The sequence below is a fragment of the Pseudomonas sp. HLMP genome, assembly GCF_046365545.1.
GTDB lineage: Bacteria > Pseudomonadota > Gammaproteobacteria > Pseudomonadales > Pseudomonadaceae > Aquipseudomonas > Aquipseudomonas guariconensis_B.
Window position 1 is genome coordinate 3,003,617 of sequence record NZ_JBDLLR010000001.1, and the last position, 56,770, is coordinate 3,060,386.

Annotated in this window: 53 protein-coding genes and 2 pseudogenes (1 of these 55 only partly in view); 25 read left to right on the forward strand and 30 right to left on the reverse strand. The window is 66.3% G+C overall.

Annotation, left to right across the window (positions count from 1 at the left end; translation table 11 throughout):
• From ABFA30_RS14045 to ABFA30_RS14100, 12 genes are all read left to right on the forward strand, one after another.
• Positions 1–110: hypothetical protein (locus tag ABFA30_RS14045; protein ID WP_253081636.1), on the forward strand; the 110-nt coding region annotated here is incomplete at its 5' end.
• 88 nt (positions 111–198) lie between these two features.
• Positions 199–1,731 carry a histidine ammonia-lyase gene (hutH, locus tag ABFA30_RS14050; protein ID WP_225790883.1) on the forward strand — a complete coding sequence of 511 codons (1,533 nt, stop codon included), beginning with the start codon at positions 199–201 and terminating at the stop codon, positions 1,729–1,731.
• Between the two features lie 150 nt (positions 1,732–1,881).
• Positions 1,882–3,282, forward strand: a complete 1,401-nt coding sequence (locus tag ABFA30_RS14055; protein WP_225790884.1) for an amino acid permease — start codon at positions 1,882–1,884, stop codon at positions 3,280–3,282.
• Positions 3,283–3,297: 15 nt separating this feature from the next.
• Positions 3,298–4,503: an imidazolonepropionase gene (gene hutI, locus ABFA30_RS14060; protein WP_225790885.1), complete on the forward strand. Its 1,206-nt coding sequence runs from the start codon at positions 3,298–3,300 to the stop codon at positions 4,501–4,503.
• A 10-nt stretch (positions 4,504–4,513) separates the two neighbouring features.
• Entirely contained in the window at positions 4,514–5,317 is an 804-nt protein-coding gene (gene hutG, locus ABFA30_RS14065; protein ID WP_225790886.1) for an N-formylglutamate deformylase, read from the forward strand.
• A 145-nt stretch (positions 5,318–5,462) separates the two neighbouring features.
• Complete coding sequence (pip, locus tag ABFA30_RS14070; RefSeq protein ID WP_225790887.1) at positions 5,463–6,434, forward strand: prolyl aminopeptidase; 972 nt, start codon at positions 5,463–5,465, stop codon at positions 6,432–6,434.
• A complete protein-coding gene (gene dtd, locus ABFA30_RS14075) occupies positions 6,431–6,868 on the forward strand; it encodes a D-aminoacyl-tRNA deacylase (RefSeq protein ID WP_225790888.1) in 438 nt (145 codons plus the stop codon). The genes pip and dtd overlap by 4 nt, the downstream gene beginning before the upstream one ends.
• 261 nt (positions 6,869–7,129) lie before the next feature.
• Positions 7,130–8,851, forward strand: a complete 1,722-nt coding sequence (locus ABFA30_RS14080) for a glucan biosynthesis protein (protein WP_317246589.1) — start codon at positions 7,130–7,132, stop codon at positions 8,849–8,851.
• Positions 8,844–11,417, forward strand: a complete 2,574-nt coding sequence (gene mdoH, locus ABFA30_RS14085; RefSeq protein ID WP_225790890.1) for a glucans biosynthesis glucosyltransferase MdoH — start codon at positions 8,844–8,846, stop codon at positions 11,415–11,417. The genes ABFA30_RS14080 and mdoH overlap by 8 nt, the downstream gene beginning before the upstream one ends.
• Positions 11,418–11,765: 348 nt before the next feature.
• The gene (locus ABFA30_RS14090) at positions 11,766–12,563 is read left to right on the forward strand and encodes a transporter substrate-binding domain-containing protein (RefSeq protein WP_225790896.1); all 798 of its coding nucleotides are present in this window, start codon (positions 11,766–11,768) and stop codon (positions 12,561–12,563) included.
• A gap of 95 nt (positions 12,564–12,658) precedes the next feature.
• On the forward strand, positions 12,659–13,636 hold the full coding sequence (locus ABFA30_RS14095) for an amino acid ABC transporter permease (protein WP_410045584.1): 978 nt from the start codon (positions 12,659–12,661) through the stop codon (positions 13,634–13,636).
• Entirely contained in the window at positions 13,629–14,363 is a 735-nt protein-coding gene (locus ABFA30_RS14100; protein ID WP_225790897.1) for an amino acid ABC transporter ATP-binding protein, read from the forward strand. Before ABFA30_RS14095 ends, ABFA30_RS14100 begins: the two co-directional genes overlap by 8 nt.
• 93 nt (positions 14,364–14,456) lie before the next feature.
• On the opposite strand, the gene ABFA30_RS14105 is transcribed toward ABFA30_RS14100, so the two are convergent.
• The 11 genes and pseudogenes from ABFA30_RS14105 to ubiE all read right to left on the reverse strand — a co-directional run bounded on the left by ABFA30_RS14105 (position 14,457) and on the right by ubiE (position 22,544).
• On the reverse strand, positions 14,457–15,329 hold the full coding sequence (locus ABFA30_RS14105; RefSeq protein WP_410046044.1) for a methyl-accepting chemotaxis protein: 873 nt from the start codon (positions 15,327–15,329) through the stop codon (positions 14,457–14,459).
• 30 nt (positions 15,330–15,359) lie between these two features.
• Positions 15,360–16,418 (reverse strand): annotated as a pseudogene (locus ABFA30_RS14110) (methyl-accepting chemotaxis protein); the annotation flags it as partial.
• A 54-nt stretch (positions 16,419–16,472) separates the two neighbouring features.
• Positions 16,473–17,180, reverse strand: coding sequence for a 16S rRNA (uracil(1498)-N(3))-methyltransferase (locus ABFA30_RS14115; protein ID WP_225790893.1), 708 nt, complete (start codon positions 17,178–17,180; stop codon positions 16,473–16,475).
• Entirely contained in the window at positions 17,177–17,968 is a 792-nt protein-coding gene (gene tatC / locus ABFA30_RS14120) for a twin-arginine translocase subunit TatC (protein WP_253081633.1), read from the reverse strand. The genes ABFA30_RS14115 and tatC overlap by 4 nt, the downstream gene beginning before the upstream one ends.
• The gene (tatB, locus tag ABFA30_RS14125; protein ID WP_253090946.1) at positions 17,965–18,333 is read right to left on the reverse strand and encodes a Sec-independent protein translocase protein TatB; all 369 of its coding nucleotides are present in this window, start codon (positions 18,331–18,333) and stop codon (positions 17,965–17,967) included. Before tatB ends, tatC begins: the two co-directional genes overlap by 4 nt.
• A gap of 3 nt (positions 18,334–18,336) precedes the next feature.
• Positions 18,337–18,615, reverse strand: coding sequence for a twin-arginine translocase TatA/TatE family subunit (locus ABFA30_RS14130; RefSeq protein ID WP_225788828.1), 279 nt, complete (start codon positions 18,613–18,615; stop codon positions 18,337–18,339).
• Between the two features lie 125 nt (positions 18,616–18,740).
• Positions 18,741–19,076 (reverse strand): phosphoribosyl-ATP diphosphatase, encoded by a 336-nt coding sequence (locus tag ABFA30_RS14135; RefSeq protein WP_225788829.1) that lies wholly within the window; start codon positions 19,074–19,076, stop codon positions 18,741–18,743.
• A gap of 1 nt (position 19,077) precedes the next feature.
• Positions 19,078–19,470, reverse strand: a complete 393-nt coding sequence (gene hisI, locus ABFA30_RS14140) for a phosphoribosyl-AMP cyclohydrolase (RefSeq protein ID WP_225788830.1) — start codon at positions 19,468–19,470, stop codon at positions 19,078–19,080.
• 73 nt (positions 19,471–19,543) lie between these two features.
• Positions 19,544–21,154, reverse strand: coding sequence for a ubiquinone biosynthesis regulatory protein kinase UbiB (ubiB, locus tag ABFA30_RS14145; protein WP_225788831.1), 1,611 nt, complete (start codon positions 21,152–21,154; stop codon positions 19,544–19,546).
• Positions 21,151–21,774, reverse strand: coding sequence for an SCP2 domain-containing protein (locus tag ABFA30_RS14150; protein ID WP_225788832.1), 624 nt, complete (start codon positions 21,772–21,774; stop codon positions 21,151–21,153). Before ABFA30_RS14150 ends, ubiB begins: the two co-directional genes overlap by 4 nt.
• Complete coding sequence (gene ubiE / locus ABFA30_RS14155; protein ID WP_225788833.1) at positions 21,774–22,544, reverse strand: bifunctional demethylmenaquinone methyltransferase/2-methoxy-6-polyprenyl-1,4-benzoquinol methylase UbiE; 771 nt, start codon at positions 22,542–22,544, stop codon at positions 21,774–21,776. The genes ABFA30_RS14150 and ubiE overlap by 1 nt, the downstream gene beginning before the upstream one ends.
• Positions 22,545–22,668: 124 nt before the next feature.
• Here ubiE and ABFA30_RS14160 point away from each other — a divergent pair, with 124 nt between their 5' ends.
• The 3 genes from ABFA30_RS14160 to ABFA30_RS14170 all read left to right on the forward strand — a co-directional run bounded on the left by ABFA30_RS14160 (position 22,669) and on the right by ABFA30_RS14170 (position 24,322).
• Complete coding sequence (locus ABFA30_RS14160) at positions 22,669–22,944, forward strand: polyhydroxyalkanoic acid system family protein (RefSeq protein WP_225788834.1); 276 nt, start codon at positions 22,669–22,671, stop codon at positions 22,942–22,944.
• 186 nt (positions 22,945–23,130) lie between these two features.
• Positions 23,131–23,553, forward strand: a complete 423-nt coding sequence (locus ABFA30_RS14165) for a phasin family protein (RefSeq protein WP_225788835.1) — start codon at positions 23,131–23,133, stop codon at positions 23,551–23,553.
• A 10-nt stretch (positions 23,554–23,563) separates the two neighbouring features.
• Positions 23,564–24,322 (forward strand): phasin family protein, encoded by a 759-nt coding sequence (locus ABFA30_RS14170; protein ID WP_225788836.1) that lies wholly within the window; start codon positions 23,564–23,566, stop codon positions 24,320–24,322.
• 216 nt (positions 24,323–24,538) lie between these two features.
• Here the strand turns inward: ABFA30_RS14170 and ABFA30_RS14175 are convergent, their stop codons facing one another.
• From ABFA30_RS14175 to gshB, 14 genes are all read right to left on the reverse strand, one after another.
• On the reverse strand, positions 24,539–25,153 hold the full coding sequence (locus tag ABFA30_RS14175; protein WP_225788837.1) for a TetR/AcrR family transcriptional regulator: 615 nt from the start codon (positions 25,151–25,153) through the stop codon (positions 24,539–24,541).
• 4 nt (positions 25,154–25,157) lie between these two features.
• Positions 25,158–26,840, reverse strand: coding sequence for a class II poly(R)-hydroxyalkanoic acid synthase (gene phaC, locus ABFA30_RS14180; RefSeq protein ID WP_225788838.1), 1,683 nt, complete (start codon positions 26,838–26,840; stop codon positions 25,158–25,160).
• 60 nt (positions 26,841–26,900) lie between these two features.
• On the reverse strand, positions 26,901–27,752 hold the full coding sequence (gene phaZ, locus ABFA30_RS14185; RefSeq protein ID WP_225788839.1) for a poly(3-hydroxyalkanoate) depolymerase: 852 nt from the start codon (positions 27,750–27,752) through the stop codon (positions 26,901–26,903).
• 63 nt (positions 27,753–27,815) lie between these two features.
• Entirely contained in the window at positions 27,816–29,495 is a 1,680-nt protein-coding gene (gene phaC / locus ABFA30_RS14190; protein WP_225788840.1) for a class II poly(R)-hydroxyalkanoic acid synthase, read from the reverse strand.
• A gap of 352 nt (positions 29,496–29,847) precedes the next feature.
• The gene (locus tag ABFA30_RS14195) at positions 29,848–30,225 is read right to left on the reverse strand and encodes a gamma-butyrobetaine hydroxylase-like domain-containing protein (RefSeq protein ID WP_225788841.1); all 378 of its coding nucleotides are present in this window, start codon (positions 30,223–30,225) and stop codon (positions 29,848–29,850) included.
• Between the two features lie 133 nt (positions 30,226–30,358).
• A complete protein-coding gene (gene hslU / locus ABFA30_RS14200) occupies positions 30,359–31,702 on the reverse strand; it encodes an ATP-dependent protease ATPase subunit HslU (protein ID WP_253080920.1) in 1,344 nt (447 codons plus the stop codon).
• Positions 31,703–31,775: 73 nt separating this feature from the next.
• Positions 31,776–32,306 (reverse strand): ATP-dependent protease subunit HslV, encoded by a 531-nt coding sequence (hslV, locus tag ABFA30_RS14205; RefSeq protein ID WP_043207181.1) that lies wholly within the window; start codon positions 32,304–32,306, stop codon positions 31,776–31,778.
• 150 nt (positions 32,307–32,456) lie between these two features.
• Entirely contained in the window at positions 32,457–33,734 is a 1,278-nt protein-coding gene (locus ABFA30_RS14210) for a dihydroorotase (protein WP_225788843.1), read from the reverse strand.
• Complete coding sequence (locus tag ABFA30_RS14215) at positions 33,731–34,735, reverse strand: aspartate carbamoyltransferase catalytic subunit (protein WP_225788844.1); 1,005 nt, start codon at positions 34,733–34,735, stop codon at positions 33,731–33,733. The genes ABFA30_RS14210 and ABFA30_RS14215 overlap by 4 nt, the downstream gene beginning before the upstream one ends.
• A 12-nt stretch (positions 34,736–34,747) precedes the next feature.
• Positions 34,748–35,266, reverse strand: a complete 519-nt coding sequence (pyrR, locus tag ABFA30_RS14220; protein WP_225788845.1) for a bifunctional pyr operon transcriptional regulator/uracil phosphoribosyltransferase PyrR — start codon at positions 35,264–35,266, stop codon at positions 34,748–34,750.
• A gap of 48 nt (positions 35,267–35,314) precedes the next feature.
• Entirely contained in the window at positions 35,315–35,746 is a 432-nt protein-coding gene (ruvX, locus tag ABFA30_RS14225) for a Holliday junction resolvase RuvX (RefSeq protein ID WP_225788846.1), read from the reverse strand.
• On the reverse strand, positions 35,746–36,315 hold the full coding sequence (locus ABFA30_RS14230; protein ID WP_225788847.1) for a YqgE/AlgH family protein: 570 nt from the start codon (positions 36,313–36,315) through the stop codon (positions 35,746–35,748). Before ABFA30_RS14230 ends, ruvX begins: the two co-directional genes overlap by 1 nt.
• 61 nt (positions 36,316–36,376) lie before the next feature.
• Positions 36,377–37,276 (reverse strand): energy transducer TonB, encoded by a 900-nt coding sequence (locus ABFA30_RS14235; RefSeq protein WP_225788848.1) that lies wholly within the window; start codon positions 37,274–37,276, stop codon positions 36,377–36,379.
• Between the two features lie 146 nt (positions 37,277–37,422).
• On the reverse strand, positions 37,423–38,376 hold the full coding sequence (gshB, locus tag ABFA30_RS14240) for a glutathione synthase (RefSeq protein WP_225788849.1): 954 nt from the start codon (positions 38,374–38,376) through the stop codon (positions 37,423–37,425).
• A gap of 267 nt (positions 38,377–38,643) precedes the next feature.
• Between gshB and ABFA30_RS14245 the strand changes: the two genes are divergently transcribed.
• From ABFA30_RS14245 to trhA, 7 genes are all read left to right on the forward strand, one after another.
• On the forward strand, positions 38,644–39,045 hold the full coding sequence (locus ABFA30_RS14245; protein WP_225788850.1) for a PleD family two-component system response regulator: 402 nt from the start codon (positions 38,644–38,646) through the stop codon (positions 39,043–39,045).
• Between the two features lie 47 nt (positions 39,046–39,092).
• Entirely contained in the window at positions 39,093–39,458 is a 366-nt protein-coding gene (pilH, locus tag ABFA30_RS14250) for a twitching motility response regulator PilH (RefSeq protein ID WP_225788851.1), read from the forward strand.
• Positions 39,455–40,009, forward strand: coding sequence for a chemotaxis protein CheW (locus tag ABFA30_RS14255; protein WP_225788852.1), 555 nt, complete (start codon positions 39,455–39,457; stop codon positions 40,007–40,009). The genes pilH and ABFA30_RS14255 overlap by 4 nt, the downstream gene beginning before the upstream one ends.
• Before the next feature lie 10 nt (positions 40,010–40,019).
• Complete coding sequence (locus tag ABFA30_RS14260) at positions 40,020–42,080, forward strand: methyl-accepting chemotaxis protein (RefSeq protein WP_225788853.1); 2,061 nt, start codon at positions 40,020–40,022, stop codon at positions 42,078–42,080.
• A 10-nt stretch (positions 42,081–42,090) separates the two neighbouring features.
• On the forward strand, positions 42,091–46,965 hold the full coding sequence (locus ABFA30_RS14265; RefSeq protein WP_253168195.1) for an Hpt domain-containing protein: 4,875 nt from the start codon (positions 42,091–42,093) through the stop codon (positions 46,963–46,965).
• Entirely contained in the window at positions 46,958–47,446 is a 489-nt protein-coding gene (locus tag ABFA30_RS14270; RefSeq protein WP_225788855.1) for a chemotaxis protein CheW, read from the forward strand. Before ABFA30_RS14265 ends, ABFA30_RS14270 begins: the two co-directional genes overlap by 8 nt.
• Before the next feature lie 73 nt (positions 47,447–47,519).
• Positions 47,520–48,137, forward strand: a complete 618-nt coding sequence (trhA, locus tag ABFA30_RS14275) for a PAQR family membrane homeostasis protein TrhA (RefSeq protein WP_225788856.1) — start codon at positions 47,520–47,522, stop codon at positions 48,135–48,137.
• On the opposite strand, the gene ABFA30_RS14280 is transcribed toward trhA, so the two are convergent.
• Both ABFA30_RS14280 and ABFA30_RS14285 read right to left on the reverse strand, forming a co-directional pair.
• The gene (locus tag ABFA30_RS14280; protein ID WP_410045585.1) at positions 48,134–48,853 is read right to left on the reverse strand and encodes a 16S rRNA (uracil(1498)-N(3))-methyltransferase; all 720 of its coding nucleotides are present in this window, start codon (positions 48,851–48,853) and stop codon (positions 48,134–48,136) included. The genes trhA and ABFA30_RS14280 overlap by 4 nt on opposite strands.
• Before the next feature lie 143 nt (positions 48,854–48,996).
• Complete coding sequence (locus ABFA30_RS14285) at positions 48,997–50,403, reverse strand: adenosylmethionine--8-amino-7-oxononanoate transaminase (protein WP_225788858.1); 1,407 nt, start codon at positions 50,401–50,403, stop codon at positions 48,997–48,999.
• A gap of 223 nt (positions 50,404–50,626) precedes the next feature.
• Here ABFA30_RS14285 and ABFA30_RS14290 point away from each other — a divergent pair.
• From ABFA30_RS14290 to ABFA30_RS14300, 3 genes and pseudogenes are all read left to right on the forward strand, one after another.
• Positions 50,627–52,144 (forward strand): annotated as a pseudogene (locus tag ABFA30_RS14290) (flavin monoamine oxidase family protein); the annotation flags it as partial.
• Positions 52,145–52,469: 325 nt separating this feature from the next.
• Complete coding sequence (locus ABFA30_RS14295; RefSeq protein WP_225788859.1) at positions 52,470–53,021, forward strand: cytochrome b; 552 nt, start codon at positions 52,470–52,472, stop codon at positions 53,019–53,021.
• Positions 53,022–53,055: 34 nt separating this feature from the next.
• On the forward strand, positions 53,056–53,631 hold the full coding sequence (locus tag ABFA30_RS14300; protein ID WP_225788860.1) for a YceI family protein: 576 nt from the start codon (positions 53,056–53,058) through the stop codon (positions 53,629–53,631).
• A 48-nt stretch (positions 53,632–53,679) separates the two neighbouring features.
• On the opposite strand, the gene ABFA30_RS14305 is transcribed toward ABFA30_RS14300, so the two are convergent.
• The 3 genes from ABFA30_RS14305 to metF all read right to left on the reverse strand — a co-directional run.
• Positions 53,680–55,563: a DEAD/DEAH box helicase gene (locus ABFA30_RS14305; RefSeq protein WP_253102778.1), complete on the reverse strand. Its 1,884-nt coding sequence runs from the start codon at positions 55,561–55,563 to the stop codon at positions 53,680–53,682.
• 219 nt (positions 55,564–55,782) lie between these two features.
• Positions 55,783–56,571, reverse strand: a complete 789-nt coding sequence (locus ABFA30_RS14310) for a substrate-binding periplasmic protein (protein WP_225788862.1) — start codon at positions 56,569–56,571, stop codon at positions 55,783–55,785.
• A 96-nt stretch (positions 56,572–56,667) separates the two neighbouring features.
• Positions 56,668–56,770, reverse strand: partial view of a methylenetetrahydrofolate reductase [NAD(P)H] gene (gene metF, locus ABFA30_RS14315; protein WP_225788863.1) — the 3' portion only. Its footprint extends 743 nt past the window's final position; only the last 103 of its 846 coding nucleotides appear in the window; the start codon falls outside the window, past its right edge; its stop codon occupies positions 56,668–56,670.

Here is a 56,770-nt window from a genome sequence, read left to right on the forward strand (position 1 = left end):
TGACCAACGACCCGGGCACCGGCGTGATGCGCCACGCCGACGCCGGCTATCAGATCGCTATCGACTGCGCCAAGGAGCAGGGCCTGGACCTGCCGATGATCACGGGCTGATCGACGTTCTTTGGGTTGTCGCCGAATTACGTTGATACTGAAATAACAAGAAGGGGCCTGCGGGCCCCCTGCGAATTGGAGTAGCGAAGTGACCGAACTGACCCTCAAGCCCGGCACCCTGACCCTGGCGCAACTGCGCGCCATCCATGCAGCGCCGGTGCGCCTGCAACTGGACGCCAGCGCCGGCCAGGCCATCGACGCCAGCGTCGCCTGCGTCGAGCGCATCATCGCCGAGGACCGTACCGCCTACGGCATCAACACCGGTTTCGGCCTGCTGGCCTCGACCCGCATCGCCAGCCACGACCTGGAGAACCTGCAGCGTTCCCTGGTGCTGTCCCACGCCGCCGGCATCGGTGCCCCGCTGGACGACGACCTGGTGCGGCTGATCATGGTCCTGAAGATCAACAGCCTCAGCCGTGGTTTCTCCGGCATCCGTCGCAAGGTCATCGATGCGCTGATCGCCCTGGTCAACGCCGAGGTCTATCCGCACATCCCGCTCAAGGGCTCGGTTGGCGCCTCCGGCGACCTGGCGCCGCTGGCGCACATGTCGCTGGTCCTGCTCGGCGAAGGCAAGGCCCGCTACAAGGGCCAGTGGCTGCCGGCCAGCGAGGCCCTGGCGGTCGCCGGCCTGGAGCCGCTGACCCTGGCCGCCAAGGAGGGCCTGGCCCTGCTCAATGGCACCCAGGCGTCCACCGCCTACGCCCTGCGCGGCCTGTTCCAGGCCGAAGACCTGTTCGCCGCGGCCATTGCCTGCGGTGGCCTGACCGTGGAAGCGGCGCTCGGCTCGCGCTCGCCGTTCGATGCGCGCGTCCATGAAGTGCGCGGCCAGCGCGGCCAGATCGACACCGCCGCGTGTTTCCGCGACCTGTTGGGCGACAGCAGCGAAGTGTCCCGGTCCCACGAGAACTGCGGCAAGGTGCAGGACCCGTACTCCCTGCGCTGCCAGCCCCAGGTCATGGGCGCCTGCCTGACCCAGCTGCGCCAGGCTGCCGAAGTGCTGGCGATCGAGTCCAATGCGGTGTCGGACAACCCGCTGGTATTCGCCGCCGAAGGCGACGTGATCTCCGGTGGCAACTTCCACGCCGAACCGGTGGCCATGGCTGCCGACAACATCGCCCTGGCCATCGCCGAGATCGGTGCCCTGAGCGAGCGCCGCATTTCGCTGATGATGGACAAGCACATGTCCCAGTTGCCGCCGTTCCTGGTGGAAAACGGCGGGGTCAACTCCGGCTTCATGATCGCTCAGGTCACCGCTGCCGCCCTGGCCAGCGAGAACAAGGCCCTGTCGCACCCGCACAGCGTCGACAGCCTGCCGACCTCGGCCAACCAGGAAGACCACGTGTCCATGGCCCCGGCCGCCGGCAAGCGCCTGTGGGAGATGGCCGAGAACACCCGTGGCGTGCTCGCCATCGAATGGCTGGGTGCCTGCCAGGGCCTGGACCTGCGCGAAGGCCTGAAGACCTCGACCAAGCTGGAGCAGGCGCGCCAGGCCCTGCGCCGCGAAGTGCCGCACTATGACCGCGACCGTTTCTTCGCCCCGGACATCGAAGCGGCCGCCGCGCTGCTGGCCAAGGGCTGCCTGACCGGGTTGCTGCCCGCGGGCGTATTGCCGAGCCTCTAGCTCTGCGGTGCCTCATCGCCGGCAAGCCGGCTCCCACAGGGCTGGCGCCGCTCCCAAGGTCGGCGCGATACCTGTGGGCGCCGGCTTGCCGGCGATGGGGCGCGAAGCGGCCCCTTCGCTTCAGGACCAGAACAAGAATAAGGACGCGATATGCAACAAGAAGGTCTCAAGCGCGGGCTCAATGCCCGCCACATCCGCTTCATGGCCCTGGGGTCGGCCATCGGCACCGGGCTGTTCTACGGCTCCGCCTCGGCCATCCAGATGGCCGGCCCCGCCGTGCTGCTGGCCTACCTGATCGGTGGCGCGGCCGTGTTCATGGTCATGCGCGCCCTCGGTGAGATGGCCGTGCACAACCCGGTCTCCGGCTCCTTCGGTCAGTACGCCAGCACCTACCTGGGGCCCATGGCCGGGTTCGTCCTGGGCTGGACCTACGCTTTCGAGATGATCATCGTCTGCATCGCCGACGTCACCGCCTTCGGCATCTACATGGGCTTCTGGTTTCCCGAGGTGCCCCGCTGGATCTGGGTGCTGGGCATCGTCTTCCTGATCGGCGGGCTGAACCTGTGCAACGTCAAGGTGTTCGGCGAGATGGAGTTCTGGCTGTCGCTGCTCAAGGTCGGCGCCATCGTCGCGATGATCCTCGCCGGGTTGGGCATCATGGCCTTCGGCCTCGGCCAAGTGGGTGCCGACAACGCTATCGGCCTGAGTAACCTGGTGGCCCATGGCGGCTTCATGCCCAATGGCATCGCCGGCCTGGTCGCTTCCTTCGCCGTGGTCATGTTCGCCTTCGGCGGCATCGAGATCATCGGCATCACCGCCGGTGAGGCCAAGGACCCGCAGCGGGTCATCCCCAAGGCCATCAATGCCGTGCCGCTGCGTATCCTGCTGTTCTACATCCTCACCCTGTTCGTGCTGATGTGCCTGTACCCCTGGCCGCAGATCGGCAGCCAGGGCAGCCCGTTCGTGCAGATCTTCAGCCACCTGGGGATCGGCTCGGCGGCGGCCTTGCTGAACGTCGTGGTGATCTCGGCGGCGGTGTCGGCCATCAACAGCGACATCTTCGGCGCTGGCCGCATGATGTACGGCCTGGCCCAGCAAGGCCATGCGCCACGCGGTTTCGCCCAGGTCTCCCGGCATGGCGTGCCGTGGCTGACCGTGTTGGTCATGGGCGCGGCGCTGCTGCTGGGCGTGGTGCTCAACTACCTGATCCCGGAGAACGTGTTCCTGCTGATCGCCTCGATCGCCACCTTCGCGACCGTATGGGTATGGCTCATGATCCTGGTGACCCAAGTGGCCATGCGCCGCAGCATGAGCCGCGAGCAGGTGGCGCAGTTGAAGTTCCCGGTACCGTTCTGGCCGTACGGGCCGGCCATGGCCATCGTTTTCATGTTGTTCATCTTTGGCGTGCTCGGCTACTTCCCGGACACCCAGGCGGCGCTGATCGTCGGCGTGCTCTGGGTGGTGTTCCTGGTCGCCTCCTACCTGCTCTGGTGCAAGCCGCGGGCCGGGCAGGGCGAACCGGTGCGCGAGCCGGCCGAGCTGCACCGCTAGACACGGAGACCTTTTATGAGAACCCTCTGGCAGCATTGTCATGTGGCGACCCTGGCCCAGGGCCGCTACTCGATCATCGAGGACGCGGCGATCATCACCAGCGCTGGCCTGGTCGAGTGGATCGGCCCGCGCGACGATCGCCCTGTGGTCGAGGCCGACCGCACGGTGGACCTGGGCGGTGCCTGGGTCACCCCGGGGCTGATCGACTGCCACACCCACGCGGTGTTCGGCGGCAACCGCAGCGGTGAGTTCGAGCAGCGCCTGCAGGGTGTCAGCTACGCCGAGATCGCCGCCCAGGGCGGCGGCATCGCCAGCACCGTGCGGGCCACCCGCGCGGCCAGCGAGGACGAGCTGCTGGCCAGTGCCCGCCAGCGGGTCCAGGCGTTGATGCGCGATGGCGTCACGACGATCGAGGTCAAGTCCGGCTACGGCCTGGACCTGGCCAACGAGCGCAAGATGCTGAAGGTCGCCCGGCGCCTGGGCGAGGAGCTGCCGTTGACGGTGCGCAGCACCTGTCTGGCTGCCCATGCCCTGCCGCCGGAGTATGCCGGGCGGGCCGACGACTACATCGCGCATATCTGCGACGAGATGCTCCCGGCCCTGGCCGGGGAAGGACTGGTGGACGCGGTGGACGCCTTCTGCGAGCACCTGGCGTTCTCGCCGGCGCAGGTCGAGCGAGTGTTCATCAAGGCGCGGGAGCTGGGCCTGCCGGTCAAGCTGCACGCCGAGCAGTTGTCGTCGCTGCATGGCTCGAGCCTCGCGGCGCGCTACCAGGCGCTGTCGGCCGACCACCTGGAGTTCATGACCGAGGAGGATGCCATCGCCATGGCTGCGGCCGGCACCGTCGCCGTGCTGCTGCCCGGCGCCTTCTATTTCCTGCGCGAGACCCAGTTGCCGCCGATGGATGCCCTGCGTCGCCACGGCGTGAAGATCGCCCTGGCCAGCGACCTCAACCCCGGCACCTCGCCGGCCTTGTCGCTACGGCTGATGCTGAACATGGGCTGCACCTTGTTCCGCATGACCCCGGAGCAAGCCCTGGCCGGCGTCACCCTGCATGCCGCCATGGCACTGGGCCTGGGCGACAGCCATGGTTCGCTGGAGGTGGGCAAGGTGGCGGACTTCGTCGCCTGGCAGATCGAGCGCCCCGCCGACCTGGCCTACTGGCTCGGCGGTGACCTGCCCAAGCGCGTGGTGCGCCTGGGCCATGAGATATCCAATTGAGCGAGGCGACATGGACAAGGTACTGAGTTTTCACCAGGGCCAACTGCCGCTGCTGGTCAGCATGCCGCATGCCGGGCTCGACCTGACCCCTGCGGTGCGCGACGGCCTGGTCGAGCAGGCGCGCAGCCTGCCCGACACCGACTGGCACATCCCGCAGTTGTACGATTTCGCCCAGGAACTGGGGGCCAGCGTGGTGGCGGCGCACTATTCGCGTTTCGTCATCGACCTCAACCGCCCGGACGACGACAAGCCGCTGTACGCCGGTGCCACCACGGGCCTGTACCCGGCGACGCTGTTCGATGGCGAGCCGCTGTTCAAGGCAGGTCTCGAGCCGTCCGCCGACGAGCGCAAGGCCTACCTGGAACAGGTCTGGCGCCCCTACCACGACACCCTCCGCCGTGAGTTGGCACGCCTGCGCGAGATCCACGGCTATGCGCTGCTGTGGGACGCCCACTCGATTCGTTCGCACGTTCCCCACCTGTTCGACGGCAAGCTGCCGGACTTCAACCTCGGCACCTTCAACGGCGCCAGTTGCGACCCGGCCCTGGCCGAGCGCCTGCAAGCGGTCTGCGCCGAAGCGCCGGGCTACAGCCATGTGCTCAACGGGCGTTTCAAGGGCGGACACATCACCCGTCACTACGGCGACCCGGCCAACGACATCCACGCCGTGCAGTTGGAACTGGCGCAGAGCACCTACATGGAAGAGGTCGAGCCGTTCACCTACCGCCATGACCTGGCCCAGCCGACCCAGGTGGTGCTACGGCGGTTGCTGGAGACGGTGCTGGCCTGGGGCAGGGAGCGCTACGGGCGCTGATCTGTCGGTCCTTTTCGCGGGCTTGCCCGCGAAGGGGGCGGTGAGACCGGCGCAAAACCCTGCTGATTCACCACGACACATGCTCAAAGCGCAATTCAGGTTTATGATGCCCAACGGCAGACTAAATCCTCACACGGAGTGCGCAATGCAGACCTTGTACCCGCAGATCAAACCCTACGCCCGGCACGATCTGGCCGTGGAAGCGCCGCATGTGCTGTATGTCGACGAAAGCGGTTCGCCGGAGGGTCTGCCGGTGGTGTTCATCCACGGTGGCCCGGGCGCCGGCTGCGATGCCCAGAGCCGCTGCTACTTCGATCCCAACCTGTACCGCATCATCACCTTCGACCAGCGCGGCTGCGGACGCTCCAGCCCCCACGCCAGCCTGGAGAACAACACCACCTGGCACCTGGTCGAGGACCTGGAGCGTATCCGCAAGCACCTGGGGATCGACAAATGGGTGCTATTCGGCGGCTCCTGGGGCTCCACCCTCGCCCTGGCCTACGCCCAGACCCACCCCGAGCGGGTCCATGGCCTGATCCTGCGCGGCATCTTCCTGTGCCGTCCCCAGGAGATCCAGTGGTTCTACCAGGAAGGCGCCAGCCGCCTGTTCCCCGACTACTGGCAGGACTACATCGCACCGATCCCGGCGCACGAGCGCGACGACCTGGTCAAGGCCTTCCACAAGCGCCTCACCGGCAACGACCAGATCGCCCAGATGCACGCGGCCAAGGCCTGGTCGACCTGGGAAGGGCGCACTGCGACCTTGCGCCCCAACCCGCTGGTGGTCGATCGTTTCTCCGAGCCGCAGCGGGCGCTGTCGATCGCCCGTATCGAGTGCCACTACTTCATGAACAACGCGTTCCTGGAGCCAGACCAGCTGATCCGCGACATGCCGAAGATCGCCCACCTGCCGGCGGTGATCGTGCATGGCCGCTACGACGTGATCTGTCCGCTGGACAACGCCTGGGAGCTGCACCAGGCCTGGCCGAACAGCGAGCTGAAGGTGATCCGCGATGCCGGTCATGCCGCGTCCGAGCCGGGCATCACCGACGCCCTGGTACGTGCCGCCGACCAGATGGCCCGGCGCCTGCTCGACCTGCCCCTGGAAGAAGCATGAAAGGGCTGCTGCAACGTGTCCGCGGTGCGCGGGTCGAAGTGGCGGGGGAGGTGGTCGGTGCCATCGACCAGGGCCTGCTGGTGCTGGTGGCGGTCGAGCCCGAGGACACCCGCGAGCACGCCGACAAACTGCTGCACAAACTGCTCAACTACCGAGTATTCAGCGATGCCCAGGGCAAGATGAACCTGTCGCTCAAGGATATCGGCGGCGGCCTGCTGCTGGTGTCCCAGTTCACCCTGGCCGCCGACACCCGCAACGGCATGCGCCCGAGCTTTTCCACCGCCGCGCCACCGGCCCTCGGCGCCGAGCTGTTCGACTACCTGCTGGCGCAGGCCAAGGCGGCCCATGGCGATGTCGCCAGCGGTCGTTTCGGCGCTGACATGCAGGTGCATCTGGTCAATGATGGCCCTGTAACATTAATGTTGCAAATGTGAGCTTAAAGAACCCTGTGGCTACATGAATCCAGGGGGTTCATACGATAAATAGTGTGTTCAGCCTGATGCGTTGTAACGCGGCCTGCTGGATAATCGCGCGCTGCGAGAGCCCCGTTCGTGGGCTCGTTTCACCTTGACTCGAGCATTGTCTGGATCCGTTTGGGGAATCATTGCGCCCGTACGGGGTCCGAACAGTGCTCGCCAACCCGGCATTTGTCGCTGGCCGTTGGTTTCATGATCTGTTTTCGGCGAGGGTTGCTCGTGATTGTAAGTCCCTGTAATGCACCAAGAATTCCCGGCAATCGGCTGCGCAAGGCCCTGGCGGCTGGCGTGGCGCTGGTCGGCCTGATGAGCGCTGGCCAACTCTGGGCATTCAATCTTGACGATGTTGCAGCCAAGGCAAAGGATCTGGCCGGCCAGAAGTACGAAGCACCGAAGAGCAACCTGCCGGAGGTCTTCCGCGACATGAAGTTCGCGGACTACCAGAAGATCCGCTTCATCCAGGAAAAGGCCGAGTGGGCCAAGGACAAGACGCCGTTCAAGCTGTCCTTCTATCACCAGGGCATGCATTTCGACACGCCGGTGAAGATCAACGAAGTCACCGCCACCACGGTCCAGGAGATCAAGTACGACCCGAGCCGCTTCGAGTTCGGCGACGTCCCGCATGACCCGGAAACCACCAAGCACCTGGGCTATGCCGGTTTCCGCGTGCTCTACCCGATCAACAAGGCGGACAAGCAGGACGAGATCATGACCCTGCTCGGCGCCAGCTATTTCCGCGTGGTGGGCAAGGGCCACGTCTATGGCCTGTCGGCCCGTGGCCTGGCCATCGACACCGCATTGCCGTCGGGCGAGGAGTTCCCGCGCTTCACCGAGTTCTGGGTCGAGAAGCCCAAGCCCAACGACAAGCACCTGGTGATCTACGCGCTGCTCGATTCGCCGCGTTCCACCGGCGCGTACAAGCTGATCCTGCGCCCGGGCAGCGACACCATCGTCGACGTCAAGTCGCGCGTGTTCCTGCGTGAGCCTGTCAGCCGCCTGGGCGTCGCCCCGCTGACCAGCATGTTCCTGTTCGGCCCCAACCAGCCGTCGAAAGTCATGAACTACCGCCCGGCCCTGCACGACTCCGAAGGCCTGTCGATCCATGCCGGCAACGGCGAATGGTTGTGGCGCCCGCTGAACAACCCCAAGCACCTGGCCGTGAGCAGCTTCACCGTGGAGAACCCGCGTGGCTTCGGCCTGATGCAGCGCCAGCGTGACTTCAGCCACTACGAAGACCTCGACGACAACTACCAGAAGCGCCCGAGCGCCTGGATCGAGCCGCGTGGCGACTGGGGCAAGGGCACCGTCGACCTGGTCGAGATCCCCACCGCCGACGAGACCAACGACAACATCGTCGCCTTCTGGAGCCCGGAGAAGCTGCCTGAGCCGGGCAAGCCGTTCGAGTACGACTACCGCCTGCACTGGACCATCGACGAGGCCCGCTTCCAGGCACCGGACCTGGGGTCGGTCAAGCAGACCATGCGCTCTACCGGCGACGTCAAGCAGTCCAACCTGATCCGCCAGCCCGATGGCAGCGTGGCCTTCCTGGTCGACTTCCAGGGCCCGGCGCTGGCGGCCCTGGCGGAGGACACCGCGCTGCGCAGCCAGGTCAGCGTCGGCGACAACGCCGAGGTGGTGGAGAACAACCTGCGCTACAACCCCGAGACCAAGGGCTGGCGCCTGACCCTGCGGCTGAAGGTCAAGGACCCGGGCAAGTCCACCGAAATGCGTGCCGCGCTGGTGCGCGACGTGCCGGTCGAGGCGCCCAAGCCAGCCAAGGCCAGCAAGCCGGACAAGGCCGTCGCCAAGCCCGTCAAGGCCGAGAAGGCCCGCGAGGCTGAACAACCTGCCGCCGATGCGGCGCCCACCAACGGGGCCCCGGCCACCACCGAGAAGGTGCTGACCGAGACCTGGAGCTATCAGTTGCCTGCCGATGAGTAACTCAAGCGCAAGGCCAGAATCGCTTGGCGAATACCTGGCCCATCTCCCCCTGAGCGACGAGCAGCGCGCGGAACTCGCCAGCTGCGCCTCGTTCAGCGAGTTGCACCAACGCCTGGCGGCCCACCCGGCCGCCAGCCCCGACGAGGCCGTGCAGGCCTCGATCGGCCCACGCCTGACCGTGGGTAGCGCCGCCGAGCTGGAGGACGCCGAGATGCTCGGCGTCGATGGCAACGGCCGGCTGTGCCTGAAGATCGCACCGCCGATCAAGCGTACCCGGGTGCTTCCCGAGCCCTGGCGCACCAATATCCTGGTGCGCCTGTGGCGTCGCCTGACCGGCCGCAGCAACGCCCCGCAGCCGCCCAAGCGCGAACTGCCGCCTGCGCGCTGGCGCCGGGTCGGCTCGCTGCGCCGCTACATCCTGTTGCTGCTGATGATCGGCCAGACCCTGGTCGCCGGCTGGTACATGAAGGGTATCCTGCCGTACCAGGGCTGGTCGTTCGTCGACCTCGACGAGATCCTCGCCCAGTCGCTGTGGGACACCGTGGTGCAGGTCTGGCCCTATGCCTTGCAGACCTCCATCCTGATCCTCTTCGGCATCCTGTTCTGCTGGGTGTCGGCGGGCTTCTGGACCGCGCTGATGGGCTTTCTCGAGCTGCTCACCGGCCGCGACAAATACCGTATCTCCGGCAGCGGTGCCGGCAGCGAGCCGATCGCGGCGGATGCGCGTACGGCCATCGTCATGCCCATCTGCAACGAAGACGTGCCACGGGTCTTCGCCGGCCTGCGCGCGACCTTCGAGTCGGTGGCCGCCACCGGTGACCTGGATCGCTTCGACTTCTTCGTGCTCAGCGACACCAACGACACCGACATCGCTGTCGCCGAGCAGCAGGCCTGGCTGGAGGTGTGCCGCGAGGCCAAGGGCTTCGGCCGTATCTTCTATCGCCGCCGCCGTCGCCGGGTCAAGCGCAAGAGCGGCAACCTGGACGACTTCTGCCGGCGCTGGGGCGGCGAGTACAAGTACATGGTCGTGCTCGACGCCGACAGCGTGATGAGCGGCGAGTGCCTGACCAGCCTGGTGCGCCTGATGGAGGCCAACCCGGATGCGGGCATCATCCAGACCGCGCCCAAGGCCTCGGGCATGGACACCCTCTATGCGCGCATCCAGCAGTTCGCCACCCGCGTCTACGGCCCGCTGTTCACCGCTGGCCTGCACTTCTGGCAGTTGGGCGAGTCGCACTACTGGGGCCACAACGCGATCATCCGCATGAAGCCGTTCATCGAGCACTGTGCCCTGGCACCCCTGCCGGGCAAGGGTGCCTTCGCCGGGGCGATCCTGTCCCACGACTTCGTCGAGGCCGCGCTGATGCGCCGTGCCGGCTGGGGCGTATGGATCGCCTACGACCTGCCGGGCAGCTACGAGGAGCTGCCGCCGAACCTGCTCGACGAGCTCAAGCGCGACCGCCGCTGGTGCCATGGCAACCTGATGAACTTCCGCCTGTTCCTGGTCAAGGGCATGCACCCGGTGCACCGCGCGGTGTTCCTCACCGGGGTGATGTCGTACCTGTCGGCACCGCTGTGGTTCTTCTTCCTGGTGCTGTCGACCGCACTGCTGGCGACCAACACGCTGATGGAGCCGCAATACTTCATCGAGCCGTTCCAGCTCTACCCGCTGTGGCCGCAGTGGCACCCGGAGAAGGCCATCGCCCTGTTCTCCACCACTATCGTGCTGCTGTTCCTGCCCAAGCTGCTCAGCGTCATCCTGATCTGGGCCAAGGGCGCCACCGAGTTCGGCGGGCGCATCAAGGTCACCTTGTCGATGCTGGCCGAGATGCTGTTCTCCATGTTGCTGGCGCCGGTACGGATGATCTTCCACACCCGTTTCGTCCTGGCGGCGTTCCTCGGTTGGGCGGCGACCTGGAACTCGCCGCAGCGTGACGACGACTCCACCCCTTGGAGCGAGGCGGTACGCCGCCACGGCCCGCAGACGTTGCTGGGCATCGCCTGGGCGGCGCTGGTGGCCTGGCTCAACCCGAGCTTCCTGTGGTGGCTGGCGCCGATCGTCGGCTCCCTGGTGCTGTCGATCCCGGTCTCGGTGATTTCCAGCCGCGTGCGCTTGGGCCTTAGCGCCAAGGACGAGAAGCTGTTCCTCATCCCCGAGGAGTACGCCACGCCGCAGGAGCTGCTGGCCACCGACCAGTACACCCACGAGAACCGCTGGCACGCCCTGCACGACGGTTTCGTCCGGGCCGTGGTCGACCCACGGCAGAACGCCCTGGCCTGCGCCATGGGCACCGCCCGCCACGGCCAGGCCGCACCGATCGAGGCGCTGCGTGCCGAGCGCATCGCCAAGGCGCTGGAGGCCGGCCCCGACGGGCTGGACGGCAACACCCGCCTGGCATTGCTGAGCGACCCGGTGGCCCTCTCGCGCCTGCACGAGCGGGTTTGGGCCGAGCACAACGCGGCGTGGATCGATGTCTGGCGCAGCTCCATCGCCAACGATCCGCACTCGCCATTGCTGCCATTGCATCCTGAGAACGAGGTAAGGCCTTCGCTGGTGGGGGCCTGATAGTCGCCGGGGCCGCTTTGCGGCCCAATCGCCGGCAAGCCGGCTCCCACAGTCCTCGTTGCTCTTTCGGCCGCTGTTCTGCGCGACAGCGCCGTCCAACGGGCTGGGTGATCCTCCACAGGTTCACCACTGCCCTTGGGCCTGGTGGAGTACCGGTGGAGGCCGGCTTGCCGGCGATTAGGGCTCCCCAATATGCGTGCCTGTATGGATTTTGGCCAACAAAGTCCCCCTCGGCTCTAGGTCCCAGGGCCACCATGCGTTAGCATCCGTCTCCGATATTCCGCTGCGGCCGGTACGGCCGTACCAACAATAAAATTCGCAATTTCTTTGCTAGGGGACCTGGTGATGATGAAGAAATACCTGTCGCGACTGCTGGTGGGTGTCACCGCGCTGGTCGCGGTCTCGGCCGCCCAAGCGGGCGCCATCGACGATGCGGTCAAGCGTGGCAGCCTGCGGGTCGGCATGGACCCGACCTACATGCCGTTCCAGATGACCAACAAGCGCGGCGAGATCATCGGTTTCGAGGTCGATATCCTCAAGGCCATGGCCAAGTCCATGGGCGTCAAGCTGGAGACCGTTTCCACCGCCTATGACGGCATCATCCCGGCCCTGCTGACCAACAAGTTCGACATGATCGGCAGCGGCATGACCCTGACCCAGGAGCGCAACCTGCGCCTGAACTTCAGCGAGCCCTTCATCGTCGTCGGCCAGACCCTGCTGATCCGTAAGGAACTGGCGGGCGAGATCAAGTCGTACAAGGACCTGAACAACGAGAAGTACCGCATCACCTCCAAGCTCGGCACCACCGGCGAGATGGTGGCCAAGAAGCTGATCAGCAAGGCCAAGTACCACGGCTACGACAACGAGCAGGAAGCGGTGATGGACGTGGTCAACGGCAAGGCCGATGCCTTCGTCTACGACGCGCCGTACAACGTGGTCGCGGTGGAGAAGGCCGGTGCCGGCAAGCTGCTGTTCCTGGACGAGCCCTTCACCTACGAGCCGCTGGCGTTCGGCCTGAAGAAGGGCGACTACGACAGCCTCAACTTCATCAACAACTTCCTGCACCAGATCAAGCATGACGGGACCTACGATCGTATCCACGACAAGTGGTTCAAGAACAAGGACTGGCTGAAGGAAATGGAATAAGCAGCTTCAAGCCGCAAGCTGCAGGCGGCAAGAAGAAGCGGATCGGTGCACGGCCCGCTTTTTCTTGCCGCTTGTAGCTTGCGGCTTGCCGCTTAATGGGAAGTATCCACGTGATCAAACACAAGAAAGCCCAGTGGCCCTGGCATGCACTGACCGCCCTGGTCCTGGTGGGCTTGGCGTTCAGCCTGTACCTGGCCACTTCGATGATCTCCTACGAGTGGCGGTGGAACCGCGTACCGCAGTACTTCGTCTACAAGGCCGAGGAAGCGCAGCGTGCCGCTGGCTACGGTACCGTGCAGGACATCGTCGTTTCCGGTGACAGCGCACGTGTCACGCTGAAGGACGAAAACGGCGACGAGCAGGTGCTCGATGTGGCCACGGACAGCTTGCAACTGAGCCGCGGCGACGATGTCTCCGAGGGTGACCAGGTTGGCGTGACCCGCCACTGGGCCGCCGGCCCGCTGGCCTGGGGGCTGTGGACCACGCTGTGGATCTCGGTGGTCTCCGGCGCCCTGGGCCTGGTGATCGGCCTGTTCGCAGGCCTGTGCCGGCTGTCGAACAACCCGACCCTGCGTGACCTGTCCACGGTGTATGTCGAACTGGTGCGCGGCACGCCGCTGCTGGTGCAGATCTTCATCTTCTACTTCTTCATCGGCACCGTGCTCAACCTGTCCCGCGAGTTCGCCGGGGTGGCGGCGCTGGCGCTGTTCACCGGCGCCTACGTGGCCGAGATCGTCCGCGCCGGCGTGCAGTCGATCGCCAAGGGCCAGAACGAGGCGGCCCGCTCGCTGGGCCTGAACGCCGGCCAGTCGATGCGCCACGTGATCCTGCCCCAGGCCTTCAAGCGCGTGCTGCCGCCGTTGGCCGGGCAGTTCATCAGCCTGGTCAAGGACACCTCGCTGGTGTCGGTGATCGCCATCACCGAGCTGACCAAGAGCGGTCGCGAGGCCATCACCACGTCGTTCTCGACCTTCGAGATCTGGTTCTGCGTGGCAGGTCTGTACCTGCTGATCAACCTGCCGCTGTCGCACCTCGCCAGCCGGCTCGAGCGGAGGCTTGCGCAAAGTGATTGAAGTCCGTGACCTGGTAAAAGTCTTCGACACCCGTGGCCAGGTGGTGCGCGCGGTGGACAACGTCACCACCTGCGTGGCCAAGGGCGAGGTGGTGGTGGTGCTCGGCCCTTCGGGTTCGGGTAAGTCGACCTTCCTGCGCTGCCTCAATGGCCTGGAGCACTTCGACGAGGGCCATGTGTCCATCGACGGCCTGCCGCTGGACGACCCGAAGACCGACATCAACGCCTATCGCCGCGAAGTCGGCATGGTGTTCCAGCATTTCAACCTGTTCCCGCACATGACCGTGCTGGAGAACCTGTGCCTGGCGCAGAAGGTGGTGCGCAAGCGCAGCAAGGCCGAGCGCGAGGCCAAGGCCAAGGCTCTGCTGGAAAAGGTGGGTATCGGCCAGAAGGCCAACGAGTATCCATCGCGCCTCTCTGGCGGCCAGCAGCAGCGAGTGGCTATCGCCCGTGCCCTGGCGATGGACCCGAAGGTCATGCTGTTCGACGAGCCCACCTCGGCGCTCGACCCGGAAATGGTCGGCGAGGTGCTGGATGTCATGAAGACCCTGGCCCAGGAAGGCATGACCATGGTCTGCGTGACCCACGAGATGGGTTTTGCCCGTGAGGTGGCCGACCGCGTGCTGTTCTTCGACCATGGCAAGCTGCTGGAGGACTCCCCACCCCAGCAATTCTTCGCCGCCCCGAAGGACCTACGCGCCCAGGCCTTCCTGCGCCAGGTCCTCTGACTACCCCGGGCTGCAAGCTACAAGCTGCAAGAACAAGCCGAACGAGGATGGAACTGCCATCACCGCTCTGCTCTTTCTTGCAGCTTGTAGCTATCAGAGCCGGAAACGCCCCACCAGCCCCTGCAGGTGAGTGCCCAGGCGGGCCAATTCGACGCTGGAGCTGGCGGTCTCTTCGCTGGCGGCCGAGGTCTGGTCGGAGATATCCCGTACGTTCATCACGCTGCGGTTGATCTCCTCGGCCACGGCGCTTTGCTGCTCCGCTGCCGTGGCGATCTGCTGGTTCATCGCCTGGATCGACGACACGGTGCGGGTGATGGTCTCCAGCGAGCCACCCGCGCGGCGGGTCAGGTCGACGCTGCTGTCGGTCAGTGCCCGGCTGTTGTCCATGACGCTGGCGACATGCTGGGTGCCGTTCTGCAGGCCGGCGATCAACTCCTCGATTTCCTCGGTCGACTGCTGGGTGCGCTGGGCCAGGCTGCGCACTTCGTCGGCGACCACGGCGAAGCCGCGGCCAGCCTCGCCGGCCCGGGCCGCCTCGATGGCGGCGTTGAGGGCCAGCAGGTTGGTCTGCTGGGCCACCGCCTTGATCACGTCGAGCACGCTGCCGATCTTGTCGCTCTCGGCCTTGAGCTGGTTCATGGCCTCGCTGGAGTTGACCACCTCGCCGGCCAGGCGCTCGATCTGGGCGATGGCCTCGGCGACCACCCGGTCGCCTTCCCGCGCCTGCTGGTCGGCCATCACCGCCGCTTCCGAGGCCTGCTCGGCGTTGCGCGCCACCTCGTGGACGGTGGCGGCCATCTGGTTCATGGCGGTGGCCACCTGGTCGGTCTCGACCTTCTGGTTGTTGACCCCGGCGCTGGTCTGCTCGGTGACTGCGGAAAGCTCCTCGGCAGCGCTGGCGATCTGCGTGACGCCGTCGCTGATGCCACCGATCAGCTCGCGCAGGCCTTGGGTCATGCGCTGCATGCTGGCCTGCAGCTGGCCCAGCTCGTCGCGGCGCGCCACCAGCAGGTCCTGGCTCAGGTCGCCGTTGGCCACGCGCTCGGCGGCTGCCAGGGTCTGGCGCAGCGGTACGATGATCTGCCGGGTGATGGCCCAGGCCGCCAACACCCCCAGCAGTACCGCCAGGGCCGTGGCGCCGGCCAGGGTGCGCTTGGCCTGGCGGGTGCCCTGATCGCGCACTTCGGTTTGCGAAACGGTCATGGCCTGGCTGGTGTCCAGCAACACCGTGCCCTCCTCGGCCATGCGCTGCAGGGCCTGCTCGCTGGCGGCCTGGGCATTGCCGACCTGGACCACCGCATCGCGGTAGGCGGCCAGGGCGCTGGCGGCTTCCTGCAGGCTGCTGGCATGCTCGCCAGCCACCTTGTCGGGCAGCGCCTTGAGCACAGGCATGGCCTGGTCGATGGCCTCGAGCGCGGTCTGCTGGAATTGTGCCCGGCCACTGTAGGTGTAGCCGCGTACCTGGAAGCGCGCCTGTTGGAGCTGCGCGGCGACCTTCACGGCTTCATGGTATTGGCTGATATCGCCGGTCTGCAGCAGGCGCTGCTGGACCTTGTCGATCAGCTCGGCCGCCCGGTCGGCGCTGTCGCCCAGCACGTCGCGGCTGGCATTGCGGCGCTGGTCGGCCTGCCTGAACTCGGAGAAGGCCTGGCGATACTGGCGCACGGCCTCCCGCTGCTGCTGCAGGCGCTGCTGATCGGCGGGGTGCTCGATCTGCCCCAGCATGGCTTGCACCTGCTGCTCGAGGCGATCGAGGATCTTCTCCAGCTCTGTCGCGGACGCCGGGTCGCGGTTGCGATCGTACTGCTGCCGGGCAATGCGCAGCTCCTGGGTGCTCTCGTGGATCAGCGAGATGTTGCCCAGCTTGTCGCCACGGTCGATGACGCTGTCCAGGCCAAGCCAACCCGTCAGGGTAATGGCCAGGGTCAGCATCAGCACCAGCCCGAAGCCGAGGCCCAATTTGCGATTGACACTCATATTTCCCAGGAACTGGGCAAACCCACCATGCATGTTCGACTCCCCGGCAACTCGGCAGCAACTGTTGTTGTATTGCATAGACCATCGGCCTGTAGCGAGGAAACTTAATGGGCGATTGGTCTGATGAGAGTGTCAGAAAATTCGCGAAAGCAGGGCGGTCACGGCGGTTTCCACACGCAGGATGCGATCACCGAGTTGCACCGGCGACAGGCCGGCCTTGCCCAGCAGATCGACTTCATAGGGGATCCAGCCGCCCTCGGGGCCGATGGCCAAGGTCACTGGCCCTTCCACGGCACGTGGGCAGGCCGGGTAGGGGCCAGGGTGGCCGACCAGGCCAAGGGTGCCGGCGGCGATGGATGGCAGGCGGTCCTCGACGAACGGCTTGAAGCGCTTCTCGACGATGACCTCGGGCAGCACCGTGTCGCGGGCCTGTTCCAGGCCGAGGATGAGGTTTTCGCGGATCGCCGCGGGGGCGAGGAAGGGCGTCTGCCAGAAGCTCTTTTCCACCTTGTAGCTGTTGACCAGGATCAGCCGTGGCACGCCCAGGGTGGCGACGGTCTGGAACAGGCGGCGCAGCATTTTCGGGCGCGGCACGGCCAGGACCAGGGTCAGGGGCAGCTTGGCGGGCGGTGGCTGGTCGCAGACGACCTGCAGCTCGGCCTCGTGGCCCTCCAGGCGCAGCACCGTGGCCTTGCCCATCGGCCCGTCGATGCGCCCGACACGCAGGGTATCGCCCACCGCGACCCGGTGGATTTCCTGCATGTGAGTGAAGCGGCGGTCGGCCAGGATCACACGGTCGGCCGCGACGAAGTCGGCTTCCTCGAGTAGCAGCAGGTTCACGGCTGGGTCGCTGGTGGTTGGTCGTTGGGGTCGTCCGATGCCGTTTCAGGCGCCCGGCTGCGCTTGCGGATCAGGCTGCCGAACAGTATCCCGATCTCGAACAGCATCCACATGGGCACGGCCAGCAGGGTCTGGGAGAAGATGTCCGGTGGGGTCAGGACCATGCCGACGACGAAACAGCCGATGATCACGTAGGGGCGGATTTTCTTCAGGTACTGCACCTCGACCACGCCGATCCATACCAGCAGCACCACCGCCACCGGGATCTCGAAGGCGACGCCGAAGGCGAAGAACAGCGTCATGACGAAGTCCAGGTAGCTGGAGATGTCCGTCATCATCGCCACGCCTTCAGGCGTGGCACTGGCGAAGAAACCGAAGATCAGTGGGAATACCAGGAAATAGGCGAAGGCCATGCCGGCGTAGAACAGGAGGATGCTCGACACCAGCAGCGGAATGGCGATGCGTTTCTCGTGGCGATACAGCCCCGGCGCGATGAAGCCCCAGATCTGCTGGAGGATGAACGGGATGGCCAGGAACAGCGAGACGATCATGGTCAGCTTGAACGGCGTCAGGAACGGCGAGGCCACGTCGGTGGCGATCATCGTCGCATTGGCCGGCAGGTGCGCGCGCAGCGGCGCCGAGACCAGGGTGTAGATCTGCTGGGCGAAGGCGAACAGCCCAGCGAAGATCAGGAACACGGCGGCAACGCAGCGCAGCAGGCGGGTGCGCAGTTCGGTCAGGTGCGAGACCAGCGGCATCGGCTGGTCGGTTTCCGGTCTATCGCTCATGGGGCTCGTGGCGGTTGGGGCGGCTCAGGGGGCGCGGTCGGGGCCGCGGGCGTGCGGGTGTCGGGGGCGGCCTGGGTGTCGCCGCTTGCCGGAGGGCTGGCCGGTTGCGCGGGCGGCGTTTGCGGGTCGAGGATGCGCCGGGCTTCCTGTTCCATCGACAGGATGTGCTCGTTGTGCAACTGGCGGCGGATCTCGTCGGCACCGATCTCACGCTCGACTTCCATCTTGATGCTGTTGAAGCTGCGCTTGAGCCGGCCGATCCACAGGCCTGCAGTGCGTGCGGCGCCAGGCAGGCGCTCGGGGCCGAGCACCAGCAGGGCGACTAGGCCGACGAGCAGCAACTCGCCGAAGCTGATGCCGAACATGAGTCAGTCTTTCCGCTGCGGTTCTTGGGCCGGCTGGGCCTGGCCTTCGATGGTGTGCGGCGGGTTCAGCGGCGCGCTGTTTTGCTGCTGCGCCTGTTGGGTGGGCTGCACGGGGGGCGGAGCCTGCTCGGCCGGCTTGTGCTCTTCTTCGTTCATGGCCTTGCGAAAGCCCTTGATCGACTCACCCAGGTCGCTGCCGAGGTTCTTCAGTTTCTTGGTGCCGAACACCAGGACCACGACGATCAGCAGGACAACCCAGTGTTTCCAGTCAAAGATACCCATTTCGTACTCCTGAAAAATGTCGGTGGACCTTCGGGGCTGCTCCCACGAGGCCCTCTGTACGACGCAGCCCCCTGTAGGAGTGGCCTTGCGTCGTGAAGGGGGCGTTCAACACCCCCAGGATACCGTCAGGCAGAAGGCTGGCGCGCGGCCTTTTCATCATGCCCGGAAAGCCCGAAGCGACGTTCCAGTTCGTCGAGCACTGCCTGTGGATGCTGCCCCAGCGCACTGAGCATGACCAGGCTATGGAACCACAGGTCGGCGGTTTCATAGATGACATCGCTGCAATCCTTGCTGACGGCGGCGTCCTTGGCGGCGATGATGGTCTCGACGGACTCTTCGCCGAGCTTCTCCAGGATCTTGTTCAGCCCCTTGTGGTACAGGCTGGCCACATAGGAGCTGTCGGGCGCCGCTTGCTTGCGCTCTTCCAATACCTCGGCGAGGCGGTTGAGGGTGTCGCTCATGTCAGTGTCCTGCGCTGTAGATGGCATCCGGGTCCTTGAGGACCGGGTCGACGATTTTCCACTGGCCGTCTTCGAAGACGCGGTAGAAGCAGCTCTCACGACCGGTATGGCAGGCGATATGGCCCAGTTGCTCGACCATCAGGATGATCACGTCGGCATCGCAGTCCAGGCGCATTTCGTGCAGTTTCTGCACATGGCCCGATTCCTCGCCCTTGCGCCACAGTTTGCCACGCGAACGCGACCAGTAGATGGCGCGTTGCTCGGCGGCGGTGAGGGCCAGGGACTCGCGGTTCATCCAGGCCATCATCAGCACGCGCCCGGTCTTGTGATCCTGGGCGATCGCCGGTACCAGGCCATCGCTGTTCCACTTGATCTCGTCCAGCCAGTCTTTCATCGTCGACTCCAAAACCAGGCCCGCTCCCGTACCGGGCCCTTTGCGCTAGTGTGCCAGCCGGCAGCGCGGCTGGCTATCGGCGTACGATCAGGTACAGGCCCGCGGCCAGCATCAGCCAGGCCGGCCAGGCGCTCGGTGCGCTGAGGCTGACGGCTCCGGCGGCGAGCGTGGCGCCGCCAGCGAGCAGGCCGGCACCGAGCAGGCGCAGCGCCCAGCGGTCGCCCTGGCGGCGCCGCTCCGGCAGTTGCGGGTCGTGCAGGTGCGGTTGCGACAGGCGCTCGAGCAAGTCGCGGGTCATGTCGGCCAGGTGCGGCAGTTGCTCCACCTGGCTCTGCAGGTTGCCGAACACCGCTTTGGGGCTCATGCGCTCGCGCATCCAGCGCTCCAGGTACGGCTTGGCGGTGCTCCACAGATCCAGGTCGGGATACAGCTGGCGGCCCAGGCCTTCGATGTTGAGCAGGGTCTTCTGCAGCAGCACCAGCTGCGGCTGGACCTCCATGTTGAAGCGCCGCGCGGTCTGGAACAGGCGCATCAGCACCTGGCCGAAGGAGATGTCCTTGAGCGGCTTCTCGAAGATCGGCTCGCACACCGTACGGATCGCCGCCTCGAACTCGTTGACCTTGGTCTGCGCCGGCACCCAGCCTGAATCGATGTGCAACTGGGCGACGCGACGGTAGTCGCGCTTGAAGAAGGCGATCAGGTTGCGCGCCAGGTAATCCTGGTCCTCGGACGTGAGGCTGCCGACGATACCGCAGTCGATGGCGATGTACTGCGGGCTCCAGGGCTTGACCGTGCTGACGAAGATGTTGCCCGGGTGCATGTCGGCATGGAAGAAGCTGTCGCGGAACACCTGGGTGAAGAAAATCTCCACGCCGCGCTCGGCGAGCATCTTCATGTCGGTGCGCTGGTCGGCCAGGGTCGCCAGGTCGGTGACCGGTACGCCGTAGATACGCTCCATCACCAGCACCTTGGGTCGGCACCAGTCCCAGTACACCTGGGGCACGTACATCAGCTCGGAGCCTTCGAAGTTGCGCCGCAGTTGGCTGGCGTTGGCCGCCTCACGCAGCAGGTCGAGCTCGTCGTAGATGGTCTTCTCGTAGTCGCTGACCACCTCCACCGGGTGCAGTCGGCGGGCATCGGCAGACACCCGCTCGGCGCCCTTGGCGATCAGGAACAGCCAGGCCAGGTCCTGGGCGATCACCGGCTTGAGGCCCGGGCGCACCACCTTGACCACCACTTCCTCGCCGCTCTTGAGGCGCGCGGCATGCACCTGGGCCACCGAGGCCGAGGCCAGGGGCTCGACGTCGAAGCGGCTGAACACCTCGCCGACCTTGGCGCCGAGCTGCTCCTCGATCAGGGCGACGGCGTGCTGGGGGTCGAATGGTGGTACGCGGTCCTGCAGCAGCATCAGCTCATCGGCGATGTCGGTGGGTAGCAGGTCGCGGCGGGTGGACAGCAACTGGCCGAACTTGATGAAGATCGGCCCCAGGTCCTGCAGGGCCAGGCGCAGGCGCGCGCCGCGGCTGAGCTCGGAGGGCTTGCGTGGCAGCCAGCGCCAGGGCAGCAGCAGACGCAGGCTCATCAGCCACCAGGGCAGGGGCAGGTCGAACAGCAGGTCATCGAGGCGGTAGCGGATCACGACGCGCTGGATGCGCAACAGACGGCGGACGGCGAGCAGCTTCATGCGTTATCGCTGGTATCAAGGGATCGGGCGAGACGGCGCAGGCGCGCCTCGAGGCGTTCAGTGTCGACCTTCAGCGCATCGAGCTCGCTGAAGGCCGCTTCGGCTTCGCGCTGGCCGACCAGGGTACGGGATTCCTCCGCCAGGTACTCGGAGAGGTTCTGGGAGAAGCGTGCCAGGCCCTGGCGGGTCCAGCGGGCGCGCAGGCGCAGGTGGCCGGCGAGCAGCGAGGTGGCCACCGGGCCCAGCCAGCGCGACAGCTCGTATTCCCAGTCCAGCTCCAGGTCCTGCAGCACGCCGACCAGGTCCAGCAGCACGGCGCTATCGCCATGCAACTCGACCTGCGGGCTGTGCAGCACGGCGTTCTTGTCCCTGGCCAAGGCCAGCTGGGCCAGGCGGCCGGCGGGGGCGCGCAGGCTGCAGTCGACCTCGCCTTCCCAGTGGGCGGCGAGCATCAGGCCTTCGGCGTCGGGCAGGATGAACAGCTGCAGGGCCGGTTGCTGGCAGTCGATGGCGATCACCTTGCCCTCGAGCGCAGCCAGGCGCGGCAGCGCCGTGCTGTCCATGCGCAGGACACGGTTGAGCCCGTGCTCGACGCTGGCGAGCAGGCCGGCCAGGAGCATCAGGGCTTGATCCCCCGGTGCACGGCGACGATGCCGCTGGTCATGTTGTGGTAGGTGACGCGGTCGAAGCCGGCCTCGACCATCATGGCCTTGAGGGTTTCCTGGTCGGGGTGCATGCGGATCGACTCGGCCAGGTAGCGGTAGCTGTCGGCGTCGTTGGTGATCAGCTTGCCGGCCAGCGGCATGAAGGCGAACGAGTAGGCGTCGTAGGCGCGCGACATCAGCTTGTTGGTCGGCTTGGAGAATTCCAGCACCAGCAGGCGCCCGCCCGGCTTGAGTACGCGCAGCATCGAGCGCAGGGCATCTTCCTTGTGGGTGACGTTGCGCAGGCCGAAGGCGATGGTCACGCAGTCGAAGTGGTTGTCGGGGAACGGCAGCTTCTCGGCGTCGGCCTGGACGAACTCGATGTTGCCGGCCACGCCACGGTCGAGCAGGCGGTCGCGGCCGACCTTGAGCATCGATTCGTTGATATCGGCCAGCACCACCTGGCCGGTCGGGCCGACCAGGCGCGAGAACTTGGCGGCCAGGTCACCGGTACCGCCGGCGATGTCCAGCACCCGGTTGCCGCTGCGCACGCCGGACAGTTCGATGGTGAAGCGCTTCCACAACCGGTGCATGCCACCGGAGAGGACGTCGTTCATCAGGTCGTACTTGGCGGCCACGGAGTGGAAGACCTCGGCGACTTTCTTCGCCTTCTGGCTCTCGGGCACGTCCTGGTAGCCGAAGTGGGTGGTGGGTTCGGCGGGTTCGCCTTTGCGCTGGTCGTTCATATCGCTTCACCGAAAAAAATTACGGCCATTCTAGGGGCAACGGGCGGATTTGTCTTGGCGGGGTGTGTCGTGGGGCGGGCGCGGGCATAATGCGTTCATTGTCTTCATATCCAGGACCGCCCGCATGACCCAGATCAGCGTTGAACGCAAACACTCCCTCGGCCGCGAAGCCGCCCGGGCCAAGGCCGAGGCGCTGGTGGAAAGGCTCAGCCGCGAATACGACCTCAAGGCCACCTGGAACGGCGACCGCGTCGACGTGTCGCGCAGTGGTGCCAATGGCAGCGTGCATATCGGCGAAGACAGCATCCGTGTCGAACTCAAGTTGGGCATGATGCTGTCGATGCTCGGCGGAACCATCAAGGGCGAGATCGAGCGCGCGCTGGACAAGGCCCTGGCCTGACCCGGGCGGGCTACCAGCGACCAGCCGCAAGCTGCAAGATAAAAGCAAGGCGTGCACCATCCGTTTCTTCTTGCCGCTTTGTAGCTGCTCTTAGGGTGAGGATTCTAATTTTTCCCCCTACCTTGTGCTCAAGCCCTCGATCCCGGGGCCGTTTCTCCCTCCCTTTACGAGCATGAGGTGCAGCGCATGGCCAAAGTGAACCTGAAGAAAAAGGACGATGCCCCGGGCAATACCCTGGGCGAGGTGCGCGGCTACGCGCGCAGGATCTGGCTGGCGGGCCTGGGCGCCTATGCCCGCGTCGGCCAGGAAGGTTCGGAGTACTTCAAGGAGCTGGTCAAGGCCGGCGAAGGCGTCGAGAAACGCGGCAAGAAGCACATCGACCAACAGCTCGATGCGGCCAACAACCAGATCGACGAAGCGGGCGCGCAAGTGAGCCGCGTCAGAGGCCGGGTCGAGGTTCAACTGGACAAGATCGAAAAGGCTTTCGATACGCGGGTCGCCCGCGCCTTGAATCGCCTCGGCATTCCGTCTAAACATGACGTTGACGCGTTGTCCATCAAGCTCGAACAGCTGACCGAGTTGCTCGAGCGTGTCGCGCACAAACAATAAGGAGAGCAGGATGGCTGGCAAGAAGAGCACCGAGAAAGAAGGCAGTTCCTGGGTCGGCGGGATCGAGAAGTATTCCCGCAAGATCTGGCTGGCTGGCCTGGGTATCTACTCCAAGATCGACCAGGACGGTCCCAAGCTGTTCGAGTCGTTGGTCAAGGATGGCGAGAAGGCCGAGAAGCAGGCCAAGAAGAATGTCGACTCGGCCAAGGACAGCGCCAAGTCCGCGACTTCGTCGCGGGTCTCCGACGTGAAGGAGCGCGCACTGGGCAAGTGGAGCGAGCTGGAGGAGGCGTTCGACAAGCGCCTGAACAGCGCCATCTCGCGCCTGGGGGTGCCTAGCCGCAACGAGATCAAGGCCCTGCACCAGCAGGTCGACACCCTGACCAAGCAGATCGAGAAGCTGACCGGCGCTTCGGTGACCCCGGTTTCGGCCAAGAAGGCCGCTGCCGGCAAGAGCGCCGCCAAGCCTCTGGCCAAGGCAGCTAAACCTGCGACGAAGACGGCTGCGGCGAAACCGGCCAGCAAGGCGGCCAAGCCGGCGGCAAAACCTGCCGCGAAGACAGCGGCGGCCAAGCCTGCTGCCAAGGCTGCAGCCGCGAAACCGGCAGCGGCGAAGAAGCCTACGGTGAAAAAGGCACCGGCCAAGCCGGCGGCGACCAAGACTGCGGCACCGGCTGCCAGCGCGACCCCGGCCGCGACGCCGGCACCGAGCGCGGCCCCGGTCAGCAATACCCCGTCGGCACCGGTGAGCCCAGCCAACCAAGGCTGATGACCGCGTCGCCGTCTTCGCGAGCACCGGTGTATGGCAAGGGCGCGCTTCGCGCCCCATTGTCGGCAAGCCGGCTCCCACATGATCCTGCAAACCGCATCATTCGCGGTTGAGTCGGACCCTGTGGGGGGCAGCTTGCCGACAATGGGGCGCGAAGCGACCCCAAATGACTGACCAGCACCAGGGTGCCAGCCCAGCCACCGCAGGCCCAACGGCCTACCCCTCCAGATACTTCTCCGCCAATTGCTCCGCCGCCTTCTGCGCCGGCCCTTGCAGGTGCGGTGCCACCAGCATCATCACCTGGTACACCACGATCCCCACATCCCCCTCGCGCCCCAGCACCCGCTGGTAATCCAGGGAAAACATCAAGGTCAGGGTGATCTGCTCAACCAGTTGCCCCAGCGCCTGGGTCCCGCTGGTCACCAGCCCCTGGGCCTTGAGGCTGGCCAGCAGGGCGGCGAGAGTGCGCTTGAGGGCGTTGATCAGGCTGCGCATGCCACGGGCCAGCTTCGGCAGGCGGCCGGTCAGGTTCGACAAGTCCTGGAACAGGAAGCGGTACTGGGCCATGCGCTCGACGATCAGGTGCAGGAACAGCCAGTAGTCCTCGGCATCCAGGCGCACGTCCAGGGGCGGGTCGAGCAGGGGCACCAGCGCTTCCTCGAAACGCTCGAACAGCCCCAGCACCAGCGGCTCCTTGCCGTGGAAGTGGTAGTACAGGTTGCCTGGGCTGATGCCCAGTTCGTTGGCGATCTCCAGGGTCGAGACGTTGGGCTCGCCCTGCCGGTTGAACAACTGCAGGGCGCACTCGAGGATACGGTCGCGGGTTTTCATCGGTTCAGCGCGCCAGCACGTAGCTGCCTGGCGCGGGGCCCAGCACCGGGTAGGTGGCGTTGCCCAGCTCCACGCGCGGCGCCTTGAGGGGGCCGGAGCGTTGGCAGATCCACTCCAGCCACAACGGCCACCAGCTGCCGTCGCTGCGCGTGGCATCGTGGAACCAGGCCCGCGGGTCGCTGGACAGCCTGGAGTTATGCAGGTAGTAGGCCTTGGGGTTGCCGGGTGGGTTGATGATGCTCTGGATATGCCCGCTGTTGGCCAGTACGAAGCGCCGCTCGCCGCCGAGCAGGAGGGCCGAGCGGTACACCGCGTCCCACGGCGTGATGTGATCGTTGCTGCCGGCCACGGTGAAGCTGTCGATGGTGACCTGGCCGAGGTCGATCGGCGTGCCGCACACCTCCAGACCACCCGGCTGGGTCAGCGGGTTGAGCTTGAAAAAATCCAGCAACTCGCCATGCAGGGCGGCAGGCAGGCGGGTGTTGTCGGCGTTCCAGTAGAGGATGTCGAAGGCCGGCGGCGTCTTGCCGAGCAGGTAGTTGTTGACCCAGTAGTTCCAGATCAGGTCGTTGGGCCGCATCCAGGCGAAGATTCGCGCCACCTCGCCGCCGTCCAGCACACCGCGCTGGTACGAGCGACGCTTGGCCGCCTCGATGGTCTGTTCGTCGGCGAACAGGCTGGCGGGGCTGTCGAACTGACTGTCGAGCAAACTGACCAGGTAGCTGGCGCTGCGCACCCGGCGCAACTGGCGCTTGGCCTGCAGGTGGCCTAGCAGGGCGGCCATGGTCAGGCCACCGGCGCAGGCGCCCATGAGGTTGGGGTCGCGGTTGCCACTGATGCTGCGGCAGGCATTGAGCGCCTCTTCCAGCGCCTGCACGTAACTGGAGAACCCCCATTCGCGGTGGCGCGGGTCGGGGTTGCGCCAGCTGACCATGAACACCTGCAGGCCGTTCTTGAGCATGTACTGGACGAAGCTATTGTGTGGCCCGAGGTCGAAGATATAGAACTTGTTGATCTGTGGCGGTACCACCAGCAGCGGCCGGGCGTGCTGTTTCTCGCTCATCGGCTTGTACTGGATCAGCTCCAGCAGCTCGTTGCGAAACACCACCGCGCCCGGCGTGCAGGCCAGGTTGACGCCGACCTCGAAGGCGCGCTCGTCCACCTGGCGCGGCAGGCCGTCGTTGTGGCGCAGGTCGTCGAGCAGGTGGGCCAGGCCACGGACCAGGCTCTGGCCACCGGTGTTGAAGAGCTCCTTGACCGCCAGCGGGTTGAGCAGCGAGTTGCTCGGCGCCAGGGCGTCGTTGATCTGGTTGAACAAGAAGTGCGCCCGGGCACGGTCGTCATCGTCCAGCGAGCTTTCCTCGATCCACAGGCGGGTCTGCTTCTGCCAGGCCAGGTAGGCCTGCAGGCCGCGACGGTAGAAGGGGTTCTGGCTCCAGGTCGGGTCGCTGAAGCGGTTGTCGCGTGGGTGGGGCTGGTACGGAGTGTCGCCCAGCATCACTCGACCCAACTGGCCGCCCAGGGCCAGCAAATGATGGGCGGTGTGCAGCGGATTGCGCAGGCCAAGGCGGCCGACGTGGCGCAGGGTGGAGATCAGGTCGCGACCGCGCAGGCCGGCGATGGCGTTCTGTACATTGATCATCGTGGCGGGGACGGGGGGCACCCCTTTTGCCTTTTTGTCTTTCATGCCAACACTCCGTCGTCAGGCCATCATCCACAGGTTGTATCGAGCGCGCCCGGTGCGGCCTCAGCCACCGGAAGCGGGGCGGGGGTGCATGACCGCGCGCTGACGCTCTTGCTGGAGGAACTTCATGATGATCGGGGCGACGGCCTCGGCCCGGGTGATCAGGAACAGGTGGCCGTCGTCGATTATGTGTAGCTGGGCGTTGGGAATCCGCCAGGCCAACAGGCGCATGTTGATCAGGGGGATCAGCGGATCGTCGTCGCCGGCCAGCACCAGGGTGGGCTGGCGGATCTTGTGCAACCAGTGGATGCTGGTCCAGCCCAGGCCGGCGAACAACTGCCAGTAGTAGCCCATCTTGCCGCCGGAGCGCACCTTGGCGGCATGGTGCAGGGCCAGGTCGGGGTCGCGGCGAAAGCCACCGCCGTAGATCAACGGGGCGATGCGGATCACATGGGAGGGCTGTACGTAGCGCCGGGGGCTGGCCATCATCCACAGCACCTTGGGCTTGCCGGGCACCATGAAGGCGCCCGCGGCGGTGGCGGCCAGCACCAGCTTCTTGCAGCGCTCCGGGTAGTCATGGGCGAACTGCTGGGCCAGCGCGCCGCCCCAGGACACGCCGATGACATTGACCTGGCCGTAGTCCAGGTAATCGAGCATGCGCGCCGTCAGCTTGGCCAGGCCCGGGAAGCGATACGGGTGGCGGGGCGTGGACGAGCCGCCGACGCCCGGCACGTCGAAGGCGATGACCTCGATGTCCGGATCCAGCGCCTCGATGAACGGGAACACCAGCTCCAGGTTGGCACCGATGCCGTTGAAGATCAGCAAGGGCGTCAGGTGCGGCTTGCCTGGGCGGACGGCGGTGCGGATGGACTGGTTGTCCAGCTCGACGGTCCTGAAGATGTACGGTTGCGGCATGCACGGAACTCATGGGTGGGTGAAGCGCCATGGCCTGCGTGCGAGCGGCCATGGCGACGTGGTTCAACGCTCGTGGACGTAGGTCCCCGGCGCCGCCTCGCCTGCGGGATAGGCGCGATTGCCCAGGCGCGTGGGCGCTTTTTTCAGATCACCGGCACGCTCGCCCAGCCAGGCCTGCCAGTGCAGCCACCAGGAGTCGGCGTGCTTGACGGCATTCTCCTGCCAGGCCACTGGGTCGTCCGGGCGGTCCTCGCCGGTCATGAAGCGTGCCTTGGGGTTGCCCGGCGGGTTGAGAATGCTCTGGATATGGCCGCTGTTGGACAGCACGAACTCGATCTTGCCACCGAACAGGTGCGCCGAGCGGTAGCACGATTGCCAAGGGGTGATGTGGTCGGCGGTGCCGGCGACGCTGTAGATGTCGCACTGGACCTGCTTGAGGTCGATCGCCGTGCCGCAAACTTCCAGGGCGCCAGGGCGGGTCAGCGGGTTGTTCTTGAACATCTCGATCAGGTCGCCGTGGAAGGCCGCCGGCAGGCGCGTGGTGTCGTTGTTCCAGAACAGGATGTCGAAGATCGGGGGTTCGTTGCCGAGCAGGTAGTTGTTGACCCAGTAGTTCCAGATCAGGTCGTTGGGGCGCATCCAGGCGAATACCTTGGCCATGTCGCTGCCTTCCAGCACGCCGGCCTGGTAGGAATGGCGCTTGGCCGCCTCGAGGGTCTGCTCGTCGACGAACAGCGCGACCTGGGTATCCACCGTGGTGTCCAGCACGCTGACCAGCAGGGTGAGGGCGTTGACCTTGTGCTCGCCCAGTGCGGCGTAATGGCCGACCAGGGCGGTGCAGGTGATGCCGCCGGAGCAGGCGCCGAGCATGTTCAGGTCCTTGCTGCCGGTGATCGCCAGTACCGCGTCCACGGCCTCCTTGAGCGCGTCGATGTAGGTCGACAGGCCCCACTCGCGCTGGGCCTTGGTCGGGTTGCGCCAGCTGATGATGAAGGTCTGCTGGTTGGAGCGCAGGCAGAAGCGTGCCAGGCTCTTCTCCGGGCTCAGGTCGAAGACATAGAACTTGTTGATCTGCGGCGGCACCACCAGCAGTGGGCGGGCGTGCACCTGCTCGGTGATGGGGCGGTACTGGATCAGTTCCAGCACGTCGTTGCGGTAGACCACCGCGCCTTCGCTGGTGCCCAGGTTCTTGCCCACCTCGAAGGCGTCCATGTTCACCTGGCTGGGCATGCCGCCGTTGTTGACCATGTCCTTGGCCAGGTTGGACAGGCCGTCCAGCAGGCTCTTGCCGCCGGTTTCGAAGAAGCGCTTGACCGCGGCCGGGTTGGCCAGGGTGTTGGTCGGTGCCATGGCCTCGGTCATCAGGTTGATGACGAACTGGCCGCGGCTGATGTCCTGGGGCGAGAGGTCGCTGTTGCCGATCCAGTCGTGCAGCTCCTTGCGCCAGGCCAGGTAGGTCTGCAGGTAGCGGCGATAGAGCGGGTTCTGGCTCCAGGCCGGGTCGTTGAAGCGACGATCGTCGCCCTCGGGGCGCAGGGCGGACTTGCCCAGCAGGACGTTCTTCAATTCCAGGCCGAAATGCGCCACGTGCTTGGCGCTGTGCAGCGGTTGGCGAACGGCTTGGCGCAACACGGTGCGTGCCGATGTCAGCAGGTCCTTGCGGCGGATGCCGATGACCGGGTTCAGGCCCAGGGTGTTTTCCGAGGCTTGCCGCTGCAACTCATCGTTGTTCTTGTTACTCATCTACGACGCTCCGTTGTCCTGAGACGAGTACCGGTTGGCTGTGGCGGGTACACAGACGATTGCCCGGTACTGCTGCTCGGGTGACCAGTGATAAGAAACAGCGGTGCTGCGGGCCGGATGCATTCGGCGATGAGCTGCGGGTTTCTCTGCGTGTGAAGACAGCCTGCTTTCGCTCGCGACCTCTACATACCGGCCAAGCCCTGCCCGTGCTCGAGACGGTGCAGGAAACTTGCCAGCTCCATTGGTTACCCGACTTTCATGTAATGCGCAAGACAGCCCTTCACTGAGCCGTCAATCAGGCATTCAAGCAGATGCGTTTAGAAAATGCGCTCTAAAGCCTGGGGGCCTTGAGCTAGAGCATTAGTTTCACCACCGACTCGGACGGGTCGCGCGACTTGCCGGCCTTGTGCAGTTCATCGAGGTACTCGGCCCACAGCTGTTCCTGGCGCAGGCACAGCTGTTCGAGGTATTCCCAGGTGAACAATCCGCTGTCATGGCCGTCGTCGAAGGTCAGTTTCAGTGCATATTGGCCAGCCGGCTCCAGGCCCGTCAGGCCGACGTTGAGCTTGCCGTATTGCAGGATCGGATTGCCGTGGCCCTGGACTTCGGCGGAGGGGGAGTGCACGCGCAGGAATTCGGCGGGCAGGTGGTAGACCTCATCGGGGCCGTAGGTGAGGGTGAGGGTCCTGGAGGCTTTGTGCAGGTTGATGGCGGTGGGCAGGCGGGCCATGGGCTTCTTCTCTTGGGGCTACAAGCTTCAAGCTTCAAGCTACAAGAGGCGATATTCAAGCCACCGCGAAAAAATCATGCGGTCGCGTAGCTGCAAGCGAAGGAGATCAGCTTGCAGCTTGCCGCTCGAGGCTTCAGAGGATGTAGCGCGACAGGTCTTCGTTCTGCGCCAGCTCACCGAGGTGGCTGTTCACGTAGGCCGCATCGATACGGATCGGCGCTTCGTCGTGGGCGCTGGCCAGGTCGCCGGCGCTGAACGACACCTCTTCGAGCAGGCGCTCGAGCAGGGTGTGCAGGCGGCGGGCACCGATGTTCTCGGTCTTCTCGTTGACCTGGTAGGCGATCTCGGCCAGGCGCTTGATGCCGTCGGCGGCGAACTCGATGTTCAGGCCTTCGGTCTTGAGCAGTTCGCGGTACTGCTCGGTCAGCGAGGCGTGCGGCTCCTGCAGGATGCGCTCGAAATCTTCCGGGGTCAGCGCCTTGAGCTCGACGCGGATCGGCAGGCGGCCTTGCAGCTCGGGCACCAGGTCGCTCGGCTTGCTCAGGTGGAAGGCGCCGGAGGCGATGAACAGGATGTGGTCGGTCTTGACCATGCCCAGCTTGGTGTTGACGGTGCAGCCCTCGATCAGCGGCAGCAGGTCGCGCTGCACGCCCTCGCGGGAGACATCGGCGCCGCCGACGTTGCCGCGCTTGGCCACCTTGTCGATCTCGTCGATGAACACGATGCCGTGCTGCTCGACCGCTTCCAGGGCCTTGGCCTTGAGCTCTTCCTCGTTGACCAGGCGGCTGGCTTCCTCGTCGCGGACCATCTTCAGCGCTTCCTTGACCTTGAGCTTGCGTGCCTTGCGGCGGCCCTTGCCCATGTTGGCGAACAGGCTCTGCAGCTGGTTGGTCATTTCTTCCATGCCGGGCGGGGCGGCGATCTCGACACCCACGGATTCGGCCACTTCGATCTCGATTTCCTTGTCGTCCAGCTGGCCTTCGCGCAGGCGCTTGCGGAACAACTGGCGGGTGTTGGAGTCGGCGCTCGACTGCGATGCCTCCTCGGTGAAGCTGCTGACCCGGGCCTGGGGCAGCAGGGCGTCGAGGATGCGGTCCTCGGCGGCGTCCTCGGCGCGGTGGCGCACGCGGATGATCTCCTGCTCGCGGAGCATCTTCAGCGCGGCGTCGGCCAGGTCACGGACGATCGACTCGACATCGCGGCCAACATAGCCAACCTCGGTGAACTTGGTCGCCTCGACCTTGATGAACGGCGCGTTGGCCAGTTTGGCCAGGCGGCGGGCGATCTCGGTCTTGCCGACGCCGGTGGGGCCGATCATCAGGATGTTCTTCGGCGTGACTTCGCTGCGCAGTTCGGCAGGCAGCTGCATGCGCCGCCAGCGGTTGCGCAGGGCGATGGCCACGGCGCGCTTGGCGTCGTCCTGGCCGATGATGTGGCGGTTGAGTTCGTGGACGATTTCGCGGGGGGTCATGGACATGATGAATATGGTCCTCGGGCGGCGTGATCAGCGTGGAAAAGTCCCGCTGCGAGCGGGACGCCAGAACAGCTGATCACTCGGCCAGGTCCTGCTCCTCGATGGTCAGGTTGTGGTTGGTGAACACGCAGATGTCGCCGGCGATGTTCAGGGCGGTCTCGGCGATTTCGCGGGCCGAGAGGTCGGTCTTGTTCAGCAGGGCGCGGGCTGCGGCCTGGGCGTAGGCGCCGCCGGAGCCCATGGCGATCAGGCCGTCTTCGGGTTCGACCACGTCGCCGTTGCCGGTGATGATCAGCGAAGCGTCCTTGTTGGCGACCGCGAGCATGGCTTCCAGGCGGCTCAGGGAACGGTCGGTGCGCCATTCCTTGGCCAGTTCGACGGCGGCGCGTATCAGGTGGCCCTGGTGTTTCTCCAATTGGCCTTCGAACCGCTCGAAGAGGGTGAAGGCGTCGGCGGTGGCACCGGCGAAGCCGGCGATGACCTGGCCGTGGTACAGGCGACGGACCTTCTTGGCGTTGCCTTTCATCACGGTGTTGCCGAGGGAAACCTGGCCGTCGCCGCCCATGACGACTTTGCCGTGGCGGCGAACTGAAACGATGGTAGTCAAGGGAGAGTCTCCACGCAGCGGGGCGAAAATGCCTGTTGCAGACTCATATGGGGGGAGGGGGGAGCAGTTTCAAGCGCCAAGCTACAAGCGGTGAGAAAAAGCGGATCGGTGGAGGCCCTGCTTTCTCTCTTGCCGCTTGTAGCTCGCAGCTTACGGTTGGCTCTCGTGGCAGAGGTGCCCATCGACCAAGGTATAACGCACCGCACCCGGCAGGCAGTGGCCGATGAACGGGCAGTTCTCGCCGCGCGAGTACCATTGCTCGCCGGCCACGGTCGAGGCCTTCGGATCGAACAGCACCAGGTCTGCCGCGGCGCCTACCTTCAGTTCACCGGCGGGCAGGCGCAGGGCTGCCGCCGGGCCGCAGGTCAAGCGGGCCAGCAGGGTCGGCAGGTCGAGCAGGCCGTCCTCGACCAGGGTCATGGCCAGCGGCAGCAGCAGCTCGACGCTGCTGATGCCCGGCTCGGTGGCGCCGAACGGCGCCAGCTTGGCGTCGCGCTCATGGGGTTGGTGGTGGCTGGAGATCGCCTGGATCACCCCGGCCTTCACCGCCTCGCGCAGGCCGTCGCGGTCAGCGGCGGTGCGCAGCGGCGGTTGCACGTGGTACAGGCTGGAGAAGTCACGCAGGGCCTCGTCGGTAAGAATCAGCTGGTACAGGGCCACGTCGGCGGTGACCGGCAGGCCCAACTGCTGGGCCTGGGCGATCAGGCGCGCGCCGCGGGCGCTGGTGATCTGCGTGAAGTGCGCGCGCACGCCGGTCTGCTCGACCAGCAGCAGGTTGCGTGCCAGGGCCACGGTTTCGGCAGTTTCCGGGATGCCCGAAAGGCCGAGGAAGCTGGCCATGGCGCCTTCGTGGGCCAGGCCGCCCTGGGCCAGGTCGCGGTCCTGGGAGTGGAACACCACGGTAAGGTCGAAGGTGGCGGCGTACTCCAGGGCACGTACCAGGGTGCGGTTGTTGGCGATGCCCTGCAGGCCGTTGCCGAAGGCCACGCAGCCCGTGTCGCGCAGCGCCACCAGTTCGGCCAGTTGCTCGCCCTCCAGGCCCTTGGTCAGGGCGCCGATCGGGTAGACCTTGCTGTTGCCGGCCTCGCGCGCACGGTCGAGGATCAGCTCGGCGACTGCCGAGGTGTCCAGCACCGGGCGGGTCAGCGGCGGGCAGCACAGGCTGGTGACGCCACCGGCGACGGCGGCGCGGGTCTCGCTGGCGATGTTGCCCTTGCGGCTGTAGCCCGGCTCGCGCAGGGCGACGTCGAGGTCGACTAGGCCAGGAGCGGCGACCAGGCCATCGGCCTGGATCGTGCGGCTGGCGCTGAAGCCGGCCGGTGCGGCGCCGATGGCCTGGAGGCGGCCGCCGTCCAGGTGCAGGTCGGTGATCTGGTCCAGGCCGCTGTTGGGGTCGATGACCCGGGCGCCAAGAATGCTGATGCTCACAGGGCGTTCTCCTGGTCGAGTTGACGTTGCGCGGCCTGGCCGCTCATGGCCATGGACAGCACGGCCATGCGCACGGCGATGCCGTAGGTGACCTGGTTGAGGATCACCGACTGGGCGCCGTCGGCCACCGCCGACTCGATCTCCACGCCGCGGTTGATCGGCCCCGGGTGCATGACGATGGCGTCGGGCTTGGCGGCGGCCAGGCGCGCGGTGGTCAGGCCGAACAGGCGGTAGAACTCGCCTTCGCTGGGCAGCAGGCCACCGGCCATGCGTTCACGCTGCAGGCGCAGCATGATCACCACGTCGACGTCCTTCAGGCCTTGGGCCAGGTCGCTGTAGACCTTCACGCCGTATTGCTCGACGCCCACCGGTAGCAGGGTCTTCGGGCCGATCACGCGGATGTCGGGGCAGCCAAGGGCCTTGAGTGCCAGCATGTTCGAGCGGGCCACCCGCGAATGCAGGATATCGCCGACGATGGCCACCGAGAGGTTCTCGAAGCTGCCCTTGTGGCGACGGATGGTCAGCATGTCGAGCATGCCCTGGGTCGGGTGCGCGTGGCGGCCATCGCCGCCGTTGATCACCGCCACGTCCGGGCACACGTGCTCGGCGATGAAGTGCGCAGCGCCGGAGTCGGAGTGGCGCACGACGAACATGTCGGCGGCCATGGCCTCCAGGTTGCGCAGGGTGTCGAACAGGGTCTCGCCCTTGCTGGTCGAGGAGGTCGACACGTTCAGGCTGATCACGTCGGCCGACAGGCGCTGGGCGGCCAGTTCGAAAGTGGTGCGGGTGCGGGTCGAGTTCTCGAAGAACACGTTGCACACGGTCTTGCCGCGCAGCAACGGGACTTTCTTCACGGCCCGGGCGCCGACTTCCAGGAAGGAGTCGGCGGTGTCGAGGATCTCGGTCAGCAGTTCGCGGGGCAAACCGTCGAGCGAGAGAAAGTGGCGCAGCTGGCCCTGGTCATTGAGCTGCAGCGGGCGCTTGGCGTCGAATGGCGTCATCGCGAGGGACTCTTAAAGGGCGGAAGCGGTGGCGAGGTCCTGGCGCTCGAGGGCGAGCGGTGCGGGTCCGGTCAATTTTACCCGTTCATTGGGCGCCAGTGACAAGGTAGCGCCGAGCACGTTGGGGCGGATCGGCAGTTCGCCGGCATCCAGGTCGAGCAAGCAGACCAAGGTCACGCTGGCCGGACGGCCGTAGTCGAACAGTTCGTTGAGGGCGGCGCGGATGGTGCGACCGCTCATCAGCACGTCGTCCACCAGCACCAGGTGCTGGCCCTCGACCTCGAAGGGCAGCTCCGACGGGCGTACCTGCGGGTGCAGGCCGTTCTGGCTGAAGTCGTCGCGGTAGAAGGACACGTCCAGGGTGCCCAGCGCGCTGCTGTCGCCCAGTGCCTGCTGCAGGGCCTGGGCCACCCACACGCCGCCGGTGCGGATGCCGATGAAGCGCGGCTCGGCGATGTTGCGACGGGCCAGGTGGGCGCGAAGGTCGACGGCCATCTGCCGGATCAGGTCGGCGGGATTGGGTAGGCTCATTGCGTGCTCCTCGGGGCGCCGGGTTGGCCCGGCTGCAAAGCGGATGGGTTAGTGCCCGGTGTTGGCCTCCAGCCAGCCTTGCAGGAGCAGGGCGGCGGCGATGGCGTCGACCGGGTTGTCGCGGTAGCTGCCGCGCTGACCACCGCGGGCCAGGCGTTCGCCCTTGGCCTCGAAGGTGGTCAGGCGCTCGTCGTGGGTGTGCACCGGCAGGTTGTAGCGGCCGTGCAGGCGGCGGGCGAATTTCTCGGCACGGGCGCTCATCTCGCTGGGCGTGCCATCCATGTTCAGCGGCAGGCCGACGACGATGGCGTCGGGTTTCCATTCGTCGATCAGTTTTTCCACCTGGGCCCAGTCCGGCACGCCGTTCTGCGCCTTCAGGGTGCACAACTCGCGGGCCTGGCCGGTGATCACCTGGCCGACGGCCACGCCGATCTGTTTGCTGCCGTAGTCGAAGCCCAGCAGCAGGCGCAGTTCGGCCATCAGGCGTGGCCCGCCTGGCTGGTCAGCAGGCTGAGGTTGATCCCCAGGCTGGCGGCGGCAGCCTCCAGGCGCAGGTCGCTGGCCAGGCCGAAGATGATTTCCGGGTCGAACGGGCAGTTGAGCCAGGCGTTGTCGGCAAGCTCGGCCTCCAGCTGGCCGGCTTCCCAGCCGGCGTAGCCCAGGGTGATCAGGCTGCGCTTGGGGCCGATGCCGTCGGCGATGGCGAACAGCACGTCCTGGGAGGTGGACAGCGACAGCCCCTGCAGCTCGACGGTGGCCTGGTAGCTGCATTCGCTGGTGTGCAGCACGAAGCCGCGGTCGGTCTGCACCGGGCCACCCTGGTAGATCGGGATCTGCAGGGTGCTGACGGGCGGCTCTTCGTCCGGGCGCAACTGCTCCAGGATGTCGGCCAGGTTCAGCTCCTGCGGGCGATTGACCACCAGGCCCATGGCGCCGTTGGCGTTGTGCTCGACGATGTAGGTCAGGGTCTGGGCAAAGTTCGGATCGGCCATGTGTGGCATGGCGATCAGGAACTGATGCTTGAGGTAGCTCGGGTTGAGGGTTTTCATGGGTGATAGTGTGGCGTCAGGTGGGCTTGGCTTCAAGCTCCACCACGTTTCGAGCTTCAAGCTAGTTGCTGGACAACCGGTCACCGCGGGCGAAGCGCCAGGTGCGGATGATTTCCAGCCGGTCGAACTCCGCCAGGTCGCCGGTGAACGGTGCGAACGGCGCTGCCAGACGGACGATACGCTGGGCCGCCTGGTCGAGCACCGGCTGGCCGGAGGACTCCAGGACCAGCACCTCGTACAGCGAACCGTCGCGGTTGATCGACACCATCATCCGCAGGTTGCCGTAGATCTGCTGGCGGCGGGCCTGCTCGGGGTAGTTGAGATTGCCGACCCGCTCGACCTTCTTGCGCCACTCCTCCTTGTACCAGGCACCCTTGTCGCGCATCGTCGAGGCCGCGTTGAGGCGGTGGATGCGCGGGCGCTTGGCGTACAGCTGCTGCTCCTGGGACAGCTCCGCCTCGAGGCTGGCGATCTGGCTGGACAACTGCGAACTGTCGAACTCCGGCACCGCCGCCTGGGGCTTGGGCCGCGGCTTGCTTTCCTTGGGCTTGGGCTCCACCTTGTGCGGCTTGGGTGCCTGGGTGGCCACCGCGGATTTTTTCGGCGCAGGTGGCGTCTCGGGTCTGGCCGCCGGCGGCGGGGTGATCTTGTTGATCTTGCTGTCCTGGAACGGCGCGACCTCGGTGGTCTTGGGCACCGCCTTCTTCTCCAGGGTGCCACTGCCCTGCTGGTCGTCCTGGGCCTGGAAGTCAGCCTTCTGCGGCGGCTTCTCGCTCTTGAAGGTGGCCAGGGTGATGTCCATGGTGTGGCGGATTTCGGCCGGCTTGACCACGGTGAAGCCCACGCCGAGGATCAGTGCCAGGTGCACCAGCGCAGCCAGGAACAGGGTGAAGCCGAGCCGGTCCACCGGGCGAACGCGGGGTGGCAGCAGGTCGGCGGGGATGTCGGCGGGCAACGTCATCAGGTATCCACAGTCAGCTTCGAGCTAGAGCTGCAAGCTTCAAGTAGCGGCGGCCAGGCGCAGGCCCGCGTTTTCTTGCGGCTTGCAGCCCGAAGCTTGCGGCTGCGTATCATACCCCACTGCGCGCGTTTGCTCCGCGTCGGTGGTCAGTGCGCCTTGAGCTTGCGATCAATGGCGTCCATCAGTTGGGCGCCGATGCGGGTGTCGTAGGCGGCGTCGATCTCGCGGATGCAGGTCGGGCTGGTGACGTTGATCTCGGTGAGGTAGTCGCCGATCACATCCAGGCCGACGAACAGCAGGCCCTTCTCGCGCAGGGTCGGGCCGACCTGGGCGGCGATCCAGCGGTCGCGCTCGCTCAGCGGGCGGGCCTCGCCACGGCCGCCGGCGGCCAGGTTGCCACGGGTCTCGCCGCTGGCCGGGATGCGCGCCAGGCAGTAGGGCACCGGTTCGCCGTCGATCATCAGGATGCGTTTGTCACCGTCCTTGATCGCCGGCAGGAAGGCCTGGGCCATGATCTGCTGGCTGCCGTGCTGGGTCAGGGTCTCGAGGATCACCGAGAGGTTGGGGTCGCCCGGGCGGTGGCGGAACACCGAGGCGCCGCCCATGCCGTCCAGCGGCTTGAGGATCACGTCGCCATGGGTGGTGGCGAACTCACGCAGGATGTCGGCGCGACGGCTGACCAGGGTCGGCGCCATGCACTGCGGGAAGCGCGTGGCGAACAGTTTCTCGTTGCAGTCGCGCAGGCTCTGCGGGCGGTTGACCACCAGCACGCCCTCGGCCTCGGCCTGCTCCAGCAGGTAGGTGCTGTAGACGAACTCCATGTCGAAGGGGGGGTCCTTGCGCATCAGGATCACGTCGAGCTCGGCCAGGGCGCAGTCCTGCTCCTCGCCCAGCTCGAACCAGCGGGCCGGGTCGGCGAACACGGTCAGCGGGCGCATCTGCGCACGGGCCTGGCCGGCGCCCAGGTAAAGGTCACGCTGTTCCATGTAGAACAGGGTCCAGCCGCGCTCCTGGGCCGCCAGCAGCATGGCCAGCGAGCTGTCCTTCTTGTAGGAAATGGACGCGATGGGGTCCATGACAATCCCGAGGCGAACGCTCATGGGTGAATTCCTCTTGGCGGCACCTGGGCCGCGATGGCTCTAAGACAAAAGTGGTTCAGGGTGGCGCCGCGAGCGCGGATGGTCAAGGGCCGGGCAGATGGAATGGCTATCCGGAGTGTGCTAAAAATGCCCACAGCTTCAAGCTGCAAGCCCCAAGCTGCAAGAAAAGGCCCGCCATGCTCCGATCCGCTTTTTCTTGCCGCTTGAAGCTTGGCGCTTGAGGCCTGAAGCTTGCCGCTCTCCGCGAGCATCGATGGTAGCGAAGATATGGAACAACCCCTGAAGGTGATGGTGATCGACGACTCGCGCACGATCCGCCGCACCGCCCAGATGTTGCTCGGCGAGGCGGGCTGCGAGGTGATCACCGCCAGCGATGGCTTCGATGCCCTGGCCAAGATCGTCGACCACAAGCCACAGATCATCTTCGTCGATGTCCTGATGCCACGCCTGGACGGCTACCAGACCTGCGCGGTGATCAAGCACAACAGCGCCTTCAAGGATACCCCGGTGATCCTGCTGTCCTCGCGCGATGGCCTGTTCGACAAGGCCCGCGGCCGGGTGGTCGGCTCCGACCAGTTCCTGACCAAACCATTTAGCAAGGAAGAACTGCTCGATGCGATCAGGGCTCACGTGCCCGGGTTCGCCGTGCAGGCACAACACGCACCCTGACCCCGTCCGCCATGGCGGTGTCTTCTTTCCTTTGATGGGGAAACAGCATGGCCCGAGTTCTGATTGTCGACGACTCGCCGACAGAAATGTACAAACTGACTGCCTGGCTGGAAAAGCACGGGTACCAGGTGCTCAAGGCCGACAACGGCGCCGACGGCGTGGCCCTGGCCCGCCAGGAAAAGCCCGATGCGGTGCTGATGGACATCGTCATGCCCGGCATGAATGGCTTCCAGGCCACCCGCCAGTTGAGCAAGGACGCCGAGACCAGCGCCATTCCGGTGATCGTGGTCACCACCAAGGACCAGGAAACCGACCGGATCTGGGCCAAGCGCCAGGGCGCCCGCGACTTCCTGACCAAGCCGGTGGAAGAGGCCGCGCTGATCGGCAAGCTGCAAGAAGTGCTCAAGGTTTGACCACCCGCCCCCACGGCGCGTCGCTGACCGCCTTCGAGCTGTTGCTGGACATCGACCGGCGCTGCCGCCTGCTGGTGGCCGACCAGCCCCTCCAGGACACCCGGGTGCAACACTGGAGTGGCATCGGCTTTCGCATCGCCGGGCAGTGGTTCGTGGCGCCCATGGGCGAAGTCGCCGAGGTGTTGCGCGAGCCGCGCAGCAGCCGGGTGCCAGGCGTGCAGCCATGGGTCAGCGGCGTGGCCAACCTGCGTGGCCGGCTGTTGCCGGTGATGGACCTGTGTGCCTTCTTCGGCCTCGGCCCGGCGGCGCCGGGCAAGCAGCGCCGGGTGCTGGTGCTGGACCACGAGGAACTGTTCGCCGGCCTGCTGGTGGACGAGGTGCTGGGGTTGCAGCACTTTGCCCTGAGCAGCCTGGAGCTGGCGCCGCCGCAGCCGCTGCTGCATGCCGCGGCGCCCTTCGTCCAGGGGCATTTCCCCCGTGAGCGCAACTGGGCGATCTTCAGCCCGTTCGCCCTGGCCCAGGCGCCGGGCTTTCTCGATGTGGCGTTGTAGAGGACCGACCGTGAACAAGCCCGTCACCCCCGTCACCCCACCAGCCGTGACGCCGCGTGCCCGTAGCAGTGCGCAGATCACCGTGCTGTTCGTGGTGCTGATCCTGTCGATCATCCTGCTGTTCGCCAACTTCGCCTACCTCAATACCCAGTCCACCTACGACAAGCAGTACATCGGCCACGCCGGCGAGTTACGGGTGCTGTCCCAGCGTATCGCCAAGAACGCCACCGAGGCGGCGACCGGCAAGGCCCTGGCCTTCAAGCTGCTGAGCGATGCGCGCAACGACTTCGAGCGGCGCTGGAGCTACCTGCGCGAGGGCGACAAGGCCACCGGCCTGCCGCCGGCACCGACAACCGTGCGCGACGAGATGGCCGCCGTGCACCAGGACTGGGAGAACCTGCGCAAGAACACCGACACCATCCTGGCCAGCGAGCAGACCGTGCTGTCCCTGCACCAGGTGGCGGCGACCCTGGCCGAGACCGTGCCGCAGCTGCAGGTCGAGTACGAGAAGGTGGTGGAGATTCTGTTGCAGAGCGGTGCGCCCGCCAACCAGGTGGCCGTGGCCCAGCGCCAGTTGCTGCTCGCCGAGCGTATCCTCGGCTCGGTCAATACCGTGCTGGCCGGGGACGACAGCGCGGCCCAGGCCGCCGATGCCTTCGGCCGCGACGCCAGCCGCTTCGGCCAGGTGCTCGAAGGCATGCTCGGGGGCAACCCGGCGATCCAGGTGACCAAGGTCGAGGACCCGGATGCCCGCGCCCGCCTGGCGGAGATCGCCGAGCTGTTCCAGTTCGTCGCAGGCTCGGTGGACGAGATCCTCGAGACCTCGCCCGAGCTGTTTCGCGTACGCGAGGCGGCCGGCAACATCTTCAGCCTGTCGCAGACCCTGCTCGACGAGGCCTCGCACCTGGCCAACGGCTTCGAGAACCTGGCCAACGGGCGCACCCTCGACACCGTCGGCGGCTACGCCCTAGGCCTGCTGGCGCTGGCGTCGATCATCCTCATCGGCCTGGTGATGGTCCGCACCACCCGTCGCCAGTTGCGCGACACCGCCGAGAAGAACGAACGCAACCAGCAGGCGATCATGCGCCTGCTCGACGAGATCGAGGAGCTGGCCGACGGCGACCTGACCGTCACTGTCTCGGTCACCGAGGACTTCACCGGCGCCATCGCCGACTCGATCAACTACTCGGTCGACCAGTTGCGCGACCTGGTGGTGACCATCAATCACAGCGCCGAGCAGGTCGCCGCCGCGGTGCAGGACACCCAGAACACCGCGCGCCAGCTGGCCAAGGCCTCGGAGCACCAGGCCGAGCAGATCAGCGAGGCCTCGCTGGCGGTGGGCGATATGGTCGAGTCGATCGACCGGGTCTCGGCCCATGCCTACGAGTCGGCCAAGGTGGCCGAGCGTTCGGTCGCCATTGCCAACAAGGGCAACGAGGTGGTGCACAACACCATCCAGGGCATGGACAACATCCGCGAGCAGATCCAGGACACCGCCAAGCGGATCAAGCGGCTGGGCGAGTCTTCCCAGGAAATCGGCGATATCGTCAGCCTGATCGACGACATTGCCGACCAGACCAACATCCTGGCCCTTAACGCGGCGATCCAGGCCTCGCTCGCCGGCGAGGCCGGACGCGGCTTCGCCGTGGTCGCCGACGAGGTGCAGCGCCTGGCCGAGCGCTCGTCGTCGGCCACCCGGCAGATCGAGGCGCTGGTGCGGACCATCCAGGCCGACACCAACGAGGCCGTGATCTCCATGGAGCAGACCACCGCCGAGGTGGTGCGTGGGGCCCGCCTGGCCCAGGACGCCGGCGTTGCCCTGGCGGAGATCGAGGGGGTATCGCAGACCTTGGCCGAACTGATCCACAGCATCTCGGATGCTGCCCAGTTGCAGACGTCCTCGGCCGGTCAGATCTCCCACACCATGGCGGTGATCCAGCAGATCACCGCGCAGACTTCCGCCGGCTCCGGCGCCACCGCCGACAGCATCCGCCACTTGGCACGCATGGCCAGTGAAATGCGCCGCTCGGTGTCCGGTTTCACCCTGCCGGCGCCTGCCGAGCGACCTTGAGGAGCCACCGATGGTCGCTGCAGCAGTGAGCCCCGAACGTCACGACACGGTTGCCCTGGCCTGGGCCAAGGCGCCCATCCTCGATTGCCTGGGGCAGGCGCGCCAGGCGCTGGAGCGCTTTGCCAGCGAGCCGGAAGACCCGGCGGTGCTGGCCTTCTTCGTCGACAACCTGCACCAGGTGCAGGGTTGTCTGCGCATGCTCGAACTGCGCGGCGCGGCGCGCCTGGCCGAGGAACTGGAACTGCTCGGGCGGGCCATGGCCGACGGCCAGGTCAGCCCCCGTGGCGACTGCCTGGGGGCACTGTTCCGTGGCCTGGAGCAGCTTCCGCCGTACCTGGAGCGTTTGCGCAGCGCCCGTCACGACCTGCCGCTGGTGATGCTGCCGCTGCTGAACCAGCTGCGCGGCTGCCGCGGTGCCGACCCACTGTCCCAGGGCTGCCTGGTGGGCGATGCGGCGCAGCGCCTGGCGGGTGCCGCCGACCTGGCCAACCTCGACTTGTCCCTGGGCAACTGGCGCGAACAGCTGCAGGCCGGCCAGGGCCGCGATGCCCTGCGCTCGGTGGTGATGGCGCTGTGTGACGACCTGGTGCGCATCAAGGAGCGCCTGGACCAGTTCGTGCGGGGCGACCGCCAGCAGAGCGAGCAGCTCGAAGCGCTGTTGGCACCGCTGCGCCAGGTCGCCGACACCCTGGCCGTACTGGGATTCCAGCAGCCGCGGCGGGTGATCGTCGACCAGGTGCTGGCCCTGCAGGCCCTGGCCCAGGGCGAGCGGGCAGCGGACGACGCGGTATTGATGGATATGGCCGGCGCCCTGTTGTACGTGGAGGCGACCCTCAATGGCATGATCGGCCCGCTGGAGGAGGCCGGCCAGGCAGGGCTGCCCGGGGCGGACCTGGCGCAGATCCGCCAATTGGCGCTGAACGAGTCGCTGGCGGTGTTGCAGCAGGCCAAGGACCTGATCGGCGACTGCCTCGAGTCCGGTTGGCCGCGCCAGCGCCTGCAACCCTTGCCGGGCCTGTTGCAGCAAGTGCGGGGGGCGCTGGCGATGCTGATGCTGCCGGCCGCCGCCGAGGTATTCGGCGCTTGTGCCGGCTATGTGCAGGGCTGGCTGTCGCACCTGGACGAAGAACCGCCGGCGGACGAGCTGAACCACCTGGCCGAGGCCCTCAGCGCCGGTGAGTGCTACCTGCAATGGCAGGTGGCCGACCCCTTGGCCGATGGCCAGCCCTTCATCGACATGGCCTGTGTCAGCTTGGCGGCGTTGGGCGTGCCGTGCCGGCAACAGCAGGCGAGCGTCGAGGCCGAGGCGATCGACGACGAACTGCGCCAGGTGTTCCTCGAGGAAGCCGGCGAGCTGCTCCCGGAGGTCGAGCGCCACTGGCTGCGCTGGCGAGCGGACAATCGCCTGCACGATGCCCTGGTCGAGGTACGCCGTGCGCTGCACACCCTCAAGGGCAGCGGGCGGATGGTCCATGCCGAGGCTGTCGCGGAGCTGGCCTGGGGCGCCGAGCATCTACTCAACCGCGTACTGGAGGGGCGCATCGCGCTGGGTGCCGAAGGGGTAGTGGCCTTGCAGCAGGTGTTCGTGCGCCTGCCCGACCTGCTCGCCGATTTTGCGGTCGGCCAGTTGCCGCCGCTGGATGAGGTCGAGCAACTGGCCGGCCACCTGCACGCGCTGGCGATGAACGATGCGCCTGTGGCCAGCGAGGTCGAGGGGTTCGATCCGCAACTGCTGGAGATCTTCCGCAACGAGGCGCTGGGCCACCTCGGCCGTCTCGAAGCCTTCCTGCAGGCGGCCGACGGGCAGGGGGCGCCGGTCAGCGACAGCCTGCAGCGCGCCTTGCACACGCTCAAGGGCAGCGCCGCCATGGCCGGCGTCATGCCGATCGCTGAACTGGCCACTGCCTTCGACCGCCTGGTGCGCGAATACAAGGGGCACCAGTTGCGCTTGCAGGTCGCGGAGCTCGAATGGCTGGAGGCGGCCCGCTCATTGTTCCACGTGGGCCTGGCCCAGCTGGACAGCGCGCCGCTGGCGGCCATCCCCGGTGCGGTGGAGCTGATCGAGCAGGTCGGCGAGGCGGTGGATGCGCGCCTGGCGGTCCTGCAGGACGAGCCTCTGCACACGCGCAGGGTCAAGCGCGATCCCCAGTTGATCGCCCGCTTCCTGGCCCAGAGCATGGACATCCTGCTCGATGCCGAATCGTTGCTGTCGTGCTGGCAGGAGCATCCCGGCGAGCGCCAGGAACTGGATGCCTTGCTCGACGAACTGACCACCCTTGGCCACGCTGCCCATCTGGCGGACCTGTGGCAGGTGGATGAACTCTGCGAGGCCTTGCTCGACCTGTACGGTGCGGTGGAAGAGGGTAGCCTGGCGGCCAGTGCGCGCTTCTTCGCCCAAGCTCAGCAGGCCCATGAAGCCTTGATCGACATGCTCGACGAGATTGCCGCCGGCCAGGAGGCGACCGCCCGTCCGGAGTGCCTCGCCGCCTTGCGTGGGCTGCTGGACGACGCCCTCGAGCCAGGTGCCACGGGCCTGGTGGGCCAAGATGCGGTGACACCGCTGGCCTCACCCGGGCCTGTAGCGCAAGAGACGGACAGCCCGGGCGACAACGAACTGCTGGAAGTCTTCCTCGAAGAAAGCTCGGACATCGTCGAAAGCGCTGCCGCCGCATTGGAACGCTGGCAGGCCGACCCGCGCAGCAGCGTCGAGATCGAGAACCTGCTGCGCGACCTGCACACCCTCAAGGGCGGGGCGCGGATGGTCGAGATCGCTGCCATCGGCGACCTGGCCCACGAACTGGAGTTTCTCTACGAGCTGCTGGCCGCCGGACGCCTGCCGCCCAGCCCGGCCTTGTTCGCCCTGCTGCAGAATTGCCACGATCGCCTGGCGCACATGCTCGATGCGGTTCGCCTCGGCCAGCCGCTGCATGCCGCCACGGCGTTGATCGACTACATCCGCAATTTCAGCAGCGCCGCCCTGGCCGACAGCGTGGCCGCCCAGGCCGAGGCGGCGCCTGCCGAGGCGCCTGCCGCCGCCCCCGAGCGCCCGGCGGGCGACATGGTCAAGGTCGATGCCGAGCTGCTCGATGACCTGGGCAACCTGGCCAGCGAGCATTCGGTGATCCGGGGGCGCATCGAGCAACAGATCAACGATGCCCAATTCGCCCTCAACGAGATGGAGACCACCCTGGAGCGCATGCGCGACCAGTTGCTGCGCCTGGACATCGAGACCCAGGGGCGCATGTCCAGCCGCTACCAGCCCGAGGGCGATGCCTACGACGACTTCGACCCCTTGGAAATGGACCGCCACTCCCAGTTGCAGCAGTTGTCCCGGGCCTTGTTCGAATCGGCCTCGGACTTGCTCGACCTCAAGGAAACCCTGGCCCAGCGCGCCCAGGAGACGCACAGCCTGCTGTTGCAGCAGGCACGGGTCAACAGCCAGCTGCAGGAAGGCCTGACGGCCACCTTGATGGTGCCTTTCGAGCGCCTGGTGCCGCGCTTGCAGCGGGTGGTCCGGCAGGTGGCCAGCGAGCTGGGCAAGCAGGTCGAGCTGGTGGTCGGCAATGCCGAGGGCGAACTGGACCGCAGTGTCCTCGAACGCATGGTGGCGCCCCTGGAGCATATGCTGCGCAACGCCGTCGATCACGGCCTGGAAGCCCGCGAGGTGCGCCTGGCCGCCGGCAAGCCGGAGCTTGGGACCATTCACCTCAACCTGCTTCACGAAGGCGCCGACATCGTCATCGAGATGAGCGACGACGGTGCTGGCGTGCCCCTGGAGGCGGTGCGCAACAAGGCGATCAAGCGTGGCCTGCTGTCACCCCGGGCACAGCTCAGCGACCACGAGATCCTGCAGTTCATCTTGCGCCCCGGTTTCTCCACCGCCGAGAAGATCACCCAGATCTCCGGGCGCGGCCTGGGGATGGACGTGGTGCACGAAGAGGTCAAGCAACTGGGCGGCTCGATGAGCATCGAGTCCAGCCCTGGCAAGGGCGCGCGCTTTTTGATCCGCCTGCCGTTCACCGTGTCGGTGAACCGGGCCTTGATGGTGCACCTGGGCGAGGAGCAGTACGCCATCCCGCTCAACACCATCGAAGGCATCGTGCGTGTGCCGCCCGCCGAGCTGGAGGCTTGCTACCAGTTGGACCCGCCGCGCTACACCTACGCCGGCCACGCATACGAATTGCGTTACCTCGGCGAATTGCTGCAGGGGACGGCCCAGCCCAGCCTGCTGGGGCAGAGCGTGCCGCTGCCGGTCCTGCTGCTGCATGCCCAGGCGCAGTCGTACGCGATCCAGGCCGACAGCCTGTCGCCGAGCCGCGAGATCGTGGTCAAGAGCCTGGGGCCGCAGTTCGCCGCGGTACCGGGGCTGTCGGGGGCGACCTTGCTGGGCGATGGCCGGGTGGTGCTGATCCTCGACCTGCTCGGCCAGCTACGGGGCCAGCAGCGCCGCCTGGCCCGCCTGCCGGGCGGCCAGGGTGGGCCGCGCCCGCTGTTCGGCCCGGCGCCACGGCGGCGCTTGCTGGTGATGGTAGTGGACGACTCGGTGACCGTGCGCAAGGTCACCAGCCGTCTGCTGGAGCGCCACGGCATGAGCGTGCTGACCGCCAAGGACGGTGTCGATGCCATGGCTCAGCTTGAGGCGCATCGCCCGGACGTGCTGCTGCTGGACATCGAGATGCCACGCATGGACGGCTTCGAGGTGGCCACCCGAGTGCGTCGTGACACCCGCCTGAAGGATCTGCCGATCATCATGATCACGTCCCGTACCGGCCAGAAGCACCGCGACCGGGCCATGGCCATCGGGGTCAACGAATACCTGGGCAAGCCCTACCAGGAGTCGGTCCTGCTGCAGAGCATCGCCCACTGGAGCCAGCCTCATGCTTGAACATATCGCCGGCCAGCGCAGCAGCCTGACGGGCCTGCTGCTGCCTTTGGGCGACCGCACCCTGGTGCTGCCCAACGTCGCCGTGGCCGAGCTGATCGGCCAGCGTGCCTTCGCCTGCCGCCCGGGCAACCCGGCTTGGCACCTGGGCTGGATCGACTGGCGTCAGCAGCGCTTGCCGCTGATCGGCTTCGAGGCCGCCTGTGGCGGCGAGACTGCCTGCGGGGAGCGCTCGCGCGTCGTTGTGCTCAACGCCCTGGGCGACACCGGGCTACGCTATCTGGCGCTGCTGCTGCAGGACATCCCCCGCTCATGCAAGCTCGACAGCCAGCTCAACTATGTGGACGTGCCCTTGGCCAGCCTGGAACTGGCGGCCGTGCAGGTCGGCGAGCAGGTCGCGCGGGTACCGGACCTGGCGGGTCTCGAGCGGCTAGTCCGCGAAGCCTCCCCAGCTTCAAGCCTCAAGCCGCAAGCTTCAAGCTGATCGCTGCCTGCTTTTTCTTGTAGCTTGCAGCTGCCCCTGGGAACCCGCGTCGACTGCAGAGGTCTGTGCTTGCATGTATCACGGTGAACGTTTCAACGCCTGGACGCACCTGGTCGGTGCCGTGCTGGCCTGCATCGGTGCCATCTGGCTGATCGTCGTGGCCGGGCTGCAGGGCGACCCCTGGAAGATCGTCAGTTTCTCCATCTACGGCGCCACCCTGCTGCTGCTCTACAGCATCTCCACCCTCTACCACAGCACCCGCGGGCGGGCGAAGGTGATCATGCGCAAGCTCGACCATCTGTCGATCTACCTGCTGATCGCCGGCAGCTATACGCCGTTCTGCCTGGTCAGCCTGCGCGGGCCCTGGGGCTGGAGCCTGTTCGGCGTGGTCTGGGGCCTGGCCGTGGTCGGCATGCTGCAGGAGATCAAGCCGCGCTCGGAGGCGCGGGTGCTGTCGATCATCATCTACGCGGTGATGGGCTGGATCGTCCTGGTGGCGGTCAAGCCCCTGCTGTACAGCCTGGGAGCCGCCGGCTTCGCCTGGCTGGCGGCCGGCGGGGCGTTCTATACCATCGGCATCATCTTCTTCGCCTTCGACAGCCGCTTTCGCCACTGGCATGGCATCTGGCACCTGTTCGTCATCGCCGGCAGCCTGTTGCACTTCATCGCCGTGTTCTTCTACGTGCGTTAAAAGTCGCCCCACAACTGCTGCGCCACCGACAACGCCACCACCGGCGCGGTCTCGGTGCGCAGCACACGTGGGCCGAGGCGGGCGGCGTGGAAACCGGCGGCCTTGGCCTGCTCGACCTCGGTATCGCTCAAGCCGCCTTCCGGGCCGATCAGGAAGGCCAGGCGCGCAGGTTTGGCATGGCGGGTCAAGGGCTCGGCCACCGGGTGCAGGACCAGCTTGAGGTCCGCGTCGCTCGCCTTGAGCCATTCGGCCATGGCCACCGGCGGGTGGATCACCGGCAGGGTCGAGCGGCCGCATTGCTCGCAGGCGCTGATCGCTACCTGGCGCCAATGGGCCAGTCGTTTGTCGGCGCGTTCGTCCTTCAGGCGCACCTCGCAGCGTTCGCTGACGATCGGGGTGATTTCAGTGGCGCCCAGTTCGGTGGCTTTCTGGATCGCCCAGTCCATCCGTTCGCCACGGGACAGGCCCTGGCCCAGGTGAATGCGCAGCGGCGATTCGGCCTGGCCGGGCAGGGCCTGGTCGAGGGCGACGCGCACGGTCTTCTTGCCGACTTCGAGCAACTGGCCACGGTATTCCTGGCCGCTGCCGTCGAACAGTTGCACGGCGTCACCGGGGACCATGCGCAGCACGCGGCCAATGTAGTGGGCCTGGGCCTCGGGGAGTTCGTGCTCGCCGAGGCCCAGGGGGGCATCGATGAAGAAGCGGGACAGTCTCATGAAGGGCTCGACAGTAAAGTGGTGACGCATTCCGTGTGGGAGCGGGCTTGCCCGCGAATGCGTCCGATCAGGCAACGGGGCCGTGCTGGCTGGCGCATTCGCGGGCAAGCCCGCTCCCACAGGGGAATGCGCGATGCTTGTGGTCAACCCGGATCGCGGAAATCGGGGTGGAAGTCCTTCGGCACCGTCACGCTGACGCTGTCGCGGGTGGCGATGTCGATGCCTTCGCTGGCCACTTCGGCCAGGAAGTCGATCTGTTCCGGGGTGATCACGTACGGCGGCAGGAAATACACCACGCTGCCCAGCGGGCGCAACAGGGCACCACGGGTCAGGGCATGCTCGAAGACCTTCAGGCCACGCCGTTCCTGCCAGGGGTAGGCGACCTTGCCGGCCTTGTCCTGGACCATCTCGATGGCCAGGGCCATGCCGGTCTGGCGCACTTCGGCCACGTGCGGGTGGTCGGCCAGGTGCGCGGTGGCGCTGGCCATGCGCGCGGACAGGGCTTTGTTGGCCTCGATCACCTGGTCCTGCTCGAAGATGTCCAGGGTCGCCAGGGCCGCTGCGCAGGCCAGCGGGTTGCCGGTGTAGCTGTGCGAATGGAGGAAGGCGCGCAGGGTCGGGTAGTCGTCGTAGAAGGCCTGGTACACCTCGTCGGTGGTCAGGCAGGCGGCCAGTGGCAGGTAGCCGCCGGTCAGCGCCTTGGACAGGCACAGGAAGTCCGGGCGGATGCCGGCCTGTTCGCAGGCGAACATCGTCCCGGTGCGGCCGAAGCCCACGGCGATCTCGTCATGGATCAGGTGCACGCCATAGCGGTCGCAGGCCTCGCGCAGCAGCTTGAGGTACACCGGATGGTACATGCGCATGCCACCGGCCCCCTGGATCAGCGGCTCGACGATCACCGCGGCGATGCTGGCGTGGTGTTCGGCCAGGGTCTGCTCCATGGCGGCGAACATGTTCCGGGAATGCTCTTCCCAGCCCATGCCCTTTGGGCGCAGGTAGCAGTCGGGGCTCGGGACCTTGATGGTGTCGAGCAGCAGTGCCTTGTAGGTTTCGGTGAACAGCGGCACGTCGCCCACCGACATGGCGGCGATGGTCTCGCCGTGGTAGCTGTTGCTCAGGGTGACGAAGCGCTTCTTGTCGGGCTGGCCCTTGTTCTGCCAATAGTGGAAGCTCATCTTCAGCGCCACTTCGATGCACGACGAGCCGTTGTCGGCATAGAACACCCGCTCCAGCCCGGCCGGGGTCATGGCCACCAGGCGTTCGGACAGCTCGATCACCGGCTGGTGGCTGAAACCGGCCAGGATCACATGCTCGAGCTGGTCGACCTGGTCCTTGATGCGCTGGTTGATGCGTGGGTTGGCATGGCCGAACACGTTGACCCACCAGGAGCTGACGGCGTCCAGGTAGCGCTTGCCCTCGAAGTCTTCCAGCCACACGCCCTCGCCACGGCGGATGGGGATCAGCGGCAGGTGCTCGTGGTCTTTCATCTGGGTGCAGGGGTGCCACAGGACCTTGAGGTCGCGTTGCATCCACTCGTTGTTCAGGCCCATGGGCACTTCTCCTGGCGACGCGGCGTGTATGAACCGGTAAGCCTAAGCAAAGCCGGCGGACGGGACAACCGCAGTGCTGACTGAAACAAAAAATCCAGTGCTGCTAGGCACTTGATGGCGCTGTGCTGGCGAGGTTCGCATACCTGACGTATTCTTAACGCATCACCCCCTGGGGGCTCGTTTCCCCCCTTTTTTCGTCATCTCTGATCCGGAGTTCGCCAAAATGGCTGCTGCTTGGGTGCGCCTGTGCGCGTTGATATTGATCGGTGTGTCCAGCGGTGCCGCGCTGGCAAAGGACAAGACACCGTCGGCGATCGTGGTGGGTGGCGGCCTGGCGGGCCTGACCGCAGCCTACGAACTGCAGAACAAGGGCTGGCAGGTCACCCTGCTGGAGGCCAAGTCCGGCATGGGAGGACGCTCGGGCCTGGCCACCAGCGAATGGATCGGCAACAGCAAGGCTCAGCCGGTGCTCAATCAGTATCTGGAGCGTTTCAAGCTTGAAACACTGCCGGCGCCGGAGTTCGTGCGCACCCCCGGCTACCTGATCGACGGCGAATACTTCAGCGCCGCCGACCTGGCCACCAAGCAGCCAGTCACTGCCGAAGCGCTCAAGCGCTACGAGAAGACCCTCGACGACCTGGCCCGTTCGATCGACGATCCGCTGAACCCGGCGGCCAACAGCACGCTGTTCGCCCTCGACCAGATGAACGTCTCCACCTGGCTGGACAAGCTGCAGTTGCCGACCACTGCGCGCCAACTGATCAACCAGCAGATTCGCACCCGCTACGACGAGCCCTCGCGCCTGTCGCTGCTCTATTACGCCCAGCAGACCCGTGTCTACCGTGGCGTCAGCGACCGAGACCTGCGCGCCGCGCGCCTGCCAGGCGGCAGCCCGGTGCTGGCCCAGGCGTTCGTCAAGCAGCTCAAGACCATCAAGACCAGCTCGCCGGTGACCGCCATCGTCCAGGACAAGAACGGCATCATGGTCAAGGTCGGCGATGTCGGCTACCAGGCCGATTACCTGGTCATGGCCGTGCCGCTGCGTGCGCTGGCGAAGATCCAGATGACCCCGGGGCTGGACAGCCAGCACCTGGCGGCCCTCAAGGGGACCAACTACGGCTGGCGCGACCAGATGATGCTCAAGTTCAAGCAGCCGGTATGGGAAAGCCGTGCGCGCATGTCTGGCGAGATCTTCAGCAACGCCGGCCTGGGCATGTTGTGGATCGAGCCGGCGCTCAAGGGCGGGGCCAACGTGGTGATCAACCTGTCCGGTGACAATGCGCGCCTGTTGCAGGCGTTCGGCGACAAGCAGATGGTCGACCAGGTCCTGATTCGCCTGCACGCCTTCTACCCGCAGGCCCGTGGTGCGTTCACCGGCTATGAAGTGCGCCGCTACAGCACCCAGGCCGGCATGGGCGGCGCGTACCTGGCCTACGGGCCAGGGCAGATCAGCAAGTACTGGCGCCTGTGGGAGCGCCCGGTGCAGCGTATCGCCTTTGCCGGCGAGCACACCGATGCCCTGTACCCGGGCACCCTCGAAGGCGCCCTGCGCAGTGGCCAGCGGGCGGCCAGCCAGGTGCAGGACCTGGCGGCCGGCAAGTCGTTCGAGCCGGCCAAGGCCAAGCCGGTGGCTGCGGCGCCTGCCGTCGGCAAGGACAAGCCAGCCGGCTTCTTCTCACGCCTGTTCGGTGGCGACGACAAGCCGCAGCCCAAGGAAGCCCCCGTCAAGGCGGCGCCCGAGGCGGGCTGATTCGATGTAATGGGCGGGGCTGCTTCGCGCCCCATCGCCGGCAAGCCGGCTCCCACAGGGTGGACTGCCCCCGAAAAGTTGGACAGGTTAGCTAGCGACCTGTGTGGGAGCCGGCTTGCCGGCGATGGGGCGCGAAGCGGCCCCAAGTACGCTCCCCGCGACAACACCTCATCTCCCGTCTACCGTTAATGTTTCCTTAATAGGAAGCTCGCACACTACATATCGGATTTGTCGATAATCCGAAGCAAGTTTTTCCGCTTTTATTCGATACGTTTCGCGCTAGTCTGTGCGCAGCTTTCACGGGGAACATGCCAACATGCAACTGCGCAACTCACCTTCTCGCTATGGCCTGGTCAGCATCGTCCTGCACTGGGGCGTAGCCCTGGCGGTCTTCGGCCTGTTCGGCCTGGGCCTGTGGATGGTCGGCCTCGACTACTACAGCCCATGGCGCAAGTCGGCGCCCGACCTGCACAAGAGCATCGGCCTGATACTGCTGGCGGTGATGCTGCTGCGCGTGCTCTGGCGCTTCGTCAGCCCGCCACCACCGGCACCGGCCAACCACGGGGCATTCACCCGGCTGGCCGCCAAGCTGGGGCACCTGGCACTGTACCTTGGCCTGTTCGCGGTGATGATCGCCGGCTACCTGATCTCCACCGCCGACGGTGTCGGTATCCCGGTATTCGGCCTGTTCGAGGTGCCGGCGCTGCTCAGCGATCTGCCCGACCAGGCGGACACTGCCGGGGTCATCCACCTCTACCTGGCCTGGGGGCTGGTGATCTTCGCCATCCTGCATGGCCTGGCAGCCCTCAAGCACCATTTCATCGACCGTGACGCGACCCTGACCCGCATGCTGGGCCGCAAAGCTTGACTCTCAACCTCAATTGCAAAGGAAGGAAGTAAGGATGTTGAAAAAGACTTTTGCCGCCCTGGCGCTCGGTACCGCCCTGTTCTCCGCCGGCCAGGCCATGGCCGCCGAATACAAGATCGACAAGGAAGGCCAGCACGCGTTCGTCGACTGGAAGATCAGCCACCTGGGCTACAGCTTCATCCACGGCACGTTCCGCGACTTCGACGGTGCGTTCACCTGGGACAGCGCCAAGCCCGAGGCCAGCAAGATCAACGTGGACCTGAAGACCGCCAGCCTGTGGTCGAACCACGCCGAGCGTGACAAGCACATCGCCAGCGCCGATTTCCTGGACGTGAAGAAGTATCCAGAGGCCAAGTTCGTTTCCACCAGCGTCAAGCCGACCGGTGACAAGACCGCCGACGTGACCGGCGACCTGACCCTGCACGGCGTGACCAAGCCGGTCACCTTCAAGGCCGTGTTCAACGGTGAAGGCAAGGACCCATGGGGCGGCGAGCGTGCGGGCTTCAACGCCACCACCACGCTGAACCTGAACGACTTTGGCATCAAGGGCCCGGGCCCAACCTCCCAGACCCTGGACCTGGACATCAGCATCGAAGGCGTGAAGAAGTAACGCGCTGATCCCTTAGGGCTGCTGTGCGCAGCCCCAACGGTTTGCTGGTCAGCGATTGCGGGTCAGCAGGGCAGGGCGCTCGCCCCGCGGACGGCTCGGCAGATCATCCAGTTGCTCGGGCGTTGGGTAACGGTCGAGCTTGGACTCCTTGCGAATGATCACCGGCTGCTGCTGTTCGCGCTGTTCGCGTGGGTTGCGCACCGCTGGCTCCTGCCGGGAGAAGTCATCGCGGCCCGCGCGGTTGCGCCCGGCGTTGCCATCACGGCGCGCGCCACCGTTGTTGTTGCGGGCACGCTTTTCGCCGGAGCCCTGGCGCTGACCACCGCCATTGCGGCCCTGGCCCCCCGCGTTACGCTGGCCGTTGCCCTGGTTGGCGTTGCCGCCATTGCCACCGGGGCGACGGTTGCGGCCCTGGTTCTTGGCGTTCTGGTAGGGGCTTACGTAGTCGGCACGGTTGCCGAAGTTGTCGATATCGTCATCCAGGAATTCCTCCGGGTCACGATCGGCCGGAATCGGCGGGATGCTGGCCTGCGCCTGGCCAGCCTGTTGGCGTGGCTTCTTGTTGTCGCGTGGCTTGCGCGCTTGCTTCTGCTGCTTGTCGCCGGCCTTGGCCTTCTCGGCGGGCTTCTCGGCGGCCTGCTGCTTGGCCTTGCCTTTGTCCTTGCCCTTGTCCTTGCGCCCGCCGCTGCCTTCCTTGCCACCTTCGCCGCGTGCCTGGTTGCGCCCGCCACGACCGCTGTTCTGCGGACGTTCACGGACTTCCGGCTTCTCGGCTTCCACCTGGCTGGGGTCGAAGCCCATCAGGTCGCCATCGGGGATCTTCTGCCGGGTGACGCGTTCGATGCTCTTGAGCAGCTTCTCTTCGTCTGGCGCCACCAGCGAGATGGCTTCGCCCGAGCGGCCGGCACGGCCGGTGCGACCGATGCGGTGGACATAGTCTTCCTCGACGTTGGGCAGCTCGAAGTTGACTACGTGGGGCAATTGGTCGATATCCAGGCCACGCGCGGCGATATCGGTGGCCACCAGCACGCGCACGGTGTTGGCCTTGAAGTCGGCCAGGGCCTTGGTGCGGGCGTTCTGGCTCTTGTTGCCGTGGATCGCGGCGGCGCTCAGGCCGTGCTTTTCCAGGTACTCGGCCAGGCGGTTGGCGCCATGCTTGGTGCGGGTGAACACCAGCACCTGTTCCCAGGCGCCCAGGGTGATCAGGTGCGCCAGCAGGGCGCGCTTGTGGCTGGCTGGCAGGCGGTAGACGCGCTGCTCGATACGCTCGACCGTGGTGTTCGGCGGCGTGACCTCGATGCGCTCGGGGTTGTGCAGCAGCTTGTCGGCAAGGTCGGTGATGTCCTTGGAGAAGGTGGCCGAGAACAGCAGGTTCTGGCGCTTGGCCGGCAGGCGGGCGAGGACCTTCTTGACGTCGTGGATGAAGCCCATGTCGAGCATGCGGTCGGCTTCGTCGAGGACCAGGATCTCCACGTGGGCGAGGTCGACGCTGCCTTGGCCGGCCAGGTCGAGCAGGCGGCCGGGGCAGGCCACCAGGACGTCGACGCCCTTGGCCATGGCCTGGATCTGCGGGTTCATGCCGACGCCGCCGAAGATGCAGGCGCTGACCAGGTGCAGGTCACGGGCATAGACCTTGAAGCTGTCATGCACCTGGGCGGCCAGTTCGCGGGTCGGTGTCAGCACCAATACCCGTGGCTGGCGTGGGCCGTGGCGCTGGGACTTGTCGGGGTGGCCGCCGGGGAACAGGCGCTCGAGGATCGGCAAGGCGAAGCCGCCGGTTTTGCCAGTACCTGTCTGGGCGGCGACCATCAGGTCGCGGCCTTGCAACACGGCGGGAATGGCCCGCTGTTGCACCGGAGTGGGCTGGGTATAGCCCGCAGCCTCGATAGCGCGGACAAGAGCCTCGGAGAGACCGAGGGAAGCAAAGGACATGGGCAATCCTGTTCTCGTGGGGGCTGGGCCCGATGGGATGATCTGCCTGGCGCGACGGGCATCGGAAGGATGCGATCGCGTCCGGTCCAGCAGGGCGTCACTGCGCATCCGGGAAGCGGCGGGCGGGCACTGGGGGGTGCGTTGCCGACGGTCGAGATGCCTGTTGCGAGGCCGAGCGTCCGGGCGTGAGCCGGGCGGGAAGGCCCGAGTATAACAGAGCTATCGCGGTGTGCCGCGTTCCTGCTGCTCAACGGTGTCAGGAATATCGGCGCCATCGCCGTCATAGCGTGCGTTGATCGCTGCATAGGCCGGTTCCAGCTTGAAGCGCCGCAGTTCGGCGGCGAACGCCTGGGCCAGTTGCTCGCGGCCTGGTTTGCGTGCCAGGCCCAGGTACTGCGGGTGGCGGCTGATCACCAGGGGCAGTTCCTCGACCTGCCGCTCGAGCCCCAGTTGGCGGCGTAGGTAGCGCCCGCCACGGCGGTCGGTCACCAGCAGGTCGATGCGGCCCAGGAGCAGTTTGCCGAAGTTCGCCTCGAGGGTGGGCGCCGCTTCCCGGCGAAACAGCGGGGATTCGCTGAACGCGGCACTGTAGGCGTAGCCCGGGGCAGTGCCCACGGTCAGGCCGGCGAGGTCTTCCAGGCGTTCGACGGCATGACGCCGGGCACGGGCCTGGAACAGCACGAACTCGACCTGCGACATGGGCTCGTCCGGGTAGACCAGGTAGGGCCTGCGCGAGTCGAGCCGGAAAATGTCCATCACGCCGTCGGCCTGGCCCTGCTCGACCATGGCCAGGCAGCGCTTCCACGGCAGGAACTGCCAGTCGATGTCGAAGCCCAGGCGTTTGAACACTTCGTTGGTGACTTCGTAATCGATGCCCCGCGGCTGGCCATTGTCCCGGTAGATGTAGGGCGCCCAGTCGTCGCTGACCAGGCGCAGACGCTCGGCCTGGGCCAGCGGGCCCAGGCAGGCGAGCAGCAGGAGGCAGAAGAGGCGGGTGACATGGCGCATGGCGGGCAGGGTACGCCGTCCGCCGGTCGATGGCCAGAGAGCCGCTGCGCAGGGCCTGGACGCACCTTTTCGGTGCTCATCCAGGCCCCTGCCGGATTAGCGTGGCAGCTTGAGGTTGTTCCAGATCGCCAGGCTCGGCTCGGCCTGGTTCAGGGTGTAGAAGTGCAGCCCGGGTGCGCCGCCTTGCAGCAGTTGCTCG

Coding starts and splice junctions, on each gene's coding strand:
- phaC (WP_225788838.1), bottom strand. CDS start 26,840: ATGAAAGACAAAAAGGCAAAAGGGGTGCCCCCCGTCCCCGCCACGATG.
- ABFA30_RS14300 (WP_225788860.1), top strand. CDS start 53,056: ATGTTGAAAAAGACTTTTGCCGCCCTGGCGCTCGGTACCGCCCTGTTC.
- ABFA30_RS14215 (WP_225788844.1), bottom strand. CDS start 34,735: ATGACGCCATTCGACGCCAAGCGCCCGCTGCAGCTCAATGACCAGGGC.
- tatC (WP_253081633.1), bottom strand. CDS start 17,968: ATGAGCGATAGACCGGAAACCGACCAGCCGATGCCGCTGGTCTCGCAC.
- ABFA30_RS14310 (WP_225788862.1), bottom strand. CDS start 56,571: ATGCGCCATGTCACCCGCCTCTTCTGCCTCCTGCTGCTCGCCTGCCTG.
- pyrR (WP_225788845.1), bottom strand. CDS start 35,266: ATGAGCCTACCCAATCCCGCCGACCTGATCCGGCAGATGGCCGTCGAC.
- ABFA30_RS14295 (WP_225788859.1), top strand. CDS start 52,470: ATGCAACTGCGCAACTCACCTTCTCGCTATGGCCTGGTCAGCATCGTC.
- hutI (WP_225790885.1), top strand. CDS start 3,298: ATGAGAACCCTCTGGCAGCATTGTCATGTGGCGACCCTGGCCCAGGGC.
- ABFA30_RS14245 (WP_225788850.1), top strand. CDS start 38,644: ATGGAACAACCCCTGAAGGTGATGGTGATCGACGACTCGCGCACGATC.
- trhA (WP_225788856.1), top strand. CDS start 47,520: ATGTATCACGGTGAACGTTTCAACGCCTGGACGCACCTGGTCGGTGCC.
- ABFA30_RS14150 (WP_225788832.1), bottom strand. CDS start 21,774: ATGCTCCTGGCCGGCCTGCTCGCCAGCGTCGAGCACGGGCTCAACCGT.
- ABFA30_RS14095 (WP_410045584.1), top strand. CDS start 12,659: ATGGGAAGTATCCACGTGATCAAACACAAGAAAGCCCAGTGGCCCTGG.
- hisI (WP_225788830.1), bottom strand. CDS start 19,470: ATGAAAGACTGGCTGGACGAGATCAAGTGGAACAGCGATGGCCTGGTA.
- gshB (WP_225788849.1), bottom strand. CDS start 38,376: ATGAGCGTTCGCCTCGGGATTGTCATGGACCCCATCGCGTCCATTTCC.
- ABFA30_RS14285 (WP_225788858.1), bottom strand. CDS start 50,403: ATGGGCCTGAACAACGAGTGGATGCAACGCGACCTCAAGGTCCTGTGG.
- ABFA30_RS14175 (WP_225788837.1), bottom strand. CDS start 25,153: ATGAAAACCCGCGACCGTATCCTCGAGTGCGCCCTGCAGTTGTTCAAC.
- ABFA30_RS14165 (WP_225788835.1), top strand. CDS start 23,131: ATGGCCAAAGTGAACCTGAAGAAAAAGGACGATGCCCCGGGCAATACC.
- dtd (WP_225790888.1), top strand. CDS start 6,431: ATGAAAGGGCTGCTGCAACGTGTCCGCGGTGCGCGGGTCGAAGTGGCG.
- ABFA30_RS14235 (WP_225788848.1), bottom strand. CDS start 37,276: ATGACGTTGCCCGCCGACATCCCCGCCGACCTGCTGCCACCCCGCGTT.
- hutG (WP_225790886.1), top strand. CDS start 4,514: ATGGACAAGGTACTGAGTTTTCACCAGGGCCAACTGCCGCTGCTGGTC.
- hslU (WP_253080920.1), bottom strand. CDS start 31,702: ATGTCCATGACCCCCCGCGAAATCGTCCACGAACTCAACCGCCACATC.
- ABFA30_RS14170 (WP_225788836.1), top strand. CDS start 23,564: ATGGCTGGCAAGAAGAGCACCGAGAAAGAAGGCAGTTCCTGGGTCGGC.
- ubiE (WP_225788833.1), bottom strand. CDS start 22,544: ATGAACGACCAGCGCAAAGGCGAACCCGCCGAACCCACCACCCACTTC.
- ABFA30_RS14305 (WP_253102778.1), bottom strand. CDS start 55,563: ATGTCCTTTGCTTCCCTCGGTCTCTCCGAGGCTCTTGTCCGCGCTATC.
- ABFA30_RS14105 (WP_410046044.1), bottom strand. CDS start 15,329: ATGCAGCGCATGACCCAAGGCCTGCGCGAGCTGATCGGTGGCATCAGC.
- ABFA30_RS14280 (WP_410045585.1), bottom strand. CDS start 48,853: ATGAGACTGTCCCGCTTCTTCATCGATGCCCCCCTGGGCCTCGGCGAG.
- ABFA30_RS14270 (WP_225788855.1), top strand. CDS start 46,958: ATGCTTGAACATATCGCCGGCCAGCGCAGCAGCCTGACGGGCCTGCTG.
- ABFA30_RS14135 (WP_225788829.1), bottom strand. CDS start 19,076: ATGAGCGACACCCTCAACCGCCTCGCCGAGGTATTGGAAGAGCGCAAG.
- ABFA30_RS14160 (WP_225788834.1), top strand. CDS start 22,669: ATGACCCAGATCAGCGTTGAACGCAAACACTCCCTCGGCCGCGAAGCC.
- ABFA30_RS14265 (WP_253168195.1), top strand. CDS start 42,091: ATGGTCGCTGCAGCAGTGAGCCCCGAACGTCACGACACGGTTGCCCTG.
- ubiB (WP_225788831.1), bottom strand. CDS start 21,154: ATGAAGCTGCTCGCCGTCCGCCGTCTGTTGCGCATCCAGCGCGTCGTG.
- ABFA30_RS14055 (WP_225790884.1), top strand. CDS start 1,882: ATGCAACAAGAAGGTCTCAAGCGCGGGCTCAATGCCCGCCACATCCGC.
- pilH (WP_225788851.1), top strand. CDS start 39,093: ATGGCCCGAGTTCTGATTGTCGACGACTCGCCGACAGAAATGTACAAA.
- ABFA30_RS14130 (WP_225788828.1), bottom strand. CDS start 18,615: ATGGGTATCTTTGACTGGAAACACTGGGTTGTCCTGCTGATCGTCGTG.
- ruvX (WP_225788846.1), bottom strand. CDS start 35,746: ATGGCCGAACTGCGCCTGCTGCTGGGCTTCGACTACGGCAGCAAACAG.
- pip (WP_225790887.1), top strand. CDS start 5,463: ATGCAGACCTTGTACCCGCAGATCAAACCCTACGCCCGGCACGATCTG.
- ABFA30_RS14195 (WP_225788841.1), bottom strand. CDS start 30,225: ATGGCCCGCCTGCCCACCGCCATCAACCTGCACAAAGCCTCCAGGACC.
- tatB (WP_253090946.1), bottom strand. CDS start 18,333: ATGTTCGGCATCAGCTTCGGCGAGTTGCTGCTCGTCGGCCTAGTCGCC.
- ABFA30_RS14230 (WP_225788847.1), bottom strand. CDS start 36,315: ATGAAAACCCTCAACCCGAGCTACCTCAAGCATCAGTTCCTGATCGCC.
- mdoH (WP_225790890.1), top strand. CDS start 8,844: ATGAGTAACTCAAGCGCAAGGCCAGAATCGCTTGGCGAATACCTGGCC.
- phaC (WP_225788840.1), bottom strand. CDS start 29,495: ATGAGTAACAAGAACAACGATGAGTTGCAGCGGCAAGCCTCGGAAAAC.
- ABFA30_RS14090 (WP_225790896.1), top strand. CDS start 11,766: ATGAAGAAATACCTGTCGCGACTGCTGGTGGGTGTCACCGCGCTGGTC.
- phaZ (WP_225788839.1), bottom strand. CDS start 27,752: ATGCCGCAACCGTACATCTTCAGGACCGTCGAGCTGGACAACCAGTCC.